Source organism: Vibrio sp. Sgm 5 (assembly GCF_026241575.1).
Lineage (GTDB): Bacteria > Pseudomonadota > Gammaproteobacteria > Enterobacterales > Vibrionaceae > Vibrio > Vibrio jasicida.
Window position 1 is genome coordinate 1 of the sequence record NZ_JAPHPY010000022.1, and the last position, 57,671, is coordinate 57,671.

A 57,671-nucleotide genomic window follows, 5' to 3' on the forward strand; every position below is an offset into this window, starting at 1 on the left:
ATGAGGCGTTGTGTTCTTCGAGGGTCTTTAAGTTGTGCTTGTCCAAATTGTTCTTGTGCCCAAAGTTTAGCGTCTGAGTGTGTCATCTTAGTGTTTCAGTAAGGATTACTAAGTGATCAGATCACACACACTTGAAAGAGTTCAAAAAAAATCCCCAAGCTACAAGCTTGGGGATTTGTGTATAAGAGACAGGGTCATTGCCCGGCTTTTTGCTATTTCGATTATCGGAAAAATTAGTCCAATCCCATATCTTCAATTCGCTTAGCAATAAGACGACTACATTCTTCACGAACCACTGCACGCAACCATTCTTGAGCGGGAGAGTGTTCGCAACGTGCGTGCCAAATCATCGAATATTCAAACGGCGTGAATTGGAATGGTAATGGCTTCACTACTAAGTCATAGCGATCAGCAACCAAGTACGCTAAATCGGCAGGAACCGTAATAATAATGGGTAAAGTATCAATGATCGCCAGTGCGGCCTCTAAATGGTAGGCACGAAGCACCATTTTACGTTTTGGCTTTTCCATCAAGGCTTGTTCAATCAGCGCCTTTACCCCATCACTGATAGCAATCATTGCATGCGGGTAACTTAAGTAATCGTCTAAGCTCATCTCTTCATTCGCCAAAGGGTGTTGCTTAGAAAGCATACATAACACACCCACTCGACCAAGTACTTCACTTCGCAAAGGCTCTACTGGGCCAGTTGGACGACAAATCGCTAAGTCCGCGCCTTCATAAGTTAACTGATCAGACAAACGGTCGTGCTGCATCGGCAAAAAGTTAAATGAAACATTCGGCGCTTCTTGATAGATCCGTGGTAATGCGAAAGGCAGAATGGTCTGCATCGCATAATCCGTCGTGGCAATATTAAAAGTTTGATCACAGCTACGCGGGTCAAATTCTCGTGGAGACAGTAATTGGCGCAGTGATTCCAAAGGCTCTCCCAAAGAGCGATCGATTTCCAACGCCTTTTGCGTCGGTATTAAGTGCTGGCCTTGCCGTGTAAATAACGGATCGTCAAGCAAATCACGCAATCGACCGAGTACGCGGCTCATAGCTGATTGGCTTAAATTGAGACGCGTTGCTGCCTTGCTAACACTGCTTTCTTCGATCAACACACGTAATGCGACCAATAAATTCAGATCTCGACGATAGATGTCTTCTAATTCCACGATTTGCCACTTAACATGTAGGGGATTTAGGTAAATTGTACTCTTCAGGCAAAAAAAATCCCGCCTTTCAGCGGGGAAGCCCAAGAAAAATGGGGATAGTGTCGGAATGAAGTGTCGTTAAACTTGGTGAGCGTATATATCAATAGGTTTCGATTACAGCAAGAAGTGCTAATTTTCTTGCTCTGATGCACCTGACCATTTGTGCATCTCAATCCAAATCCCGATAATCGTTGCACTCATGCCTGCAAGAGGCATCAATGAGGTTTCAGCTGGCGTTCTAAGCACTAATGCACAAAACGAGATGAAGCATAAAACCGAATAGATGGTCAGTCTGTCTAACGCTGTTAACATCGTGTCCCCTTACCAGTTGTTACCAAATTGTTAATTTAAGGTAAATCAAAAAATTCGGTTTGCCAAGTGGTTATTGAATATTTTTTCAACGAAAGTAAAATTCACCGCTCAGTTAGTTACGAGAATCACATTATGAGCTTTAATCCTGAACTGGCGACCAAGACATTAGAGGCGGAAGGATTACGCTGCCCAGAGCCAGTGATGATGGTCAGGAAGACAATTCGAAACATGCAAGATGGTGAGGTGTTGCTGGTTAAAGCGGACGACCCATCCACAACTCGAGATATCCCGAGCTTCTGCCGATTTATGGATCACCAGTTGATTGCGGCACAAACGGAGCAGCTTCCATACCAGTACCTAATTAAGAAAGGTTTGGAATAATCTCAGCAAGATCAAAAACGGCAGCCCAATAGGCTGCCGTTTGTTTATTCATCGTATTCTAGTGTGCGAACTTCAGATTGTAGCTTGTTTAGTTGTTTCCGCATTGCACGCATTTCCTCATGCATCGGAATGATATGAGCCACCCGAATCCACGCTTCTACCGTTAAACCCGTAAGAATGAAGGACCCTGCTACAATTGGCAGCCACATATCAGTCAGCACCATTGCTAGTAAGCAAAGCGCCAAACCAAAGGTGAATAAATAACTCTGACTCTTTGGGGTCATCCCCATGTAACGTGTAAGCATACCTTTGCCCTCTCGCTATCATTCACACCATTAAATTACCATGACAAGTATGACACTAATATGTCATCCGTCACGGTCTTGAACGATTTTGAGTCAGAGTTTGAAGTAGTGTATTACTTCTCTAGTTATTGATAATTCACACCATTTTACGTGCAACAAATCAGAACAGTGCCGCTCCGATAGCTAGCGCGATAAACAGGAATGCGGTCACCTTACGAATCAGCCCTAAAGGCATCTTATCAGCCGACAATTTACCAATCAGGACCACAGGCACATTCGCCAGCAGCATACCGATCGTGGTGCCAAGAATCACCCAACTCAACGCATCTGCGTACTGCGCACCCAAGATAGAAGTCGCAATCTGAGTCTTGTCGCCAATCTCCGCAACGAAGAAAGCAATAAAGCTGGCAATAAATGGACCACGGTTGGAGATTTGCTCGTCGTCATCCAGTTTATCTGGGATCAACACCCAAGCCGCCATAGCGACAAAACTGACCACCAGCACCCATTTGAGAACTTCAGGCGAAAGATAATCGGCCACCACCACACCTAACCATGCAGCCAAAGCGTGGTTGGCAATGGTTGCCAAAAAGATTGCTGCAATAATAGGGATTGGCTTGCGGTAACGACTGGCAAGTAATAGAGATAGCAATTGGGTCTTATCGCCAATTTCTGCTAACGCTACAGTAGTAATTGAAATAGCTAAAACGCTCACGACATGCTCATTGGGGCGGGATAATTATTTTTAACCTAAGACAAATCTCACGCCCCACCCCGGTTCATGATGATTTGTCTAAGGTCTTGCTAAACTCATCGGGCTGATGAGTCTCGAACACCATGGTGATTTTGCACCAATTATGTTGACGAACGAACTGGATGAAACAGACATTTCATCGAGTAAGCTACTCCCCAAAGACAGGCGCAATTCTAGCCATGTTTCCTCATCACCTCAAGAGTGAAAGTCAGTGAAAACTCCCTTTTAGGAAAAATTCAGCAGATAAAGCGGTAAAAATCCATTAAAGGAGAAAATTGCCCACGAATTAATCAAGATTAGCTCTACTCCCATGCTCAATATCTGGGTATACTTGATTGTTAATTTATTCAACCGTAATTACTTTGAATCGCTATTGTTGAGGCAAGAAAACCCAACAAAAAAGAGACGAATTCACAAGTAATAAGAGAATCGCGCGAACCTGACTTATGCAAAAATACGATATCAAAACCTTCCAGGGAATGATCCTCGCGCTGCAGGATTATTGGGCTCAAAATGGTTGTACCATTGTTCAACCACTAGATATGGAAGTTGGTGCGGGTACCTCTCACCCAATGACCTGTCTACGAGCACTTGGCCCAGAGCCAATGTCTACAGCTTACGTACAACCTTCACGTCGTCCTACTGATGGCCGTTACGGTGAAAACCCTAACCGTCTTCAGCACTACTACCAATTCCAAGTAGCGCTAAAACCATCGCCAGACAATATCCAAGAGTTGTACCTAGGTTCTCTAGAGGTTCTTGGTGTCGACCCACTTGTTCACGACATCCGTTTCGTAGAAGACAACTGGGAAAACCCAACACTAGGCGCATGGGGTCTAGGCTGGGAAGTTTGGCTAAACGGCATGGAAGTGACTCAGTTTACTTACTTCCAGCAAGTTGGTGGTCTTGAGTGTAAGCCAGTAACCGGTGAGATCACTTACGGTATCGAGCGTCTAGCAATGTACATCCAAGAAGTAGACTCTGTTTACGACCTAGTTTGGAACATCGCACCAGACGGCAGCAAAGTGACTTACGGTGACATCTTCCACCAAAACGAAGTAGAGCAATCAACTTACAATTTCGAGCACGCAGACGTTGAATTCCTATTTGGTTTCTTCGAACAGTGTGAGAAAGAGTGTAAAGAACTGCTTGAACTTGAAAAGCCACTGCCACTACCTGCTTACGAGCGCATTCTAAAAGCTGGTCACGCATTCAACCTACTAGACGCACGTAAAGCGATCTCAGTAACTGAACGCCAACGTTACATCCTACGCATCCGCAACCTGACTAAAGCAGTTGCAGAAGCATACTACGCATCGCGTGAAGCTCTTGGCTTCCCAATGTGTAAAAAAGAACAAGCGTAAGGGGTAGAGTAACATGGCAAAAGAATTTCTAATCGAGCTAGGTACAGAAGAGCTACCACCAACGCAACTTCGCACTCTAGCTGAAGCATTCGCAGCAAACTTCGAAGCAGAACTAAAAGGCGCTGAGCTTGCTCATGAAGGCGTGAAATGGTTCGCGGCACCTCGTCGTCTTGCACTTAAAGTAGCAGCACTAGCAGACAGCCAGTCTGACAAAGTTGTTGAAAAGCGTGGTCCTGCGGTTTCTGCGGCGTTTGACGCGGAAGGCAACCCAACAAAAGCGGCTCAAGGCTGGGCACGCGGTTGTGGCATCACGGTTGACCAAGCAGAGCGCATGGTTACAGACAAAGGTGAATGGCTACTGTTCAAACAAGAAGTGAAAGGTCAGCCAACGTCTGAGATCGTAGTTGAACTTGCAGCGAAAGCACTAGCAAACCTACCTATCGCAAAACCAATGCGCTGGGGTAACAAAACGACTCAATTTATCCGTCCAGTTAAGACGCTAACCATGCTAATGGGCAGCGATCTAATCGAAGGCGAGATCCTTGGTGTCGCTTCAGACCGCACTATCCGTGGTCACCGCTTCATGGGTGAGCAAGAGTTCACTATCGATTCTGCTGAGCAATACCCTGCGATCCTAGAAGAGCGCGGTAAAGTAATGGCAGATTACGAAGCGCGTAAAGCAATCATCCTAGCTGACGCACAAAAAGCGGCAGCAGCGGTTGGCGGTATCGCTGACCTAGAAGATGACCTAGTAGAAGAAGTAACGTCTCTGGTTGAATGGCCAGTGGTACTAACAGCGAAGTTTGAAGAAGAGTTCCTAAAAGTGCCTTCTGAAGCGTTGGTTTACACCATGAAAGGTGACCAAAAATACTTCCCTGTTTACGACGAAAACAAGAAGCTACTACCTAACTTCATCTTCGTATCGAACATCGAATCAAAAGAACCTCGTTACGTAATCGAAGGTAACGAGAAAGTGGTTCGCCCGCGTCTTGCTGACGCAGAATTCTTCTTCAACACAGACCGTAAGCGTCCGCTTATCGACCGTCTGCCAGAACTAGAACAAGCGATCTTCCAAAAGCAACTGGGTACGATCAAAGACAAAACAGACCGCATCACAGAGCTTGCTGGCTACATTGCTGAGCAAATCGGTGCTGACGTTGAGAAATCAAAGCGTGCTGGTCTACTAGCAAAATGTGACCTAATGACCTCAATGGTATTCGAATTCACGGATACTCAAGGTGTTATGGGTATGCACTATGCTCGCCACGACGGTGAAGCAGAAGAAGTTGCAGTAGCACTGAACGAGCAATACATGCCTCGTTTCGCAGGTGATGAACTGCCATCTAACGGCGTTTCAACTGCAGTTGCAATGGCAGACAAGCTAGACACTATCGTAGGTATCTTCGGTATTGGTCAAGCACCTAAAGGCAGCGATCCATTCGCACTACGCCGCGCATCTCTAGGTGTACTACGTATCATCGTTGAATACGGCTACAACCTAGATCTTGTTGACCTAGTAGCGAAAGCGAAGTCACTGTTTGGCGATCGCCTAACCAACGACAACGTTGAGCAAGACGTTATCGAGTTCATGCTTGGTCGTTTCCGTGCTTGGTACCAAGACGAAGGCTTCAGCGTAGACATCATTCAAGCGGTTCTAGCGCGTCGCCCGACGAAACCAGCAGACTTCGACCAACGAGTTAAAGCGGTTTCTCACTTCCGTGAACTAGAAGCAGCAGAGTCTCTAGCAGCAGCGAACAAACGTGTAGGTAACATCCTAGCGAAATTCGACGGCGAACTAGCAGCAGACATCGACCTAGCACTTCTACAAGAAGACGCAGAGAAAGCACTAGCAGAAAGCGTTGAAGTAATGACGGAAGCGCTAGAGCCAGCATTTGCTACAGGTAACTACCAAGAAGCCCTAAGCAAGCTAGCTGACCTACGTGAACCAGTTGATGCGTTCTTTGATAACGTAATGGTAATGGCAGACGACGAAGCACTTAAGAAGAACCGTCTGACACTACTGAACAACCTGCGTAACCTGTTCCTACAGATCGCAGACATTTCTTTGCTTCAAAAGTAATTCATTACTCTTAGAAGTGATTAAGAAATAAGTAAAAGGGAAGCAGATGCTTCCCTTTTTTGTTGCCTTCAAACCGATGAAGGTGACGCTTATTATTCATTTTGTGAACAAGACGAAAATTTGTAGGGTGAGACGCGTTTAACTTGTTGGTGTAGAGCTCGGATTGTAGAGGCACAGTTTTGCTATAACTGGACTGTTTATTCGGGGGAAGGACACAATGAAAAAAACAATTCTCGCACTCTCTATCGGTCTACTGAGCGCCTGCAGCCAGATTCCAGAAAATGCCATCGTATTAAGCGTTGGTGATGACACCGCTGTTTTTGAAGAAAACTCACAGGGCTTACTTGTCGCCGAGCAAAAACTCGAAAAAGGCAGTTATAGCTTTACCATTGCTGACAGCAAGCAAAGCTGTGGCAGTAGCTTTGCCCTAGCAGAAGAAGATCGCATCAAGTTCAATCGTCCATTAAAAATGGATAACTGCGCCACTGATGCACAAATGCCGCTGCGCATCTTCAAAGCCAATACCTATCAATTTACGCTCAATCCAACCACCAATGAGCTGACGGTAAAAATCAAACCAAAACAGAGTCAGGACATCACCTACTCTTGCCCTGTCGCAACTGACGCGCCAAAAACCATCAACGTTACTCAAACCTTTAATGATGGCACTGTCGTTCGTGATGCCTTAACCGGACAAGAAGCCACAGTCGCCAATGGCAGCGTCACCATGCAGCCGGGTCCTATGAGCCAAGGTCTATTGCTGCTAGAAGAAGTCGATCAGCAAGCCGATAAACCTTTCAGCTGGGATAACGCGACGGTGTACTTCGTTATGACCGACCGCTTCTACAATGGCAACCCAGACAACGACAACAGCTACGGTCGCAGCAAAGATGGAAAATACGAGATTGGCACCTTCCACGGTGGTGACTTAGCGGGTCTGACGAAAAAACTCGATTACATCGAATCACTTGGTGTCAATGCTATCTGGATAACCTCACCACTGGAACAAATCCACGGCTGGGTTGGTGGCGGCGATAAAGGCGACTTTAAGCACTATGGCTACCACGGCTACTATCACCAAGATTGGACCAAGCTTGATGCCAACATGGGGACCGAAGATGAACTCAGAACCTTCGTCGATACCGCTCATAAGAAAGGCATTCGCGTGATTTGGGATGTCGTCATGAACCACACAGGTTATGCGACATTAGCAGACATGCAGGAATTCGGATTTGGTCAGCTTTACCTTGATGACCAAGAAGCCAAAGAAATCCTCGGTGAAAAATGGACCGACTGGCAGCCAAAATCAGGACAAAGCTGGCATAGCTTCAACGACTACATCAAATACGGTGATAGCGAAGCGTGGGATAAATGGTGGGGCAAAGATTGGATCCGCACCGACATTGGCGACTACGATGCTCCGGGCTACAACGACATCACCATGTCTTTGAACTACCTACCGGATCTCAAAACCGAATCGAATCAGAAAACCGGACTACCAAACTTCTTCCGCAATAAAGACACCAATGCGCAAGATGAGCTACAAACCCCACGTGAACACCTGATTACCTGGTTGTCCGATTGGGTACGTGACTACGGCATTGACGGCTTCCGTGTCGACACGGCCAAACACGTTGAAATGGAAGCGTGGGCAGAGCTGAAAGCCAGCACCACTCAAGCGCTTGCTCAATGGAAGCAAAACAACCCGGACAAAGCCTTGGATGATCTACCTTTCTGGATGACGGGTGAAGTGTGGGCACACAGCGTAGTGAAGAGCCCGTATTTCGATAACGGCTTCGATTCCATCATTAACTTCGAGTTCCAATCTGACGTAGCGCCAAAAGCACTGAAGTGTTTCGCTCAACTTGATAATGATTACCGCCGCTATGCAGAGCGCATCAATACCGATCCTGAGTTCAACGTGTTGAGCTACCTGTCTTCACACGATACACAGCTGTTCTGGTCAGCTCGCAGCCGCAGCTTTGATGACCAAGCACGTGCAGCAAATGCTCTGATGCTGGCTCCCGGTGCAGTACAGATCTATTACGGTGATGAGATCGCCCGTGATTTTGGCATTACTGGTTCAGATGCTCACCAAGGCACACGCTCAGATATGCCATGGGATAAGATTCATGGCGAACGTGAAGATCTACTGCAACATTGGCAAAGGTTGGGCGAATTCCGTAAACGCCACCCAGCGGTTGCTCAAGGTAAGCACATCACTCGCAACCAAGAAGGTTACTACGCATTCGAACGTCAATACCAAGACGATAAGGTGCTGATTGTTTACACCGGTGAGTAACTTGCTCAGCAACAAGAATGTGGTGAATTAACAAGGTTTAAAGGGAGGCATCGCTTCCCTTTTTTTTGTTGAATGCTAAGGTTAATCCAATTATGAAATCCATTGATTAGGTTGTTCATGTTAGTCGTACTGGTCGAAGACAACGAAATTCTCAATCACCATTTAGCTTCGCAGCTCAAAGATCGTGGCAATACGGTATATGCCGATAAAACCGCATCCGCTTGCTTGCAAACCATTCAAAAACACCCCAATGCAGATGCCATGATCATTGACCTTGGCTTGCCAGACTTTGATGGGATTACATTAATAAAACAGATCCGCCGCAAAGAGATTAATGTACCGATCTTAATATTGACCGCTCGTGGAGATTGGCAAGATAAAGTGGAGGGGCTGAACTCTGGTGCTGATGACTACCTCACCAAACCATTTCAGTTTGAAGAATTAATGGCTCGCTTAGAAGCACTTGTCCGTCGTTATCAAGGCTTCTCCACCAACACCATAAATGCAGGTGAGGTAACGTTAGATACTCAGGCGAAAAGCATAAGCTATGCAGACAACGTACTGGATCTCACCGCGTTGGAATATCAAATCTTTGAGTATCTAATCCGTCACCGCCAAAAAGTCATATCCAAAGAGCAGATTGCTGACTCACTCTACGATGCCGGAGAAAGCGTACAACTGAACAATATCGAAGTGATCATCTCGCGTCTGCGTAAAAAACTTGCTGTACATACTGATGACAAAATCATTAGTACCATCCGTGGCCAAGGCTATCGCTTTGAGCTAGAGGCAAAGTAGTCAATGAGAAGGTTGTATCGAACTCGCTTTCGTCGAAACATTTTTGCTAGCGCAATTTTGCTTGTTCTGAGCTCATTATTGGTATCAAGTTGGTTCTACTACAACTACAAAAAGCATCAATTGATCGAGCGATACTCGGCTGAGATTCTGTTCGATGTACCTCCCACCATAAACAAAATCGTTTCTTCAAACATTTTCCCCCCACTTTCTGAGTGGGAGCGAGTTTACACTGAGCGCCAAACCACAACTCAGGTAATCATGTGTGATCAAAGCAACCAACAGTTGTGGACATCGATTGATATAGAAAAGCGCAACCAGCGATTAGAAGCCCTTGGTATTACACCACCCAAAATAGATAACTTCTGCGAGGATCTGAACTATCCAATAAACTCGATTCAGCTCGTTGAGAAACCGAGTGGTGCAGCCTTCGTTGTGCACACAATTAAACTTCACGAATCAGAATACAACCCAAATGGTCGGCTTATTTTCACCAAGCGGGTAGAAGATGAAGTAGCCCCACTCAAGCAATTAAAATACCACGTCGCTTTCGGATTACTTGGTGCTTTCATCATACTAAGCGGACTCATTATTCTTATCTACAAAGCCAGCTTTGCTCCAATATCTCGTCTAGAGAAGGAGCTTGAAAACATCAAGCATGGCAAACAAGAAAGGCTCGAACGGGATTATCCTGAAGATCTGACTTCAATTACTCAAGCTCTCAATGAATTGATGTTCCAGCAAAAAGAAAACGAGCAGCGCTATCGCCGAGCATTAAACGATCTCGCACATAGTTTGAAAACACGAGTCGCAGTATCCCAAGCCCTATTGGATGATATTGAAGAAGGCAAAATTCATGATATCAACCAACAGTTATTAGAAATGGATGATGTGATTCAAGGCCAACTTAAGCGAGCATCATTGGGTGTGAAAGGGATTGTAGAGAATACCACTCCAATCAAACCTATCCTCAACAGCCTCCTGCTGATGTTTGATAAAGTCCACATGGATAAGGGTATTCGCGTCGAACAGTTTATCAATAATGATCAGACTCTGCCGATGAGTAAAGCGGATGTGATGGAAGTGTTTGGCAACATCTTGGAGAACGCGTACCGCTATGCCAATAAGCGTATCGATGTGTTCATCAACAATACCGAAGAAGGCATTATCATTACCTTTAACAACGATGGTCCCGCCGTGGATGAGTCGATAAGCGACACTTTATTTAAACGCGGTGTGCGTGCTGATGAGCAAAACCCAGGAACAGGATTAGGTTTGGCGTTGTGTGATGAGATTGTACACAGCTACAAAGGTGCTATTTGGTTTGAAACACCAAGCGACCCATCCATGGGTGCAAGCTTAAAGATACTATTACCTTACCGTTAGCCTTGCGTTGGCAAGCTAATATCAACACGGCGATTTAACTCGCGCCCGTGAGTATTTGCATTACTGCTCACTGGGTGCGTTTCGCCATCAGAGCGTGAAGTGGACACCACTTCATCATACCCTTCAAGATATTGACCCACAGCGTTCGCACGCTTTAAGCCAAGCGTTAGGTTATACCCATTCCTCCCCTTCGCATCCGTATTGCCAACCACCAACAATGAAGATTGAGGTCGTTGTTTCAGTTGCTGATTCAACTCAGTGAGAATGAACTTCGATTGAGCATTTAAACTCGCTTTATCAAACTCAAACAGCACTCGGGCAGCAAACTCGCCCTGCTTATTCTCTGTTAGTTGTGCACGGCTCAATAGGTAGGTCGCGCAGGATTTATCAATACCAGCCTGCTCCAATTGAGACAATAACATGGGTTCAAGAGCACTCTGTTCATCATTAACGGTAATCTGCATAAACGGACCTTGATGGTATTTCACTTCCGTTTGATGCCCAAAAGACACCGATTCTTGATACTGATTCTGCCCTTGCTGGCAATAGTAATACAGCGCTTGATTAGTGTTATCTTGTGCAAATGATGGCACAGATAAGCTCACGGCTAATGCCAGAATTAACTTGTTCATTGTATTGCTCTCTACAAGGTTAGGTGACCGACTTCTTCGGTAATCAGCGATAAGATTTGATTCAATATGTCGTCGGTATTTTCTGCTTTGTAGACGTTGTCCGCCCCAACACAATTACGTAAGCCCACATTGGCATTCAATTCATAATCAAAACCAATCACCGACATACTGGCACTCATCTGTTCGCCCTCTGGTGTTTTCATGCCTTGGCTCACGCCATTAATGACCTCTATCGAATCACTGGCTCCATCTGCCGTCACTTTTCCACCATTAATCATATTGAGGATGTTGGTACACATACCTTTTTCAACAAGCTTTGGTGTTTGTTCAGCATAATGATTCCAATCTTCACCATCGGATAGAATAATAATTAGTTGCTTTGGCCTTTTTGCTAGCTGAGTAACAATCTGCCCAGCTCTGATGATTCCCTGTAGCGAAGCAGTACCGCCGTTGGCCTTAAAGCCTCTAACGTCCTTTACAAATCCATCAAACTTATCTGTATAGAAAATGTCATAAAATTCAGCCTCGTCGTCTCCATTAGGTACTCGTTTAGCTGCTCCTTTGACTTTAAATTGTTGTTCTATCGTTTTGTTAAAGTTAACCACGTCATCCTTATCGTATTCACCCATTTTGGTAGTGATACGCTGATCTCGAATAATCAGTTTGTTGTTATTACCAGTATTGATCGTTCGACGGTTGTACCCTGTGATTGCGACTCTATGTGTTTGTTCTGGGTTTAACGCATTGTATTGCTCTAATTCATCGGTTACTTTTTCGATGATGTCTTTCAGATCTTCGATTTTGGTTTTCTTACCACCACTCCAGTTTTCATTCATCGAGCCAGAAAAATCAACGATAAAGGTAATGTCGACAGGCTGACCTTGATAACGTCGTGCTTTGGAGCTTCCAGTAACATCGAACGTTTCACCAAAACCAACAATCACACCCTGTCCAGGAAACCAAGATTTGTGACGAGTTCGCCCCACAACACGATACTCAAAATAACGCGCTTGCCCCTTTGATAACCCAGCTTGGCAATCCGGTATCTCATCACAAGACAAACGCTGCACGCTTAGGTTCTCAATACCTTCAACGTCATACACATAGTGCTCAATGTAGTTCTGCGCCAACGTGTGATTTTCTGAATCTTCTGCAGAAACCGCCAGCACCGCTGCTTCTGCCGCCTCTTCTAAACGGGCTTTAGTCTGTAATGCCCTCGCTCCATCGGAGCCCAACATGAAGACACCAAAAAGGATGGGAATGATCATGGCGAATAACATGCCGACATGACCGCTTTGTTTTTTCAAACTAGAGTATCTTTGAATACTATGTGGCATGTTACCTCCCTATCACGACAGCATCAGATTCAACTCGAGTGAACTCAACACCCAACAAACTGCCAATCCAATTGTCGGTTTCATAGCAAACAGAAACACGATACAGCGGCATTTGTCGACCTCGGTTACTCACCACAGACAATGAACTCAATGAACTGATGCCTTCCCCAACTTGGCAATCTATCGCGCCACGTTTTTCAATAATCACTGGGTTGGGTTTATCCACAGCGGCGAAGCTTAACTCTTCAACTTGTAAGCCATACTGACTGGTTTGAAAGTTACCGAACGTACGCTCCAATGAATGGCGAATGATGGTATCGACATCGTCAGCTTCTTCTTTTGAAAGCTCATAATCCGCACCATAAAGCTGGGTACGCTCTTTCACCACATTCACTAACGAATAAGTTAATCGATCCAACTTACCTTTCACTGATAGCTTAATAATCACATCACCACTAAATGCCAACAGTAAGCTGAAGAAGATACCAACAATGGCAAACTCAATACTGAAAGTGCCACGTTGCTTGCTCTGCCCTCGACAGTAATTAAATTGCAAATTGGGAGCGTTCATATTCTTGTACCACCACCATTTCTCGGCTCATCGTGCTTTGTAAGCCCAGAAAGTAACTGAAGATTGGTTGAAAGTTGTAATCGATGTGATATACAGCCAAGGCCGCATTCTCTGCATCACCGCATTCTCTGCTGGCTTGTTCCGGTGCTAACTTGCATTGCTCGGTATAAGCAGTGAGAGATTCGATGTTATCGAGGTATTGGATGGAAACGCGAAAACGCTCCACATCCACCGCGGTATTCCAAATACTGCCCTCTCGATTCAGCACGGCTTGCACTGTTTGCATGTAGTCGTCATTACGTTTTTTAGCGGTGCGTGAGATCTCTGAAATGGTCAGATCGTTGATGGCTGAAATGTAAGACATATAGCTCATTTCAACCCACGCCATGCACATCAGCCAGAAAGCGAAGAACCCAATGGCAAACTCAATACTGGCAACACCACGTTGCTTAGCTTTCACGGGTAACCTCTGTTAGAGCTCGCTTTTTCTGTTTCGCTTTCAACGGGTCATAACCGCGCAAAGCACGATAAATATTGTCGATCTGGTGGTTACTGTACTTCTCACTCAATACTTGTTTAACGAACTCATACTGACCTTCTTTGGCCATACTCAACGTCAGGTTGGTCATCACTTGCTCATCCGCTTGACCGTTTTTGTAAAGAGGTAGCAGACGCTGAATCGCCTGTTTGTATTGCCCCTCTGCAATATCAAGGACCGCAAGATTATTGTTGACCGTTACTCCATCAAAGAAGTGTTCGCGTGAACGTTCGAAATAACGGCGAGCCAAGTCATATTGGTAGTTATAGCCGTAGTAAGTACCAAGCAAGTTTTCTGCTTCCGCATTGGTCTCTTCAAGCGCGAGTGCCGCTTTTGCACTGCTAATCGCAGCAGGGTATTGCGCCAATTCACCATAGGCTTGTGCCTGGATTAACAAGGTATCGACACTCGTTGCTGATTTATTGGTTAATGGCTTGATATAAAACAACGCTGATTCGGCATCACCAAGTGCGAGATAGCTTTGCGCTAGCTTCTCACGCACCTGCGCATCATCGCTTTGTTGAAGCTGCTGTTTGTACAAGGTCACTAATTGAGTGTGATTGTTGGTTTTCTGGTAAATGGCTTCTTTCGAATCTTGTTGTTGCCACGCTTGCTGGGTAGAACTGCACGCTGCGAGCATTGCTGGTAACAAACAAATCAGGATTTTTTTAAACATGGGACATCATCCTCATCACCCCCGGAGCGGTGATTACAAAAACAAGTGGAATCAAGATAAAGACAATCAATGGGATCGACATCTTGGCCGCCAACTTCCCTATTTGCTCTTCAAGCTCCAACATCTGCACTTCACGGATATCTCCGGACAATGTCGTCAACATGGTGTAGATGGATGAGCCGTGCTGCATGCTCTGGGTTAGTGTCAGCATAAAACTGCGCATCTCAGACGATGGCACTTGCTGATACAGCTCTTGTAACGCACGCTCCATACCCATAATGCGGGCACGCTGGTTGGTGTTATCCAATAACTTGCCCAACTCAGGGTTAAAACTTTGAATCTCTATCGCCAAGTATTTCAGCGACGCTTCAATCGACATACCGGTCTGAACACATATCGCCATGAGATCGATTAAATAAGGTAAGCTGCGGCTGATACGTCGTTGGCGATTGGTCTTGCGAACTTCAAGCCACATATCTGGCAATAAAATCACAGCCATCGCCCAAGCGGCAGCGAGAGCAACCCAATAGTTAGTTGCGATATTTAACGTGAAGACCAATACGGCAATCATCAGCTCACCAAGCAGCAAAGCCGCATACTTCAATGGCGCAAACCAAGCGGCAGCATTGGGGTTATCAATCCCAGCGAGGTGTAAACGCTGTGACAAACTCGCATCTCGCTTCTCTACTAAGTTCGATAACGGAGATAGGATCGACTCTAGTCGTGACTCTTCTTGCTGATCACCTTTGTGTTGGCGCACGATTCTTGCCACACGTCGTTGATAGCCGAAATGGTTAAGCATCCAGTAAATAAGCAGAAGTACGCCGAAACTGACACCAACGAGAGAGAAAAACAGCCAAAACATCGTTTGAGTCATCATTACTTCACTCTCTTCATTAGTGCCCAAATGATCGCCATACCAATCGCTTCACTGCTCACCAAGTAATAAAGCAGCGGACGACCTTCTGGGTTAAACATCACGAACTCAAAGTTCTCTGGACTTAAAAACTGCAAGATAAACAGAAAGAAAAATGGCGTCGCCGAAACGATTTTTGCTGAAATTCGCGCTTCTGACGTCAGAGCAAATTTCTTTCGCTCGACGGCTCTAGCTTCAAACATCTGGCGATTCAAACGCGTCATGATTTCTTTCAACTGACCACCGCGCTGCATATTCGCTCGTAGCGTAATCACGAAGAAATGGAAGTTCGGGTTTGGAAAACGCAGACAAGACTTGCGGAACACTTCATCGATTGACTCACCCATTTTTAACCGCTCCCCCATCAACTTGAATTCACGTCCGACTTCACCCTCGAGATTGTCACCCACGTACATGATGCCGCGGCCAATGCTCTCTCCTGCACTGATGGCGCTTGCCAGCATATTCAATGCATCCGGAAAGGTTTCATCAAACTGCTTTTGCTCACGCTTCTGTAGCCATTGATAACCAAGCCACCAGCCAAATAGCACCGCAAAGGGCAATAGCTCATAAGCAGCAAATCGTGTAAATGTGCTATTCACAACCAAAGCCAGCACAATAACCAACATGGTGTAGAGCACTATTTTAAGCAGAGCTAAACGGCCCAATTGGCGCTTTAGGTTATCCCAGCGTGTTTTCAAACCTTGGCGTAAGCTTCTGTCTGACAAACTGGCAACGTTCACCGCTTGACGAGTAAGCCTTGTCTCAACACGATCACGTTTTTGATACTGGATGAGATAACTATCAAGATGCTTGTTCTTTTCACTCAACAAGGCGACAGCGACTAAAGCAATGCCACCGATTAAAATGAACCAATACATGCCTTACCCCACAGCTTCAATCTCACTGATGGTGTCAGCGAGTTCTTTGTCCACTCCGTAGAAACGTGCTTTTTCAAACAAAACTGAGCGGCTCATAACACCCGTCGTTTCATAACGGCCGGTAATTTTGCCTTCGTAATGATGCGGATCAGATTGGAAGCAAAACAGTTCTTCAAGCACAACATTTTGTCCTTCCATACCAATCACTTCCGTAATACTCATCACTTTGCGAGAACCATCGTGAAGGCGATTGACCTGTATAATGAGGTCCACTGCACTTACTAAAGAGCGGCGTATCGCCTCTAGTGGCAGGTTATTGGTTGCCATCATGACCATGGATTCCACTCGGGCGAGGGCGTCACGTGGGCTGTTAGCATGCAGCGTCGACATCGAACCATCGTGGCCAGTGTTCATCGCTTGCAACATTTCAAACGCTTCAGCACCACGGCACTCACCAACAATGATGCGATCTGGACGCATACGCAACGAGTTAATCATCAGATCGCGTGAGTTCACTTCACCAGAGCCTTCGATACCTGCTGTTCGAGTTTCCATACGAACCACATGAGGCTGAAGCAGTCTCAGCTCCGCAGTATCCTCAATCGTTACTACTCGTTCACCTTGCGAGATGTATTGAGACAATGCATTTAACAACGTTGTTTTGCCCGACCCTGTACCACCAGCGACAAGAATGTTCAGGCGACAACGCGCAGCCAATTGCAGCAACTTCGCCATCTCAGGACTCAATGCGCCAAATTCAACTAAGTCAGCAAAACCAATGCTTTCCTGCCGAAACTTACGAATCGATATTGCAGTACCATCAATGGCAATTGGCGGCAGAACGATATTCACACGACTGCCATCTTCTAAGCGCGCATCACACGTAGGTGACGATTCATCAACACGACGACCAACACGACTAGCAATACGTTTCGCGATATCTGCGAGTTGCTTTTCATCGAGAAAATGCACATCCGCTTGTTGTACTAAACCAAAGCGCTCGACATACACTTGCTGGTGGCCATTGATCATGATGTCGGTAATGGTGTCGTCATCCATCAGGACCTGAAGCGGTCCCAAACCTACTAACTCATGAATCATGCTCACGACATATTCGCTTCTCGCCAGAGAAGAAACTGATAGCTGGTCGCGACTGACCAACATATCGACCGCGTTACTCAACTGACGTTCTAGGTCACTTTTCGATAAGCTTTCTAGTACTGATGCATCCAAAGCATTAAAAATTTGGTCACGCAGATGGATGTAGGTTTGTTTGGAGTGTTGCATTCCCTACCTCCTAGCGATTAAACAGTTCTTGCACCCAAGAACGTTTTTGTTGTGGCTTATCACCCACCAGCAATGCGACTAAATCACTCAAGCCTTGCTGCATTTCTGATTTAGTATCAATCAGTTGATGACCTTGAAGTAGGTAATGGTTCGCTTTGTGGTCAAACTCTATTTTGCAATCGGCTTTGCGACCGAAATACTTGCTGACATCAGACATACTGATTGAGGCCGCATTGTCTGGACGCGATTGATTCATCACGGTAAGAAGCGGCAGCTCTGGATAGCGCGTTTCTAGCTCAGACACTACGCGGTTTAATTCTCGTAGCGACGACACCGTGGCATCAAACACCACCACTAACGTATCAATCTCAGCCACTGCACGGTCGAACTCTTCATTTGTGGTGACGGTATGTGAATAGTCTTCAATCACAAATGAATGGTTCTTAACCACTTGCTCTTTGAGCGCTTGGGTATATTCATGCAGCTCAGCACGCGTAAACGCATCCGACTCCAAACCTAAAATCGCGAGGTTTCGTTCCAGACGTTGCACTAAGCTAATGGCGAAATCACCATCAATGCTCGATACCAAAGTACCTTTGCGTACACTGCGTTTACTGAATTTCTGCAAACCTAAAAGCACATCGATATTACTGCCGGTGTAGGTGTGATCAACCAACAAGGTAGGCGTTTTATGATGACGCCCCAATGAACGTGCCACTTCACTGGCGATCAAAGACGTTCCAACACCGCCTTTCACACCAAGAAACGCCACTTGCTTTGCTTTTCGATTCGAAGCCACACCACTTTGCTGCTGACGGTTACGACGTACACCATGGTAAAACTCCATGATTTCTTTGTCAGTCGCAGGCCAAAATAGGTAATAAAAACCAAGCTGTTTTAATGCACGAATCGTTGAGATCGCATCTTCGCTGCCAACGACCACAACCGACACATGCGTAGGTAATTGATGGGCAATGTTTTTTGCATCTTCAACCACGCTTTGGCTTTTATTCAGCTCAACAATCACCACTTCCACACTTGAGTGCGTATGCAGTTCTGGGTAGTTTTTCTCTTGGTTGTTCACCGTAATTGGCTCGACTAAGCCTTCAAAGCGAAAAGCCTTATGAACTAAGTCTTTGCACGCAGCGGTTTGATACAAGAACGCACACTTATTTTCTTTTTGTTGAGTGTGATTTGGCGTGCTCTTACTCAACTTATCCACTAAATCAAACATGATGAGTGTTCCTCATTATCAAAGCGCATTCTGCGGATTAACCATCGACTGCCAACGGCTGCCATCGGTATAACAACCTAGGTGACCCAAACCGTAATCACCAATAACCTCTTGGTGGCATACCTCAAGCTGAGCTTGAAGCTGAATCACCGATACTTGCACATCAAAGCGATGAGACTCCGGGCGATGTTCGAGCACTAACTGTTCGGCCGCCACGCCTTGCTGCAACAGTGCGATGCGGTAATGCTGCGCCAACTTTTTACCTTGAGCGTTGTAGCTGGTGATCTGCCATTTACTGCCCGCTTGATTCGGATACTTGCGAACAAACTGAGTGAGCTTATTCATGGCATAAACTTGGTCCTGACTTTGTACCGCAAAGTTAAATTCTGTCGGTTTGAGTGCAATGCTGGTCCCGCGAGGTTCAACAATATGGTCGGCGCAGCCGGATAGTGCCGTAATCGCAAGTAGAGCTAACATCCAGTTTTTCATTGACGGAAACCTCCCGCATTAAGAACTTCACCAGCCCATTGGTCTTGAGCCTTGTCATAACTGCCATCAAGTGCAAAAAAGCGTCGTAACGTGCCGGTTTTTTCCATGGTTGGTAGCTGGATTTGATTGGCTTTCACTGGTTTCACCAAGTTGACGGTTGCCACAATAATCAGCTCGGTTTTGTTGCGTTCTGTTCCTGTGTGACGAAACAGCGCTCCTAAAACAGGAATGTCACCAATAAAAGGAATTCGTGTCAGTGATTCGCGCTCTTCACTATTAAGCAGGCCACCCAAAACAAAGCTTTGACCATCACCTAATTCAACGGTGGTTTGTGCACGACGAGTTTTGAAAGCCGGTAAATCAAACACTTCACTGGTGTAGGTGTTATCTAAAGAGCTCACCTCTGGTGACAATGCTAATTTGATTTTGTCGTCACGCAGCACTTTCGCCATCAGATCTAAACGCACACCGAATTCTTTGTAATCGACATCGCTAGCACCATCGACCACCGTCACAACAGGCATTTCACCACCAACTAAGAAGCTTGCTTGCTCGCCAGAAATTACCGATAGATTTGGTTCAGCCAGCACTTGGCCGACCTTGTCAGAACCGACAGCTGAGATAACAGAAACAATGTCATCGGCACTAAAGCTGGTTAACTGATCGACAAAGATGCCAACATCACCACCAGATCCCATCTTGATACCAAAATCTTGAATAAAGCTGTGGGAGACTTCTGCAATGGTCAACTTGACGTTAACTTGCTTCGTCGCGGTGACTTCAATGTTGTTCACCACACCTTGATAGGTAGGGCGAGACATAAAATCCACTTGAAGGTCGTCAGTCGAACTATCGAGTTCTGGCATTTCAAAATCATGGTTACTGGAAGACTTACCCAACAACTCACCCACCAAGGTGTAGATGTTGTCGCGTTCATTGTCAGAAGGCGCAATGCCACTCAATACAACATTGCTACCAATACCGTTAACTTGAACATCAGAGTATGGATACTGCACTTGAATTTGCTGCTCAATATTGCGGTAGCTTTTGCTGACAATCAGGGTTTGATTAATAAGCTCTGAACCATCACGGTCAAACACGATGAACGATGCTTCACCTTCTGATTTACCCAGTAACACCACCTTGTGAGCATCGATAACTTGGTAGTCCGCCACTTTTTGGTTAGAAACAAACACCGAATCAACTTCAGCTTTAAACGATAGGGTTCTTGCGCCACCAGCCGAAAGCGTCGTTATGCCCTGAGCCTGTAAAGCCGTGGAAACAAGCATTAAGCAATAGATGCTAAATCGAGTTATGGTTTTCATCTTGCCTCCTAGTTGAATCGATATTCTTTGATCGATTGGGTTTTCGTGGTTTGCCTTTCATCAGCAAAACGAATCACATCGCTTGAGTTCGCATGCAGTTCATCCACAAACTGCTCACCAATCGATTTATGTACCGTAATTTCTGCAATGCGTTTTGCTACCGACAACTTAGCCAACTGACGGTTAGTTACTTGCAACACTAAAGTGACATCAGTGGTTTTCTGGTCAGTCAATGTACTGACTAAGCGTTGTTTCGAGATCATGTACAGCACAGGCACTTGAGCAATTAGCGGTGTCATGGTCAGGTGTTCAATGTCCGACACGGTATTGTCTGCCGAGAGGTTTTGATCCATGGTGGAAATAACAGAGATATCGACTAAATCACCAACGGCAATCGTTCCTCCTACCACATCATCACCCGGTACCGTGATATTGAACGGTGCGTAACCAGGCTTGGCCATGGTCGAGAGGTAATCGCTTTCTCCCGGAGAAGTCAGCACCTCTTTCGTCACCCATTCACCTTGATTCAGAGCTTCAACCGCAATTAAGCGCTTGCTCCAATCGAGCTTAATATCGCTATCAATCCCTTGTTGCGCCGCTTGTGACTCGGTTAAGTATTCAATCACCAAATCTCGACGTTGCAGTGCTTCACCTCGTTTTAGGTCACGCTTTAACGTCCAGACTTTAAATTTTTTCTCTTCTTTCTTCGGCTGTTGTGTTTGTACAACCGGAGCGGTTGGCTGTGATTGAGTCACGCCATAAAGCCCGACCGAAATGGCAATCGCCGCCAAAACAAGAATGACTTTTGAATTCATGGTTCACCTATAAAGATGCAGCGATGCCAAACAGGCTTCCGAGACAAATGGGCACACCATAAGGCACACCTCTGTCCATCCCAGCAGGATGAATACCGATTTGGCTAACAAGCCACTGCGTCAGAGCAAGCACTCCGCCCAAAGTGACAATCAACCAAATCGTCAACGGCAAAAACTGCGGTGCAATCATCAGTGCAAATGCAGCCAGTAATTTGCTGTCCCCCGCTGCGAGGATTCGTAGTTGAAACAGCACAGCACCTATCACCAATATCACCATTGAAGACAGTGCGTGACTGTACTCCCCTTTACTCAAGACAAAAAAAACACCCAGTAAAGCAACACTTAACGCCACTCCATTGGGTATTTTTCGGTATTTGATGTCTTGATAACTGGCTATAAAAGCCATGGTGGCAAGGGGAAGTAGCCACCATAGTTTGCCTAACAAGCTATTAGCCAGATACAGCAGGCGGTTTACTTGCAGCATCAATGTTGCTTGAGATCGTATCAATCGCACCTTGAAGTGCTCCACGTAGAGTATCGTTAAATACCGCTAGTACGATCGCTGACATACATACACCAAGAATTGCGTATTCAATTGCCGTTACGCCACGCTCGTCGTTTTTGAATGATTCGATGAACAGTTGTGTTTTTACAAATAGGTTAGTAAACATTTTGACTCCTCAATTTTTCTAACACGTCAAAAAGATGACGGAGGAGATAGTAAGAATTGAGGGGATTTTGAGCAAACCTAGACGATGGTGCCTGACACTGCTCTGACAGATAGCGAGGTTTCATTCAGGTTGGATTCAGTTTCCGAATAGGAAAACGTTTACTTAATCACAACAAAAATCATTGTGGTCCGATTTTTTCTTTTTCGGCTTAATTCACACTTTGCGTCGTATAGACATTAAGGTAAGGTCAAGGATTATCCTATTGACCAGTCAAAGACTGGCGTTAAGACACATAAAGCAATCACAATGAATTAGGTATAACGACACATGCAGTTCTCTAAGTTTGGTGAAAAATTTAATCAGTATTCAGGTATCACGCAGTTAATGGACGATTTGAATGATGGTCTGCGCACACCAGGTGCCATCATGCTCGGTGGAGGTAACCCTGCCGCCATTCCTGCCATGCTCGATTACTTTCGCCAAGCCAGTGAGGAAATGCTCGCCAGTGGAGAGCTCGTCGCCGCCCTCGCCAACTATGATGGTCCGCAAGGCAAAGACGCGTTCGTTAAAGCGTTGGCTCAGTTATTCCGTGAAACTTACGGCTGGGATATTTCCGAGAAAAACATCAGCCTAACTAACGGCAGCCAAAGTGGCTTTTTCTACTTGTTCAACTTGTTAGCAGGTAAACAGCCAGACGGTTCGCACAAGAAAGTGCTACTGCCTATCGCGCCTGAGTACATCGGTTATGGTGACGCAGGTATTGATGAAGATATCTTTGTCTCTTACCACCCAGAGATCGAGCTGTTGGATAACGGTCTGTTTAAATACCACGTCGATTTTGAGCAGCTAACCGTCGATGACTCTGTTGCGGCAATCTGCGCGTCTCGCCCAACCAATCCAACAGGTAACGTACTGACAGACGAAGAAGTACGTAAACTGGACAAACTAGCACGTGAGAACAACATTCCGCTAATCATCGATAACGCCTACGGTCTGCCTTTCCCGAACATCATTTTTGAAGATGTCGAACCGTTCTGGAATGAAAACACCATCCTATGCATGAGCCTATCTAAACTTGGCTTGCCGGGCGTGCGTTGTGGGATTGTGATTGCGAGTGAAGAAATCACTCAAGCATTAACTAATATGAACGGCATCATCAGCCTAGCACCGGGCAGTGTTGGTCCAGCGCTGGCAAACCACATCATTGGCAAAGGCGATCTGCTTAAACTGAGTTCAGAGGTGATTAAACCGTTTTACAAGCAGAAATCACAACGAGCGGTTGAACTGCTCCAAGAAGCAATTACCGATGAGCGCTTCCGTATCCACAAACCAGAGGGCGCTATATTCTTGTGGCTATGGTTTGATGAACTGCCAATTACGACAATGGAACTGTACCAACGCTTGAAAGCGCGTGGGGTTCTGATTGTTCCGGGAGAATACTTCTTTATTGGTCAGAAAGACGAGTGGGATCATGCACACCAATGCTTGCGTATGAACTACGTTCAAGACGATGAGATGATGCAAAAAGGCATTGCGATTATCGCAGAAGAAGTGGAAAAGGCTTACCGCGAAGGTAAATAGACCGATTGAACTCAGCCGCTTCTCTTTGAAATAGCGACTTTTAAAAACCCAAACTAAAAAGAGCGCCCTTTTCCATAATGGAAGGCGCTCTTTCTCATTCTATAACCGTGTGGTTAGCTGAAATATCTTTAGCTGATTAGCTGTTTTCAATCAGGTTATTGCCACCAATAGCAATCTTACGTGGTTGCATTGCTTCTGGAATTTCACGAACTAAATCCACATGAAGCAGACCGTTTTCCATTGACGCACCGACAACTTTTACGTAATCCGCAAGTTGGAATTTACGTTCAAAGTCGCGCTCTGCAATGCCTTGGTAAACGTAGTTTTTACCTTCTTCGGCTTTACGCTCGCCCTTCACGATCAACATGTTTTCGTTTTGAGTCAAATCGAGCTGATCTTCAGCAAAACCAGCAACTGCCATAGTAATACGGTAGTTGTGCTCGTCTTTTTGCTCGATGTTGTATGGAGGGTAACCGCCAGAAGTGTTCTTCGCAGAGCTTGCTTCCATCAGGTTGAACAGACGGTCGAAGCCAATTGCATTACGGTATAGTGGTGAGAAATCTACATTACGCATAATCTATCCTCTTTTAAGCAATAGTCTTAGCCCAGATGAAGGTCATCCACGTGGCGCATTTATGCAAGAAAACGCCGAGCTAAGGGATCCGATGATTCATTCCTCTGACCTACTCTTTAGGTGCGGGGACATGATGTCGAATCTAGGGTCAAGTTGTGTGCTAATACTGAGTATCCTCTCCTGAGCGATCTCGTTTAGCGATTCCAGAGGCGCTGTTCTTCTCTTGTTGAGCAAGTTAGCCATCCCTCTTCATAACTAGATATAAGGTCGAAAAATGGGCTTTCAAGGGCTCCGGTGAAAATATTTTTAGATCCCCGACTCGGTCATTCCTCCCTCTCGAAGCGTTCCCATATTCATAGGGCACAGCCATTCTCGTATCTCGACTCTTTTATCTCGTTTCTACCCCCATAAAAAAACGCCACCTCTTGCGAGATGGCGTTTTTAGTATGAGTTGACTGAGTCTGTCCGACTACACGTCTAGGTTTGCTACTTTAAGTGCGTTCTCTTCGATGAAGTTACGACGCGGCTCAACTTGGTCACCCATTAGCGTTGTGAACAATTGGTCTGCGCCTACCGCATCTTCAATTGTTACTTGCATCATGCGACGTGTCTCAGGGTCCATTGTGGTTTCCCAAAGCTGATCTGGGTTCATCTCACCTAGACCTTTGTAGCGCTGTAGGCTTAGACCACGACGCGACTCTTTGATTAGCCACTCAAGTGCAGATGCAAAGCTTGTTACAGGCTGAGTACGCTCGCCACGTTTGATGTAAGCGCCTTCCTCAATCAAGCCATCTAGTGCTTCCGAAAGCTCAGCTAGCTTGTTGTACTCTTTCGAGTTCAATAGATCGATGCTTAGTGCGTAGTCATGCGTCACACCGTGAGTACGTACGATAATCTTAGGTAGGTTTAGACCTAGCTCTTCGTGTTGCTCAACTTCGAAGCTGTATTGGCTTGCGCCCACTTCTTTCGCGTTTAGCTGTTCAACTAGCTGTTTTGTCCACGCTTCTACTGCTGCAGCGTCGTGGCATTGCTCTGCCGTTAGGCGCGGCGTGTAGATTAGCTCATGAACTAGCGCGCTTGGGTAACGACGGCTCATGCGATCCGCCAGCTTGATACCTGCGTTGTATTGCTGAACTAGCTTCTCTAGCGCTTCGCCTGCCAATGCTGGCGCTTCTGCGTTTACGTGTAGCGATGCGTTATCAAGTGCCAAAGCCACTTGGTATTGGTTCATCGCGTCTTCGTCTTTGATGTACTGCTCTTGCTTGCCTTTTTTCACTTTGTAAAGTGGTGGCTGAGCGATATACACGTAGCCACGCTCGATAAGCTCTGGCATTTGACGGTAGAAGAAGGTCAACAGTAGCGTACGGATGTGCGAACCATCGACGTCAGCATCGGTCATGATGATGATGTTGTGGTAACGCAGTTTGTCCGGGTTGTACTCGTCACGACCGATACCACAGCCTAGTGCAGTGATCAGCGTTGCTACTTCTTGAGAAGATAGCATCTTGTCGAAACGTGCTTTTTCTACGTTAAGAATCTTACCTTTTAGCGGTAGGATTGCTTGGTTCTTACGGTTACGGCCTTGTTTTGCGGAGCCGCCTGCCGAATCACCCTCCACTATGTATAGTTCAGAGAGTGCTGGATCTTTTTCCTGACAGTCTGCAAGTTTGCCTGGTAGACCAGCTAGGTCTAGTGCGCCTTTACGACGAGTCATTTCACGAGCTTTACGCGCAGCTTCACGAGCACGAGCTGCATCGATGATTTTCGAACAAACCATCTTCGCTTCTGTCGGGTTCTCAATCAGGAACTCAGACAGTTTCTCACCCATTGCGGATTCAACTGCTGACTTCACTTCAGAAGAAACCAGTTTGTCTTTAGTTTGGCTAGAGAACTTAGGATCTGGCACTTTAACCGAAACAACTGCAGTTAGACCTTCACGTGCATCATCACCCGACGTTGCTGTTTTCGCTTTCTTAGAGAAACCTTCTTTATCCATAAAGGTATTCAGCGTACGCGTTAACGCCGCACGGAAACCTGCAAGGTGAGTACCACCATCGCGTTGTGGGATGTTGTTAGTGAAACAGTAGATGTTCTCTTGGAAGCCATCGTTCCATTGCATTGCCACTTCTACTGCAATGCCATCTTCACGTTCAAAATCGAAGTGGAAGATTTTCTCGATGATTGGTGTTTTGTTGGTGTTTAGGTGATCAACGAACGCTTGAATACCACCTTCAAACATGAAGTGGTCACTCTTGTCTGCTTCACGCTCATCAACCAACTTGATAGAAACACCAGAGTTTAGGAAAGAAAGCTCACGTAGACGCTTTGCTAGGATATCGTAATGGAATTCGATATTTGTGAAGGTTTCAGCACTTGGCCAAAAACGGATTTGTGTACCCGTTTGGTCTGTATCGCCCACAACCGCTAGTGGCGCTTGAGGTTCACCATGGTGGTAAGTTTGCGTATGGATATGACCGCCACGATGGATAGTCAGTACTACTTTTTCAGACAGTGCGTTTACTACTGAAACACCTACGCCGTGAAGACCGCCCGATACTTTGTATGAGTTATCGTCGAACTTACCACCAGCGTGAAGTACCGTCATGATAACTTCTGCTGCTGATACTTTTTCTTCTGGGTGCAATTCTGTTGGAATGCCACGACCATCATCCGTAACTGAAACCGAGTTGTCCTCATGAATTGTCACAACGATGTCTTTACAGTGACCTGCCAACGCTTCATCAATTGAGTTATCCACCACCTCAAAGACCATGTGGTGAAGACCGGTGCCATCGTCCGTGTCGCCAATGTACATACCTGGACGCTTACGAACCGCATCCAGACCCTTTAGTACCTTAATACTCGATGAATCGTAATTTTCAGACATGAGTTTCTCTCTTCTAGTTTGACTCTATCCTGCCATGTTCCACATGAAACAATTTGCCCGTATCGTCCAACATATCGGCGATTTGGCTATCAGTGATAGAGCTTACAAATACTTGTGCGCCCGTCTCTTTTAAGCAGTCAGCAAGACGCTTGCGACGTTGGCTGTCTAATTCCGACGCAAAGTCGTCAATTAGGTAAATACATTGTTTTCCGGTCATCTCGGTAAGATGTTGTCCCTGCGCTAAACGCAATGCACACACCATGAGTTTTAACTGACCGCGTGAAAGAACATCTTCTACTGGTGTTCCATTCACTTTAATTCGCAAATCAGCCTTATTCGGGCCACTAAAGGTGTACCCCAATGACTGATCACGCTCGAAATTCTTTTCTAGTATCTCATGATAGGGTGTGTCTTTATCCCATCCACAATAATACTTTAATTGGATCTCAAATTCTGGCAAAAATGTCTGGCAGATGGTTTCCGCTACGGTTTTCATCTGTTCGATGTAATGCGCACGCCATTGGCTGATATTTTCAGCCAACCTAGCCATCTCTTGATCCCAATAACTGAGCTCTCGATAACTGTTAGCGGTTTTTAACAGTGCATTACGTTGCTTGTTGAGACGTTTAAATCGCCCCCATGCATCATAAAAAGCGGGTTCCGTATGAAACACACCCCAATCGATGAATGCACGGCGATGTTTAGGTCCATCCGTAAGGAGATCAAACCCTTCTGGATGTATCAACTGCAACGGCAGAACTTGTGCAAGCTGCGCCAGTTTTTGCCCAGATTGACCGCCTATTTTAACCTCTGTTGAACCATCACGCTGCTTATTAATGCCGATAGGTAGCTCAAATTGATCCGAGTTCAAAAAACGACCATGAACAAACAGTTCATCACACTCATTTTGGATGATTCGTCCGGTCAACGAGCTCTTAAAAGAGCGTCCGTGTCCGAGCAAATAAATCGCTTCTAAGACACTGGTTTTACCGCTGCCGTTCGGTCCAATAAGAAAGTTAAAGCCTGTCGATAAATGAATATCACAGGCTTTAATGTTTCGAAATTGCTGAATGATAAGGCGAGAAAGTGGCATTCAGATGGCTTATAGACGAATTGGCATTACCACATACATGGCACTGTCGTCGTCTGCGTTTTCAATCAACGCACTGGCGTTGGCATCCGACATCGACACACGCACTTTTTCACAGCGCAATGTATTAAGCACATCCAGCACGTAGCTTACGTTGAAGCCGATTTCGATCGCGTCACCTTCAAAGGTTACGTCCAGCATCTCTTCTGCTTCTTCTTGCTCTGGGTTGTTCGCCGTAATGCGCATTTCGCTACCAGCAAGGTTCACGCGAACACCACGGAATTTTTCATTAGAAAGAATGGCAGCGCGAGAAAACGCTTGGCGTAATTCATCACAGCTTGCTTCTAATGTTTTGTTGGTACTTTGCGGCATTACGCGGCGATAATCTGGGAAACGGCCATCAACGAGCTTAGAAGTAAAAATGAAGTTGTTCACTTCTGCACGCACATTTGAACTACCGATTTGTAGTACAACAGGTTGCTCTGGCGCATCCATTAGCTTAACCAGCTCTTGTACGCCTTTACGTGGCACGATGATTTGCTTTTGCGCAAAATCTGCACCCAGTTGTGTTTGAGATACTGCCATACGGTGACCATCAGTCGCTACACTGCGTAGCGTCGTACCGTCGATTTCAAACAGCATGCCGTTTAGGTAATAACGAACGTCTTGGTTCGCCATTGAGAACTGTGTTTTTTCGATCAGTGTACGTAGATCAGACTGAGTCAGTGACACTTCAACTTCACTCTGCCAATCTTCGATGTTCGGAAAATCGTTCGCTGGAAGTGTGGCCAGTGAGAAACGGCTGCGACCAGAACGGACTTGTACACGATCGCCTTCCAGCACGAAGGTGATGATAGAGTCATCTGGAAGACCGCGGCAGATATCGAGAAACTTACGAGAAGGAACGGTAATGCTACCCGCTTCAAAATCCCCTTCTAGAGTCACTTTGCTCACCAATTCCACTTCCAAGTCGGTCGCGGTCATCGATAACACATTATCTTCTACTTTAAGCAGTAGGTTACCCAGAATTGGTAGGGTCGGTCGGCCGCCTAATGCGCCTGAAACCTGTTGTAGCGGTTTGATTAAATGACTACGTTCAATAGTAAATTTCATGCTTGGCTCTTTACGCTGTCAGCTCAATTAATGATTTGCTTGGAATACTGTCATTCTAACCGATTAAGAAGACAGGGTGCGAATCAAGTTAGAGTAATCTTCTTTAATATCGTGGCTCTCTTCACGCAGCTGCTCAATCTTGCGACAAGCATGCAGTACCGTGGTGTGGTCACGACCACCAAATGCATCGCCGATTTCCGGCAAGCTGTGGTTGGTCAGCTCTTTTGCTAATGCCATTGCCAACTGGCGAGGACGAGCAACCGAGCGAGAGCGACGTTTAGACAGCAGGTCCGCCACTTTAATTTTGTAGTATTCCGCCACCGTCTTTTGAATGTTGTCGATGGTCACGAGCTTTTCTTGCAGTGCCAACAAGTCACGTAGCGCTTCACGAACGAAATCAATCGTAATTGGACGACCCGTAAAGTTTGCGTTTGCGATAACGCGGTTCAGTGCACCTTCGAGCTCACGAACATTTGAGCGTAGACGCTTAGCAATAAAGAAGGCCACTTCATCCGCTAGGTGGATTTGATGGTCTTCCGCTTTCTTCATCAAGATCGCCACGCGCGTTTCAAGTTCTGGTGGCTCGATCGCAACAGTCAGACCCCAACCAAAGCGAGATTTCAGACGATCTTCTACACCGCTGATCTCTTTTGGATAACGGTCAGACGTTAGAATGATCTGTTGGTTGCCTTCCAATAACGCGTTGAAGGTATGGAAAAATTCTTCCTGTGAACGCTCTTTATTAGCAAAGAATTGGATGTCATCGATAAGAAGTGCATCAACACTGCGGTAGTAACGTTTGAATTCTTCAATCGCGTTGTTTTGCAGTGCCTTTACCATATCTTGCACAAAACGCTCAGAGTGCATGTACACCACTTTTGCGTTTGGATTGTTATCCACAATTGCGTTGCCTACAGCGTGAAGCAAGTGCGTTTTACCTAAACCCGTACCACCATATAGGAAAAGTGGGTTGTAGGCTGCGCCTGGGTTATCTGAAACCTGACGTGCTGCCGCTAAACCAAGTTGGTTCGACTTACCTTCAACGAAGTTGTTGAACTTGTGTTTCGGGTTCACGTTTGAGCGGTGGTTGATGTTCGCGATCGCTTGAGCGTCGTCATCCCACGTTTTATGTACAGGTTTGCGAGCTTGTAATTGTGCAGGCGCTGAAGACTCAGCAGCCACATCGGCCGGCGTACGTGTCGGTACCGGCTTAGGCGCTGCAACTGGGCGGCTGCCCACTTCAAAGCGCAAGCTAGGGACGTCGTTACCGCAGTATTCTTGCAGTAAACGGTTGATGCTGTTCAGGTACTTGTCACGAACCCAGTCCAAAACAAAGCGGTTTGGGGCGAACAGAGTGAGAGTATTGTCATTGAGCTCCGCTTGTAACGGACGAACCCACATGCTGAATTCTGTAGCTGGTAGCTCTTCTTGAAGCTGCTGCAAACATTGCAACCAAAGCGAAGATGACACGGTGCCCCCACTGAGTATTTGAATTATCGGAAAAGACTGGCAATTTTACCTGTTGATAACCAAGATCGCCAGCAATTGATCGACGATCCAGTGAATAAGATCTAAGTTATTCACAATTATTTAGCTGAACATAGAGAGATCAACACATCTTGCCCCAAGATTGCCCACACAACGATCCACATTTGGGCAAAATCCGTCAGATCCAGTAATTGGTGATAACTCTGTGTATGAATTTTCCGTCACCGTTGTTTTTTGATCGCCACTCCTGCTCTTTTCGATCGTTTTTTCATCATTTATTGCTAATTTTTGCCTACTCTCTATACCAAATACGATCTTATTACTCTCAGGACTAGGTTATTGCACTTGGTTATTTATTTAATTGAGCTAACTGACAGTAGTATTTCCAACCATAAAAGTATGGAGATGTATTATGAAAAACTGGATTAAGGTTGCAGTTGCAGCCATCGCTTTGTCTGCTGCGACTGTTCAAGCAGCTGTCGACACTGCCGCTACTGAAGTAAAAGTAGGCATGTCTGGCCGCTACTTCCCATTCACCTTTGTGAAGCAAGATAAGCTGCAAGGTTTCGAAGTGGATATGTGGGATGAAATCGGTAAACGTAACGACTACAAGATCGAATACGTCACAGCGAACTTTTCTGGTTTGTTTGGCCTGTTAGAAACAGGTCGTATTGATACCATCTCAAACCAAATCACCATGACAGACGCACGTAAAGCGAAATACCTATTTGCTGATCCATACGTGGTAGATGGCGCTCAAATCACGGTACGTAAAGGCAATGACAGCATCCAAGGCGTGGAAGACCTAGCAGGCAAAACGGTTGCAGTTAACCTAGGCTCTAACTTTGAACAGTTGCTTCGCAGTTACGACAAAGACGGCAAGATTAACATCAAGACTTACGATACGGGTATTGAACATGATGTAGCGCTGGGCCGTGCTGATGCCTTCATCATGGACCGTTTGTCTGCACTAGAACTGATTAAGAAAACAGGTCTACCGCTGCAACTGGCGGGTGAACCATTTGAAACCATTGAAAACGCTTGGCCATTCGTTGATAACGAAAAAGGTCGTAAGCTACAGGCGGAAGTGAATAAAGCACTTGCAGAAATGCGCGCCGACGGAACAGTAGAGAAGATTTCAGTGAAATGGTTTGGTGCCGACATCACTAAGTAAAACTTTTCTTCTTTTAGGACGCAGAGCTTTATCTCGCGTCCTTTTTTAACTCAATGACAAGGTGGAACTTCGTATTCCACCTTTTCTTTTCTCAAGGTAAGTCGTATGGGATTTGATTTTAATTACATGTTGGAACTGCTGCCAATACTGCTCAAGTATCTTGGCACAACCATGGAAATGGCCACATGGGGATTGGTCTTTTCACTGATTTTAGCCATCATTTTAGCTAATATTCGCGTATTTAAGCTGCCAGTTCTCGATCAATTGAGCCAACTTTACATCAGCTTCTTCCGTGGGACACCACTTTTAGTTCAACTGTTTTTACTTTACTACGGCTTACCACAAATCTTCCCGATCATGGTCGGTCTTGATGCCTTCTCAGCGGCAGTGATTGGTTTAACACTGCATTTTGCCGCGTATATGGCGGAAAGCATCCGAGCCGCAATCATCGGCATTGATCGTAGCCAAATGGAAGCGAGCTTATCGGTTGGAATGACAACCCCACAGGCCATGCGCCGTGTGATTCTTCCGCAAGCAACCCGAGTTGCATTGCCATCTTTGATGAACTATTTCATCGATATGATTAAGTCGACTTCCCTCGCCTTCACTCTTGGTGTGGCAGAAATCATGGCCAAAGCACAAATGGAAGCGTCATCGAGTTTCCGCTTCTTTGAAGCGTTTCTTGCTGTCGCCCTAATTTACTGGGGGGTGGTTGTAATTCTGACGCGAGTACAAATTTGGGCAGAAGCGAAATTGAATAAGGCGTACGTACGATGATCAAATTAGAAAACATCCACAAACGCTTTGGTGACACTGAAGTGTTAAAAGGCATTGATCTCGATATCCAACAAGGTGAGATCATCGTCATTATAGGGTCCAGCGGTACGGGTAAATCGACACTACTGCGCACGGTGAACTTTCTTGAGCAAGCGGATGAAGGTCGCATCACCATTGATGACATTTCCGTCGACACACAAAAGCATACCAAAGCCGAAGTATTAGCCCTGCGACGCCGCACTGGGTTTGTTTTCCAAAACTATGCCTTGTTTGCCCATATGAATGCACGTCAGAACATCGCAGAGGGCTTGATCACGGTACGCGGTTGGAAGAAAGACGACGCACTTCAGCGTGCTCAAGAGATTCTGGATGACATCGGTCTTGGTGATAAAGGCGAAAGTTATCCAGCGGCATTGTCTGGTGGCCAACAACAACGTGTGGGCATCGGTCGAGCGATGGCACTTCAACCTGAACTGCTGCTGTTTGATGAGCCAACTTCTGCGTTGGATCCTGAATGGGTTGGAGAAGTTCTCTCATTAATGAAGAAGTTAGCTAACCAACATCAGACCATGTTGGTGGTCACACATGAAATGCAATTTGCGAAAGAAGTCGCTGACCGAGTGATCTTTATGGCCGAAGGCAACATTGTCGAGCAAGGTTCTCCACAAGATATCTTCGATAATCCACAAGATCCTCGACTGCAAAAATTCCTTAACCAAGTGGGGATAGAGTAAAGATCAAGCATCAAGATCAATCGATCCTTGAGATTTTACTCACACTACGTATAATCGCTCGGCCGGAATTTCGTACTCATGAGTCATTGACACATTATGTGAGTGTGATTACAATTCCGCCTCTTTGTTGAGAGGCGTCGGTTGCTTCTCTCTATATAAAGAGTTTCTTTATAAAGAAAGCATATTGCCCACGCCGGGTTTAACAAGAACCTAAAACTACTGATCAGTAAAGGTAATTATCATGAAACGCACTTTTCAACCTACAGTTCTAAAGCGCAAGCGTACTCACGGCTTCCGTGCTCGCATGGCAACTAAGAACGGTCGTAAAGTTATCAACGCACGTCGTGCAAAAGGCCGTGCGCGCCTATCAAAATAATCGCTAGTTTATTTTGAACACGTACGCGTTTAATCGGGAGTTACGCTTGTTAACTCCCGAGCATTATCAAAACGTCTTCCAGCAAGCTCATCGAGCTGGCTCGCCTCATTTCACCATCATTGCTCGCAATAACAAACTTTCTCACCCACGATTAGGTTTAGCTGTTCCGAAAAAGCAAATCAAAACTGCTGTCGGTCGAAACCGCTTTAAGCGTTTGGCTCGTGAAAGCTTTCGTAACAATCAACATCAACTTCCAAATAAAGATTTTGTTGTGATTGCCAAGAAAAGCGCGCAAGATTTAAGCAATGAGGAACTATTTAAGTTGTTTGATAAGCTATGGCATCGCCTGTCTCGCCCTTCACGTGGATAGCCATTGGGCTCGTTAATCTGTATCGCTGGTTTATCAGCCCTTTGATTGGTCCTCGTTGCCGGTTCACACCAACTTGTTCTACTTACGCACTAGAAGCTTTGAGAGCTCACGGTTTTGTAAAAGGATGTTGGTTATCAGGCAAACGTCTATTAAAATGCCACCCTTTGAATGAAGGGGGGTATGACCCCGTTCCACCAGTCCAAAAACAAGACAGAGATAACTAACGATGGATTCTCAACGTAATATCCTGCTCATCGCTCTGGCACTGGTTTCTTTCTTGCTATTTCAACAATGGCAAGTAGCAAAGAACCCAGCACCTCAAGCGGTTGAACAGGCTCAATCAAGCAGTACTCTACCTGCACCATCTTTTGCTGACGATCTAGACCCAGTTCCTGGTCAACAGCAAGCTTCTGCAAAAACTATCACAGTAACGACTGATGTTTTAACTCTGTCGATCGACACCGTTGGTGGCGATGTGGTACATGCCGACCTAAACAAATACGCTGCTGAACTTGATTCATCAGATCCTTTCGTTCTGCTTAAAGATACTAAAGGCCACCAGTTCATCGCACAAAGCGGTCTAGTGGGTCCTCAAGGTATTGACCTAAGCAGCACTAACCGTCCTCACTACAACGTGAGCGCAGACAGCTTTACTATGGCTGACGGTCAAGACGAACTACGTGTTCCAATGACTTTCACTGCGAACGGTATCGAATACACTAAGACTTACGTATTCACACGTGGCAGCTACGCGCTAAACGTAGAATACGATGTCGTGAACAACTCAGGTAACAATGCAACCTTTGGTATGTACGCTCACTTGCGTCAAAACCTAATGGACGCAGGCGGTAGCATCACGATGCCAACTTACCGTGGCGGTGCTTACTCAACTGAAGATGTTCGTTACAAGAAATACAGCTTCGAAGATATGCAGGATCGTAACCTGTCTATCAACCTGGCAGACGGCCAAGGTTGGGCAGCAATGATCCAACACTACTTCGCTGCAGCGTGGATCCCACGTAACGAACCAGGTACAAACCTATACACTCGCGTAATTGGTAACCTTGGCGATATCGGTGTTCGTATGCCGAACAAAACTATCGCAACAGGTGACCAAGCTCAGTTCGAAGCGACGCTATGGGTTGGCCCTAAACTACAAAATGAAATGGCAGCAGTAGCACCAAACCTAGACCTAGTTGTTGACTACGGTTGGTTATGGTTCATCGCTAAACCACTTCACTCACTGCTTGCTTTCATCCAAAGCTTCGTGGGTAACTGGGGTGTGGCAATCATCTGTTTGACCTTCATCGTTCGTGGTGCAATGTACCCACTAACGAAAGCGCAATACACATCTATGGCGAAAATGCGCATGCTACAGCCTAAACTGCAAGCAATGCGTGAACGTATCGGTGATGACCGTCAGCGTATGAGCCAAGAGATGATGGAACTGTATAAGAAAGAGAAAGTAAACCCACTGGGTGGCTGTTTACCTCTTATTCTACAGATGCCAATCTTCATCGCGCTATACTGGGCACTAATGGAATCGGTTGAGCTACGTCACTCACCATTCTTCGGTTGGATTCATGACCTTTCAGCGCAGGACCCGTACTACATCCTGCCACTTCTGATGGGTGCATCAATGTTCCTAATCCAGAAAATGAGCCCAACGACAGTAACGGATCCAATGCAGCAGAAGATCATGACCTTTATGCCGGTTATGTTCACCTTCTTCTTCTTGTTCTTCCCATCAGGCCTAGTTCTATACTGGTTGGTGTCGAACATCGTTACGCTAATCCAACAAACTTTGATTTACAAAGCGCTGGAGAAAAAAGGCTTACACACCAAGTAACCTTTTAGTAAAAGAATAAGAAAGGCGGCCAAAAGGTCGCCTTTTTGTTTTTGGCTGATTACAATTCAGCTAATTAATGGTTATGGCTCCCTAGGACTTCAAATCCTATAGCCCAGCTCAAAAGGCAAGATTATGACTACAGATACGATTGTCGCTCAAGCAACCGCACCGGGTCGTGGCGGTGTCGGCATTATTCGTGTTTCTGGCCCTAAGGCCAACCAAGTAGCACTAGAGGTAACCGGTAAAACCCTAAAGCCTCGCTACGCAGAATACCTGCCATTTCAAGCGGAAGATGGCACCGTGCTAGACCAAGGCATTGCCCTTTACTTCCCTAACCCACACTCGTTCACAGGCGAAGATGTGTTAGAGCTGCAGGGTCACGGTGGCCCCGTGGTAATGGACATGCTAATCAAGCGCATCTTGGGTATTGAGGGCGTTCGTGCCGCACGTCCTGGTGAGTTCTCTGAGCGCGCGTTCTTAAACGATAAGATGGATTTAACCCAAGCAGAGGCAATCGCTGACCTGATTGATGCTAGCTCTGAAGAAGCCGCAAAATCGGCACTTCAGTCGCTACAAGGTCAATTCTCACAGCGTATTCAAACGCTGGTGGAATCTCTTATTCATCTGCGTATCTACGTAGAAGCAGCTATCGACTTTCCTGAAGAAGAAATCGACTTTCTTGCAGATGGTAAAGTGTCTGGAGATTTGCAAGCCATCATCGACAACCTTGATGCCGTGCGTAAAGAAGCTAACCAAGGTGCGATCATGCGCGAGGGCATGAAAGTTGTCATTGCAGGTCGTCCTAATGCGGGTAAATCAAGCCTATTGAATGCACTGTCAGGTAAAGAGTCCGCCATCGTAACCGATATCGCAGGCACTACTCGTGACGTACTACGAGAGCACATCCATATTGATGGAATGCCACTGCACATCATCGATACTGCTGGTCTGCGTGACGCTTCAGATGAAGTAGAGAAAATCGGTATCGAACGCGCTTGGGACGAAATAGCACAAGCTGACCGTGTGCTTTTCATGGTGGACGGTACAACAACCGACGCCACCGATCCTAAAGACATCTGGCCTGATTTTGTCGATCGCTTGCCGAACAATATGGGCATGACAGTGATCCGTAATAAAGCGGATCAAACCGGTGAAAGCATGGGGATCTGCCACGTCAATGATCCAACCTTAATCCGCCTCTCAGCGAAGACGGGCTCAGGTGTGGATGCTTTGCGCACCCACTTAAAAGAGTGCATGGGCTTTTCTGGTAACACTGAAGGTGGTTTTATGGCGCGCCGTCGACACCTAGATGCACTAGAACGCGCAGCTCAACACCTTCAAATCGGCCAAGAGCAGCTAGAAGGGTACATGGCAGGGGAAATCCTCGCAGAAGAGCTACGCATTACTCAGCAGCACCTCAATGAAATTACTGGTGAGTTTAGCTCTGATGACTTACTCGGCCGAATTTTCTCTTCATTCTGTATCGGCAAATAATAAAATGCGCGGTGTTAGGCTTGAGCTTACCACCGCGTTTCTTTTTGTACTGATGCTCAGATACCTACGGGCGTTGGTATGACTCAATAAGGAAGACACATGATCCACATTATTACAGGCAGTACTTTAGGTGGCGCAGAATACGTAGGAGATCACTTAAGTGATCTCCTCAACGCAAACGGCTTCGAAACAACGATCCACAACCAGCCAGAGTTGTCTGCTATCGAGAATCAAGGCACTTGGTTGGTGATAACTTCAACTCACGGCGCGGGTGAATATCCAGATAACATTCAGCCTTTTATTGCTGCATTACAAAACACACCGCCTAAGATGGCAGACGTAAAGTTTGCTGTGATAGCGATTGGTGACTCAAGTTACGATACGTTCTGTGCTGCTGGCCAACATGCTTTCGACCTATTAGAAGACATTGGCGCAACACCAATCACAGACAGCTTGAAGATTGATGTACTTAGCTACGACGTACCTGAAGACGCCGCAGAAGTGTGGTTGAAGGAAAATCTGGCTCGCTTTTCTGCTTAATTCCTCTATCACAGAGTCGCATTGCGGCTCTGTTTCTCCCCATTGTGAATAACTTCTCTCAAAAAATTTTGTTCAACCGCTCAAAAAACACCCAAACCATCTGTGGATAAGTATACTAAGATCCGGTGACTTTCCTTTAGTTATCCAAATAATAACTTTGATCCATTTTTACCCCTGTGCATAAGTAGCGATTTTGATCTCAGGTAATCCTCGAACAGATCAAATCATGATCACAACTTTTGATCCAAAGAAGATCCATGATCTTGTTGATCATTTTCTACTTATCCACAGAAATGGTCGATCCTAATAATAGATCCAATAAAAGATCATATATATAGATCTTATATATATAGTCTTGGAGACTAAAATTTGAAAAGCGAGAAAACGATTCTCTCTCACAGAGAAAAAAGGTAAAATACCGCTCTTTTTTATCTGTCCATTAAATCCTTTGAATACCTGAGGTCAGTTCATGCTTTATCACGAAAACTTTGACGTCATTGTTGTCGGTGGCGGACACGCAGGAACGGAAGCCGCGCTCGCATCTGCACGCACAGGACAAAAAACGCTTCTCCTTACCCATAACATCGATACATTAGGCCAAATGTCTTGTAACCCAGCTATCGGTGGTATCGGTAAAGGTCACTTAGTAAAAGAAGTGGATGCTATGGGCGGTTTGATGGCAGAAGCTATCGACCATGCAGGTATTCAATTTCGAACACTGAACGCCTCTAAAGGTCCGGCAGTACGTGCAACACGTGCACAAGCGGACAGAGCGCTGTACAAAGCGTATGTTCGCGATGCATTAGAAAACGCCCCAAACCTTACGTTGTTCCAGCAATCGGTTGATGATCTAATTGTCGAGCAAGATCGAGCAGTTGGTGTGGTTACGCAAATGGGCCTTAAATTCCGAGCTAAAGCGGTGGTACTCACCGTTGGTACTTTCCTTGGCGGAAAGATCCACATTGGTATGGAAAGCTCATCTGGTGGCCGTGCTGGGGATCCACCGTCGATCGCATTAGCGGATCGACTACGCGAACTACCGTTCCGTGTGGATCGTCTAAAAACAGGCACACCACCACGTATTGATGCACGCAGTGTTGATTTCTCAGTGCTTGAAGCACAACATGGTGATAATCCAACGCCTGTATTTTCTTTCATGGGTAATCGTGATCAACATCCACGTCAAATCCCATGTTTTATTACGCACACCAATGAGCAAACTCATGAGGTGATCCGTAATAACCTCGATCGTAGCCCAATGTATGCGGGTGTGATCGAAGGTATCGGTCCACGTTACTGCCCGTCTATCGAAGACAAGGTGATGCGCTTTGCAGATAAAAACAGCCATCAGATTTTCATCGAGCCAGAAGGTCTAACAACGCACGAGTTATATCCGAACGGTATATCCACCAGCCTGCCATTTGACGTACAAGTGCAAATTGTTCGTTCAATGAAAGGTTTTGAAAACGCACATATCGTTCGTCCAGGCTATGCGATTGAGTACGATTTCTTCGACCCTCGTGATTTGAAGCAAACGTACGAAACCAAATTCATCAGTGGTCTATTCTTTGCTGGGCAAATCAACGGTACGACTGGTTACGAAGAAGCTGCAGCGCAAGGTTTAATGGCTGGCCTGAACGCTAGTCTGCATAGTCAAGACAAAGAAGGTTGGAGCCCACGCCGTGATCAAGCTTACATGGGCGTGCTGATTGACGATTTGTCGACCATGGGTACCAAAGAACCATACCGCATGTTTACGTCTCGTGCTGAATACCGTCTGTTGCTGCGTGAAGATAACGCCGACTTACGTTTGACGGAAAAAGCGCGAGAACTTGGTTTGATTAATGATGTTCGTTGGGCACGTTTCAATGAAAAAATCGACAACATGGAAACCGAGCGTCAACGTCTGAAATCGACGTGGATGAATCCGAATTCTGCAGGTATCGATGAGCTAAACAAGCTATTGAAAACGCCAATGGCACGTGAAGCTAGCGGTGAAGATCTTCTTCGTCGTCCTGAGATCTCGTATTCACAACTGACGCAACTTGATGCGTTCGCACCAGCACTCGACGATCAACAAGCATCAGAGCAAGTTGAAATTCAAGTGAAATACGATGGTTACATTAAGCGCCAGCAAGAAGAGATTGAAAAATCATTGCGTCATGAGCATACCAAGTTACCAACTGATCTGAATTACAAAGACGTGAAAGGTCTTTCTAATGAAGTTGTAGCTAAGTTGACGGAAGCAAAACCGGAAAGTATCGGGATTGCCTCTCGAATTTCAGGTATTACCCCTGCGGCAATTTCTATTTTGCTGGTTCACTTGAAAAAACACGGCTTGCTGAAAAAAGGCGAGGACGAGTAAATGAGCGCACTACGCACAAAACTGGATGCCCTAATCGAAAAAACCGATTTAGAGGTATCTGAAAAACAACGCGAGCAGTTGGTCGGCTATGTCGAACTGCTCGACAAGTGGAACAAAGCGTATAACCTCACATCGGTTCGTGATCCACTTGAGATGTTAGTGAAACATATTCTTGATAGCATAGTGGTTAGCGCTCACTTACAAGGCGAGCGTTTTATCGATGTGGGTACTGGCCCTGGTTTACCAGGTATTCCTCTGGCCATAATGAGTCCTGATAAAACGTTCTTCTTGCTAGATAGTCTAGGCAAACGCATTCGTTTTATTAAACAAGTGGTTCATACGCTAGGTCTGAAAAATGTGACGCCTATTCAAAGTCGTGTCGAAGAATTCCAACCAGAAGAAAAATTTGATGGCGTTCTGAGTCGAGCTTTTGCTTCAATGACGGACATGGTGGAATGGTGTCACCATCTGCCTAAACAAGATAACGGGGTGTTCCTAGCACTGAAAGGACAGCACCCTAAAGATGAAATGGATCAGCTTCCTGAATGGTGTAGTGTGACAGAGATCATATCTTTAGCTGTTCCTGAGTTGGAAGGTGATCGTCATCTAGTAATCTTATCGCGCAAGGAAAATTAGCGAGGTAATCGTGGGTAAAATAGTAGCAATCGCCAACCAGAAAGGTGGGGTCGGCAAAACAACAACGTGCATTAACTTAGCAGCTTCGATGGCGGCAACAAAGCGCAAGGTTTTGGTGATCGATCTCGACCCTCAAGGTAATGCTACTATGGCCAGTGGTGTCGACAAATACATGGTTGACGCCACGGCGTATGATCTTCTGGTTGAAGATACCCCGTTTGAACAAGTGGTTTGCACTGAAACCACTGGTAAATACGATCTTATCGCTGCGAACGGAGACGTTACCGCTGCGGAAATCAAATTGATGGAAGTGTTCGCTCGCGAAGTTCGTTTAAAAAACGCACTTGCGCCAGTTCGCGATAACTATGATTTCATCTTTATTGATTGTCCTCCTTCTCTAAACCTTCTTACAATCAATGCCATGGCCGCAGCCGACTCTGTGCTGGTGCCGATGCAATGTGAATACTTTGCGTTAGAAGGTTTAACTGCTCTTATGGATACAATCAGCAAGTTAGCGGCCGTGGTCAATGAAAACCTCAAAATCGAAGGTTTACTGCGTACGATGTACGATCCACGTAACCGCCTGTCTAATGAAGTATCCGATCAACTTAAAAAACACTTTGGTAGTAAAGTTTACCGTACCGTGATCCCACGTAATGTGCGTTTGGCCGAAGCGCCGAGCCACGGTAAACCGGCAATGTACTATGACAAGTACTCCGCAGGCGCCAAAGCGTATCTTGCTCTAGCGGGCGAAATGCTCCGCCGCGAAGAAATCCCAGTTTAACTCTAACCTAAGGAATTCATCCCATGTCTAAGCGTGGTCTAGGAAAAGGGCTGGATGCGCTGTTGTCGACCAGTTCGCTGGCTCGTGAAAAACAGCATATTGCATCGCACAGCCAAGCATTGTCGGCAGATGGTGAACTGACGGATTTAGCGATCGGTCAATTGCAACCGGGTGTTTACCAACCGCGTAAAGATATGGCGCCAGAAGCCCTAGAAGAGCTAGCGGCTTCGATTCAATCACAAGGCATCATTCAACCTATCGTTGTACGTCAAGTCGCAGGCGGTCAGTTTGAAATTATCGCTGGTGAGCGCCGTTGGCGCGCTGCTAAGCAAGCAGGGTTGAAACGTGTTCCTTGCTTGGTGAAAAAGGTTGAAGACCGAGCAGCCATCGCAATGGCGCTGATTGAGAACATTCAACGTGAAGACTTGAATGTGATTGAAGAAGCGCAAGCGCTTGAGCGTTTGCAAGATGAATTCACGCTGACTCATCAGCAAGTGGCCGATGTAATTGGCAAATCAAGAACGACCGTCAGTAACTTATTACGTCTGAATCAATTAGAAATTGACGTAAAAGGTCTGGTCGCCAATAAAAAATTAGAAATGGGTCATGCTCGAGCATTGTTGGCTTTAGAAGGCGAACAACAAATTGAAGTAGCCCTGCAAGTCGCTAAGAAGCAAATGACAGTTCGCCAAACCGAACAGTTAGTAAAAAAGTGCTTAGCGCCACAAAATGAGCAAAAAGCGCAACAAGAAGATACCGAAGCGGAGCAAATGTCGCATAAATTGAGTCAACTGCTTGATGCTAAGGTTTCTTTGGTCCGTTCTGCAAACGGCAAAGCGAAAGTGACGATAAGTCTTGATGAGCCTCACAAATTGGATCAACTGATTGCCAAGCTAGAGGCCTAGATGAGATAATTGATTTAGGTCAATTAATCAATTTAATCGAATTTTGTGTGAAAGTTGTCGGATTGTAAACAAAACTGTAAGTTTTTGATGCAATATAATTGCATTCAATTGTTCTCACCGTATAATTTTCGCCAATTTCCCTGCACATAGAGTTTAGTGCGAAGTGGATATTACTAGAGGTACGAATACATGGTAGCTGCGTTAGCTAGACCAGGACGAGAGCTCGCAAAGCAATTGTTAATGATCCAGTCTGGCGCGGTTATTTTTGTGGCGGCAGGAATGGCGGTGGCCGTGAATCCTGAATGGGGATTTTCAGCGTTGGTTGGTGGTGGCATTTTTGTCGTTGCCAATGCAGTATTCGCGCTCTTTGCTTTTATGTTTAGTGGGGCTCGCGCTGCAAAGCGTATTGCAGCTTCATTTTTCACAGGCGAAGCTCTGAAAATTCTCATCACGGTTGCGCTATTCTACGTTGCCTACATGTATATGCAGGTGGAACTTGTTCCCCTCAAACTAACCTATTTGCTGGTACTAGGTATTAATATCTGTGCACCAGTGCTATTCATTAACAACAAAAAATAGGATGAGTTATGGCTGCGCCAGGTGAAGCGCTAACATCGTCCGGATACATTGCCCACCACTTATCAAACCTTTCTTTAGCTAAGTTAGGCTTGGTAGCGGATGAAGCAAGTTTCTGGAACGTACATATCGATAGCCTGTTTTTTTCTTGGTTTACTGGTTTAATTTTCCTCGGAATTTTTTACAAAGTAGCGAAGGGAACAACAGCGGGTGTACCGGGTAAGCTTCAGTGTGCTGTAGAAATGATCGTTGAATTTGTCGCGGAAAACGTCAAAGACACGTTCCATGGACGCAACCCACTGATCGCGCCTTTAGCACTGACTATCTTTTGTTGGGTATTCTTGATGAACGTGATGGACTTAGTCCCGATCGACTTCTTGCCTTACCCAGCAGAGCATTGGCTAGGTATCCCTTACCTTAAGGTTGTACCGTCTGCTGATGTGAATATCACCATGGCTATGGCTCTAGGCGTTTTCGCATTGATGATTTACTACAGCATCAAAGTGAAAGGTCTAGGTGGATTCGCAAAAGAACTTGCACTACATCCATTCAATCACCCACTAATGATTCCGTTTAACCTACTGATCGAAGTGGTATCGCTACTAGCGAAGCCTCTTTCTCTTGGTATGCGTCTATTCGGTAACATGTTCGCGGGTGAGGTTGTATTCATTCTTTGTGCGGCAATGCTACCATGGTACTTACAATGGATGGGTTCACTACCGTGGGCAATCTTCCATATCTTGGTTATTACGATTCAAGCCTTCGTATTCATGATGTTGACAATTGTTTACCTGTCAATGGCACACGAAGACGCTGATCATTAATTTTTTAAGCTTTTTATTTGGGCACTAAGCCAACAACTATAAATTGGAGATAGTAATGGAAACTTTACTGAGCTTTTCTGCAATCGCCGTAGGTATTATCGTCGGTCTTGCTTCTCTTGGTACAGCGATTGGTTTCGCACTGCTAGGTGGTAAATTCCTAGAAGGTGCTGCACGTCAACCAGAAATGGCTCCTATGCTACAAGTTAAGATGTTCATCATCGCAGGTCTACTTGATGCGGTTCCAATGATCGGTATCGTAATCGCGCTACTATTCACTTTCGCAAACCCATTTGTGGGTCAACTAGCAGGCTAATTAACAACTCTGTTAATTGTATTTTTGTAGTTGATTCTTAAAAGGGAGTAGCTGTTGTGAATATAAACGCAACTCTGCTAGGTCAAGCAATCTCGTTCGCACTATTTGTGTGGTTCTGCATGAAGTATGTATGGCCACCGTTGATGCAAGCGATCGAAGAACGTCAGAAGAAAATTGCTGATGGTCTTCAAGCAGCAGAACGTGCTGCAAAAGACTTGGATCTAGCACAAGCCAACGCTTCTGATCAGATGAAAGAAGCGAAGCGCACAGCAACTGAGATCATCGACCAAGCGAATAAGCGTAAGTCTCAAATTATTGATGAAGCTCGCGAGGAAGCTCAGGCAGAACGCCAGAAAATCCTAGCGCAAGCGGAAGCAGAACTTGAAGCTGAACGTAATCGTGCACGCGATGAGCTGCGCAAACAAGTTGCTACTCTGGCTGTAGCTGGTGCCGAGAAAATCCTTGAGCGTACTATCGATAAAGACGCTCAGAAAGATATTCTCGACAACATTACTGCAAAACTTTAAGTCTGGGGGCGCATATGTCTGATTTGACTACAATCGCACGCCCCTATGCTAAAGCAGCTTTTGACTTTGCTGTAGACAAAGACCAGTTGGACCAATGGGGCCAAATGTTGTCTTTCGCTACTGAAGTTGCCAAAAACGAACAAATGAATGAACTTTTAACCGGTTCTGTTTCCGCCGAGAAAATGGCAGAAATTTTTGTTGCAGTTTGCGGTGAACAAGTTGATGCGCACGGTCAAAACCTGATTAAGGTTATGGCTGAGAATGGTCGTTTAACGGCCCTTCCCGATGTTTGTGAGCAATTCTTCTTATTGAAGAAAGAACATGAGAAAGAAATCGATGTTGAAGTCATTTCAGCAAGCGAACTTTCTGATGAACAGCTAGCAAATATTGGCAGCAAACTTGAAGTGCGTCTTGAACGCAAAGTGAAGCTGAATTGCAGCGTAGATGAGACCCTACTTGGTGGGGTTATTATTCGAGCCGGAGACCTAGTCATCGATGACTCAGCGCGAGGTCGTTTGAACCGCCTGAGCGATGCATTGCAGTCTTAATGGGGATTGGAGCATGCAACTTAATTCCACGGAAATTAGCGATCTAATCAAACAACGCATCGAATCTTTCGACGTTGTTAGTGAAGCTCGCAACGAGGGTACTATCGTATCGGTAAGCGATGGTATCATCCGCATCCACGGCCTAGCGGACGTGATGCAAGGTGAAATGATTGAATTACCGGGTGGCCGTTATGCACTAGCACTTAACCTTGAGCGTGACTCGGTTGGTGCGGTAGTAATGGGCCCATATGCTGACCTTAAGGAAGGCATGAAAGTTACAGGTACTGGCCGCATTCTTGAAGTGCCAGTTGGTCCAGAACTACTAGGTCGCGTAGTAAACACGCTAGGTGAACCTATCGATGGTAAAGGTCCAATCGAAGCAAAACTGACTTCGCCTGTAGAAGTAATCGCACCAGGTGTAATCGACCGTAAATCGGTAGACCAACCTGTACAAACTGGCTACAAATCAGTTGACTCAATGATCCCAATCGGTCGTGGTCAGCGTGAACTTGTAATCGGTGACCGTCAGACTGGTAAAACAGCAATGGCGATCGATGCGATTATCAACCAGAAAGACTCTGGTATTTTCTCAATCTACGTAGCAATCGGTCAGAAAGCATCGACTATCGCTAACGTAGTTCGCAAACTAGAAGAGCACGGCGCGCTAGCTAACACTATCGTTGTTGTTGCATCTGCTTCTGAATCTGCAGCGCTACAATACCTAGCGCCATACGCAGGTTGTGCGATGGGTGAATACTTCCGCGATCGCGGTGAAGACGCACTGATTGTTTACGATGATCTATCTAAGCAAGCGGTAGCTTACCGTCAGATCTCTCTACTACTAAAACGTCCACCAGGCCGTGAGGCATTCCCAGGTGACGTATTCTACTTACACTCTCGTCTACTAGAGCGTGCAGCTCGTGTAAACGAAGAGTACGTAGAGCGTTTCACTAACGGTGAAGTGAAAGGTAAGACTGGTTCTCTAACTGCTCTTCCTATCATCGAAACTCAAGCAGGTGACGTTTCAGCATTCGTACCGACTAACGTAATCTCGATTACCGATGGTCAGATCTTCCTACAAACTGAGCTATTCAACGCGGGTGTTCGCCCAGCCGTTGACCCAGGTATCTCAGTATCTCGTGTAGGTGGTTCAGCTCAGACGAAAATCATCAAGAAGCTATCTGGCGGTATCCGTACTGCACTAGCTCAGTACCGTGAACTAGCGGCATTCGCACAGTTCTCGTCTGACCTTGATGAAGCGACGAAGAAACAGCTAGACCACGGTCAAAAAGTAACAGAACTAATGAAGCAGAAGCAGTACGCTCCAATGTCTGTATTTGACCAAGCACTAGTTATCTTCGCGGCAGAGCGCGGCTATTTAGCAGATGTTGAACTAAACAAACTGCTAGATTTTGAAGCGGCTCTACTATCGTATGCTCGCGGTCAATACGCTGAATTTGCAGCTGAGATCGACAAGTCGGGTGCGTACAACGATGAAGTTGAAGCTCAGTTGAAGAAGCTGACTGACGACTTCGTAGCAACCCAAACTTGGTAATTAGGTCGGTGGCAGTTTCTGCCACCAACTAACGGAGAGTAACGATGGCCGGCGCAAAAGAGATACGTAATAAAATCGGTAGTGTTAAAAGCACGCAGAAAATTACGAAAGCGATGGAAATGGTAGCAGCTTCAAAAATGCGTCGTTCTCAAGATGCAATGGAAGCTTCTCGTCCATACGCTGAAACAATGCGTAAAGTGATCGGTCATGTGGCAAACGCAAACCTAGAGTACCGTCATCCGTACCTAGAAGAGCGTGAAGCCAAGCGTGTTGGTTACATCATCGTTTCTACAGACCGTGGCCTGTGTGGCGGCTTGAACATTAACGTGTTCAAAAAAGCTGTGACAGATATGCAGGCTTGGAAAGAGAAAGGTGCAGAAGTTGAACTGGCAGTTGTTGGTTCAAAAGCGACAGCATTTTTCAAAAGCAGTGGCGCAAAAGTTGCTGCTCAGGTTTCAGGTCTGGGTGATAGCCCAAGCCTTGAAGACCTAATCGGTTCTGTAAGCGTAATGCTAAAGAAATACGATGAGGGTGAATTGGATCGCCTGTACGTAGTGTTTAACAAATTTGTGAATACTATGGTTCAGCAACCAACGATCGATCAATTGCTACCTTTGCCTAAATCGGACAGCGAAGAGATGCAGCGTGAGCATTCATGGGATTACATCTATGAGCCTGAACCAAAACCTCTACTGGACACACTTCTAGTGCGTTACGTAGAGTCTCAGGTTTACCAAGGTGTGGTTGAGAACCTTGCTTGTGAGCAAGCGGCTCGAATGATTGCGATGAAAGCTGCAACGGATAACGCGAGTGACCTGATTGAAGACTTAGAACTTGTGTACAACAAAGCCCGTCAGGCTGCGATTACACAAGAACTGTCTGAAATCGTATCAGGTGCTGCAGCGGTTTAAGCTTAGGTTAAACGAAATAGTTTAGAGGATTAACGATGGCTACAGGTAAGGTCGTACAGATCATTGGTGCGGTAGTCGACGTAGAGTTCCCACAGAGCAATGTACCTAGTGTATATGACGCTCTAAACGTTACGGACTCAAAAGAGCGTCTTGTTCTTGAAGTTCAGCAACAGCTAGGCGGTGGCGTAGTTCGTTGTATCGTAATGGGTAGCTCTGATGGTTTACGTCGCGGAGTTGAAGTGGTTAACACTGGCGCTCCAATTTCAGTACCAGTAGGTACTAAAACCCTAGGTCGTATCATGAACGTTCTAGGTGACGCGATTGATGAGTGTGGTGAGATCGGTGCGGAAGAGCTTTACTCTATCCACCGTGAAGCACCAAGCTACGAAGAGCAATCAAACGAAACTGCACTTCTAGAAACCGGTGTTAAAGTAATCGACTTGATTTGTCCATTCGCTAAGGGTGGTAAAATCGGTCTATTCGGTGGTGCAGGTGTAGGTAAGACCGTTAACATGATGGAGCTTATCAACAACATCGCACTTCAACACTCAGGTCTATCTGTGTTTGCAGGTGTTGGTGAGCGTACTCGTGAAGGTAACGATTTCTACTTTGAGATGCAGGAAGCGGGTGTTGTAAACATCGAGAAACCTGAAGAATCAAAAGTAGCAATGGTTTACGGTCAGATGAACGAGCCACCGGGCAACCGTCTACGTGTTGCTCTGACAGGTCTAACGATGGCTGAGCGTTTCCGTGATGAAGGTCGTGACGTTCTATTGTTTATCGATAACATCTACCGTTACACGCTTGCAGGTACAGAAGTATCAGCACTTCTAGGTCGTATGCCATCTGCGGTAGGTTACCAGCCTACGCTTGCAGAAGAAATGGGTGTACTACAGGAGCGTATCACGTCAACTAAGCAAGGTTCTATCACGTCTGTACAGGCGGTATACGTACCAGCGGATGACTTGACTGACCCATCTCCAGCAACAACGTTCGCGCACTTGGATGCAACGGTTGTACTTAACCGTAACATCGCAGCAATGGGTCTATACCCTGCGATCGACCCACTGGATTCTACATCTCGTATGCTAGATCCATTGGTTGTTGGTCAAGACCACTACGACACAGCTCGTGGTGTTCAGCAGACTCTTCAGCGCTACAAAGAGCTGAAAGACATCATCGCGATTCTAGGTATGGACGAGCTATCTGAAGAAGATAAGCAAGTTGTATCTCGTGCACGTAAGATTGAGCGTTTCCTAACTCAGCCTTACCACGTAGCGGAAGTATTTACAGGTGACCCTGGTGTTTACGTACCTCTTAAAGAGACTCTACGTGGCTTTAAAGGTCTACTAGCTGGTGAATACGATGACATTCCAGAGCAAGCGTTCATGTACTGCGGTTCGATTGACGATGCTATCGAGAATGCGAAGAAGCTATAAGGCTAACTAGGAGGCGATATGGCACCAATAACCTTTCACCTAGACGTAGTAAGCGCTGAGAAACGCATTTTCTCAGGTCGCGTTGAAACGTTTCAGGTGACCGGTAGCGAAGGTGAGCTGGGTATTTTCCACGGCCACACTCCGCTCCTGTCCGCTATTAAGCCTGGTATGGTGCGTATTGTGAAACAGCACGGCCACGAAGAGTTCATTTATGTCTCTGGTGGTATGGTCGAAGTTCAGCCTGGTACTGCTACAGTACTGGCTGATACAGCGATTCGTGGTGAAGATCTAGACGCAGCGAAGGCAGAAGAAGCCAAGCGTCGCGCTGAGGAGCAAATCCAGAATCAGCATGGCGACATGGACTTCGCACAAGCGGCCAGTGAACTGGCTAAAGCCATTGCTCAGCTACGAGTTATCGAGCTGACCAAAAAGCGTCGCTAAGCTCTATTAGCAACGTTGCATGAAAAAGGCGGCCATTTGGTCGCCTTTTTGATTAATTTTAGTAGGAAATTTACCTCCCACCATTAACTATTCCCTTCAAGCTGTTTAAAATAACGCCCAATTAAAATAGAACGTCAATAGGTTGATAATGAAATTCAGTGCTGTAATTCTTGCTGCGGGTAAAGGTACTCGTATGTATTCGAACATGCCTAAAGTGCTACATACTTTGGCAGGGAAGCCGATGGCAAAACATGTTATCGATACATGTACAGGCCTTGGCGCACAAAACATCCACCTCGTATTTGGTCACGGTGGTGATCAAATGAAGCAGACGCTTGCAGAGGAGCCAGTAACATGGGTGCTTCAGGCAGAGCAATTAGGTACTGGTCACGCGGTTGATCAAGCTGCACCGCAATTCGAAGATGACGAGAAAGTACTAATACTGTACGGCGATGTTCCACTGATTTCTGCGGAAACTATTGAAAACCTTTTAGATGCACAGCCTACGGGTGGTATCGCATTGCTAACGGTGATACTGGATAACCCAATGGGCTATGGTCGTATCATTCGTAAAAATGGCCCTGTTGTGGCTATCGTTGAACAAAAAGATGCGACAGAAGAGCAGAAGCTCATCAAAGAAATCAACACTGGCGTAATGGTAGCAACTGGTGGTGATCTAAAACGCTGGCTTGCTGGCTTGAACAATGAAAACGCGCAAGGTGAATATTACCTAACTGACGTTATCGCGGCCGCGCACGATGAAGGTCGTGCGGTAGAGGCAGTACACCCAGTAAACGCGATTGAAGTGGAAGGCGTTAACGATCGTGCTCAACTGGCTCGTTTAGAGCGTGCATTCCAATCAATGCAAGCACAGAAACTGCTAGAACAAGGCGTTATGCTGCGTGATCCAGCACGTTTCGATTTACGCGGTGAACTGCAATGCGGTATGGACTGTGAAATCGACGTCAATGTGATCATCGAAGGCAACGTTTCACTAGGTGATAACGTAGTGATTGGTACTGGCTGCGTTCTAAAAGATTGTGAAATCGATGATAACACCATTGTTCGTCCTTACAGTGTGATTGAAGGTGCTACCGTTGGTGAAGAATGTACCGTTGGCCCATTCACACGCCTACGTCCTGGCGCAGAGATGCGTAACGACTCTCACGTGGGCAACTTCGTAGAAGTGAAAAACGCGCGTATCGGTGAAGGCTCTAAAGCGAACCACCTAACTTACCTAGGTGATGCAGAAATCGGTCAACGTACTAACATCGGCGCGGGTACCATCACTTGTAACTACGATGGTGCGAACAAGTTCAAGACCATCATTGGCAACGACGTTTTCGTTGGTTCAGACAGCCAACTTATCGCGCCAGTGACAGTTGCGGATGGTGCAACCATTGGTGCTGGTACTACGTTAACCAAAGATGTCGCTGAAGGTGAGCTTGTGATCTCTCGCGCGAAAGAGCGCAAAATTACCGGTTGGCAACGTCCAGTTAAGAAAAAGTAAGCTTAATTCGCTTACTTCAAAAAAAACAAAGCCGCTCTTGATGAGCGGCTTTGTTGTATCTGGTGTTGTGAAAGATAGAGTTTAGTGACTTGGGATCGCTATGCGCTTCTCTAACCAGCGCACCGCTTGAGAGACCAAAAGAATCAGTACCAAATACTCTAAGACGAGAAACGTATAGATCTCTAATGGCAAGTACTCATTCACGACCAATTCATTAGCCCGTCTCGTTAAGTCACTTAAACCTATTACGCTGACCAACGAACTCATTTTAAGGATATAAACGAATTGATTCCCCAGTGGAGGGAGAATTTGTCGGAAAGCTTGGGGAAGAATCACCAAACGCATTTTTTGCCAATAGTTTAATCCAAGTGACTCTGCTGCTTCATGTTGGCCACGACTGATAGCTTGGATCCCGCCTCTAAATACTTCTGCCATGAAGGCACTTTCTGCAATGGTTAACGCAATCACACCTGCCCAAAAATGATTCAGTGATACGTCTAGCAGCGTCGGCATGCCGTAATACACCCAAAGCAGCAGTACCAAAACAGGAATAGAGCGGATCACCTCCACATAAACACGGTTTATCCACTTGAGTATTGGAGAGTCAGAGAGCGCGGGTAGGGCGATGAGCAATCCAATCGTCATCGCAAACAACATACTGAGCAATGACACTTGGATCGTGTCATTAAAGCCTGCGACCAGAAATCTGATGTTTGTCAGCCCTTGTTCGGTCGATGGATCAAGAACATACCAGCCCCATTGGTAGTCAGAGCAACCGGTGAGAAAAAGCAATGAAACGAGGCACAGATGTCTATAGTTCACAATTACTCCCTGAACTGACTAAAAAACTTCCTTTGTTGCTGCTATGTTATCAATGAAGCCGTACTAATGGTTAATAATTAAAGGGAATATCTCCCACTCTCATTCTTTTAAGGGAATAGAAAATGAAAAAAACGTTGCTTGCTCTAGGAATGTGCCTGCTTGCGATAACTCAAGTCGCTCATGCAGAAAGTCGTCTACAAGAGATATTGGACAAAGGTGTGTTACGTGTCGGGACGACAGGGGATTGGAACCCGATGACGATGAAAGATCCTGCGACCAATAGTTATCGTGGTTTTGATATCGATGTCACCGCTGAGCTTGCTAAAGATCTGGGCGTTAAGGTGGAATACGTTGCGACCGATTGGAAAACACTGGTTAACGGTATCACGGCCAACAAATACGATATTACAGGTAGCGCGTCATTGAATATGTCACGCGCAAAAGTAGCAGGTTATAGCCAACCGTATTTTTATCTTGCGTTTGTACCTGTGGTGCAAAAGAAAGATCTAGCAAAATTCTCTGATTGGGCAGACTTCGATAAGCCAGATGTGAAAGTAGCAGCGACGCTGGGAACGGTTCAAGAGAAGTTGGTCAAAGATTTCTTTCCATCTGCGCAGCATATTGTGATTGAAGCGCCAGCACGTGACTTCCAAGAATTGCTAGCTCGCCGTGCCGACGTATCGGTAACATCAAATGTAGAAGCGGCCACGCTGGTGGAGAAGTTTAAACAGTTGGCGATTGTTCCAGTTAAAGAGCCGCGCAAACCAACCCCAATTGCGATGCTCTTGCCTCAAGATGACCAAGTATGGATAAATTACATCAACCACTGGGTTGAGCTTAAGAAGACTCAAGGCTTCTTTAAGCAAACTGCTGAAAAATGGGGCTTGAAGAGTATGTAAGCTCTTATTCTTAGCTATCCTAGAAAAACAAAGAGCCGCATAGTGCGGCTCTTATTTATTGCTTTATAGACTGAGTTTGAAGGTGTTTTAAAGCTCGTCTTCACTCACCACACGAGCATTGTCAGGTGTCGTGAAGTGCTGAGACAATTCACGGTTAGATAGAATGTAACCCATCCACAGACCACCCATACAAATCACAATCGCAACACCGGTCACCATTTGAGCTTGGCTCGCCATTGCTGCAACGAGTGCGCTTGATAGGCTGCTCACGGTAATTTGCAGGCTGTTTTGTAGGCCAGCAGCCGTAGCTGGACTTTGCTGAGCACTTGCTAATGCGCGGTTTACTACGATTGGATAAAGTGCACCGTTAGCAACCGCAATCAAACAGAATGGCGCTAGGATTGGCCAGATAGAGGTCAGTTGCCATTGTGACGCAGCGAAGATAAGCAGTGCAGCAACACTAAACAGGCCAATCAACTGACGCAGAATCTTCTCGTCACCGTATTTGCGAACGCCAACCTTACCTAAGTAACCACCCACCATGAAGGCGATAGTTTGTGGAATAAAGCTTAAACCAATATCCTTCGCTTCATAGCCAAGTTGAGACATGATCTCTGGCATACCGGTTAAGTAAGCAAAGAAAGCCGCAGACGCAGTAGCAAACATAAACACGTTACCTAGGTAAGTTTTAGAACCTAGTAGTGACTTGATGTCTGAAGACATACTGGTTTGTTTTGCCTCTACTTTTTCATCTTTCTGAGCCATAGTTGCTACAACGAGTAGTACACCCATTAGCGTCAATGCAACAAAAATACTGTGCCAGCCAAAGCTGTCTGCCAATAACACACCTAATTGAGGTGCGAGTGCTGGTGATAGCGCAACCAAAGGCATAATGGTGGCAAAAATTTGCTGGCTTTGGCTAGAGTGACGTTTAATCACCATCGCTTGCCAGATCACAGCAGGAGCACAAACACCAATCGCTTGAACGAAGCGCAGTGCGAGTAGTTGCCATACTTGCTCACTGAACGCGAGACCAAATGAGGCTATGGTAAACAGAACCAAACCTGCGGCCAACGTATTACGATGTCCAAATTTGTCTGAAGCCAAGCCCCACATCAACTGACCAAAAGCCATACCAACAAGAAATACGGTCAGAGAAAGTGCGATTTGTTCAGGGCCTGTAGCAAAATCGATTTCCATTGCTTTGAATGCCGGTAAGTACATATCGGTAGCAATAAAGCCGAGCATTGATAAGGCTGCGAGATAAACAAGCTGTAGTTTTGAGATTTTCATGATTCAACCAATCAAATTATTTAATCATTTATTGTTCAGTATCAGTTAGCGCTAACCCTGATTTATTTACCTTGCCATTCTATTTTTCGATTTTAAGAAAATAAAACGCTAAAATTATTAGTTATCAATCAAATTTTTTGAAGGGTCGGTATTCATGTTCTCAAAATCTTCGTTGGAGATGCTCGATACGGTTGCTCGCTTGGGCAGTTTTACTGCGGCTGCCGAAGTGTTGCATAAGGTGCCGTCGGCGATCAGTTATGGCGTACGTCAAGTGGAACAAGAACTGGATGTGGTGCTGTTTCGCCGCTTGCCGAGAAAGGTAGAACTCACGCCAGCGGGAGAACTTTTTATTGCTGAAGCGCGTTTATTATTGAGACAGATGGCAGAAGTGAAAGCGCAAACTCGACGTGCAGCTCATGGCTGGCAATCAACGTTGAAGCTCACGTTGGATAACGTGGTCAAGCTCGACAAGCTCAAACCTTTGGTTGAAGACTTTTATCGAGAGTTTGAATTTGCAGAGCTGCAAATCAACATGGAAGTATTTAATGGTTCTTGGGAGGCTATCGCTCAGGAACGAGCTGATATCGTGGTTGGTGCTACTTCTGCAATTCCTGTTGGTGGCGATTTTGAAGTCAAAGATATGGGCGTACTCGATTGGGCATTCGTAATGTCTCCGGCTCATCCTTGCGTTCGTCAGCAGATACTTACCGAAGAGTTTGTCAGTAAATTTCCGGCTATTTGCTTAGATGATACGTCAAACGTCTTGCCAAAACGTCACACTGGGCATTATCCGAAACAACGACGTTTGCTTTTACCTAATTGGTACAGTGCGATTGAGTGTCTAAAAAATGGGGTTGGCGTAGGATACATGCCACGACATATCGCTATGCCACTTATTAATGATGGTGTACTGGTAGAAAAAGTGCTGCCGGATGATAAGCCGCTGAGCCAGTGTTGTTTGGTGTGGCGTAAGGACGATAACCATAAGTTGATTCAATGGATGGTGGATTATCTTGGCTCGTCAAGTCAACTTCATCGAGATTGGCTACAACATTCATAAAATTGAAAATTGACCGAAACACGTGTTGACAATGTGGTCAATTCATTAAAAATCGAAACAAAGTTCGGTAAATTTAGGATGAACGATTATGTCAAAATTAGTGGATAGAAAATGGCAAATCTTACCGATCATCACATTGTCTGTGTTTATGTTGGTGGGGTTATACGGGTTTTATATAACGCTTGAGCGTTCAGTGCATGATTCTGTGCAGCGAACAACGGAATCTCTGCTTACCGATGTTATCTATGAAATTAAGGAAGATGCTCCGAGCTTCGCTCACGATTCTGATATCGATGATTATATCGGTGACTTAACGCAAGCCGATGCAGATGCTCGTATTCAAGTTCTTGATGGGCAGGGCACCGTTGTCGGAGATACTGCGCTGTCAGACCGCGCTTTAATTGGACTGGAAAGTCACAGCGACCGACCTGAATTTGTCCAAGCTTGGGAGAATGGGTCTGGCTACGACGTACGCTTTAGTGAAGTGTTGTCTGTTGATCTGTTTTACGTATCACGCAAGGTTGTTATCGATTCTCAAGAGTTCGTCGTGGTACTCGCCGTACCGATGCATCATTTGAAAACCATGACATCACAATTGATGGCGATCTTAGGTGCCATGGTGGTACTGAGTATTGGCTTTCTTATCGCAACCTCGATTTTCAGCCATCGTCAAATCATCCATAAAGTATCCGAAGAGCAGAAAAAACAAGATGAGCGCATTCGTCAGCGTACATTGGAAATTGAGTTAATGCATCGTTTAGCCAATATGCTGGCAGCATGTAACAATTTGATTGAAGCTCAGATGGTCGTAGAGGATATCGTCCCTCGTATTTTGGGTAAGGTGAATGGCAGTATTTCTCTGATGCGCTCTTCAAGAAACCAGTTAGTCACGCAACTAGATTGGGGGGATAGCTGGCCAGGAAGTCGCTCATTTGCTCCTGATGAATGCTGGTCACTGCGTAAAGGTCGCAGTCACTTATCGATTGAGTCATTCCATAACTTAACTTGTGAACATATGGCATCGATCGAAAATAACCAGACGCTGTGTATTCCTCTAACTGCACACGGCAATACCATCGGTATCATGCATTTGTATTTTGGCCAAGGTGAGATTGAAGTTGATGAGATGACCATGCAGTTGTCGTACAGCGTGGCGGAACATTTAGGCTTAGCATTAGCGAACTTGAGTCTCCAAGAGAAGTTACGTTCTCAGGCGTTGAGCGATCCGTTAACGGGGTTGTACAACCGCCGTTTCTTCGAGCAAAAGCTCACGGAGCACGTAAACAACTCAGCGACCAGCACAGAAGCCATGTCGCTATTGATGCTTGATCTCGACCATTTCAAGCGCTTTAACGACAACTTTGGTCATGATGCCGGTGATTACGTATTGAAAGAGATCAGCGCGCTATTGAAACGCACCGTCTCTGAAGATGAAACAGCCTGTCGTTTAGGCGGGGAAGAGTTAGCCGTGATTCTGCCACATTGCGATATGGCTTCGGCAACGGATTATGCGCAGAACATAGTGGATCAGATCCGTGCTTTACACCTAGAGCACAAAGGTTTGTCGCTAGGTCAGTTAAGTGTCTCGATTGGTGTCGCAACGTATCCAGAACCGGCTTCGGATATTGAGGGACTGGTGAAGATGGCGGATAAGGCGCTGTACCTTGCGAAAGACCAAGGCAGAGACCGCGTCGTTAATTATCAACAATATAGCGAGTTTAAGACGCCAGAGCCAGATGCGGCGGAAATCACATTGGTTCAACGTTAATAAAAAATCCCTCGTCATGGCGAGGGATTTTTGTATAGCTTGATGTCGGCTACGACAAGAAAAACTTATAAGACGGGTTGTCCGTTTCGTCTTTACATTGATAGCCAAGTTCGCGTAAATGCGCGGAAAACTGAGCTAAGTCGCTTTCATCTAACTCGAAACCACATAAAACGCGTCCGTAGT

Annotated in this window: 59 protein-coding genes (1 of these 59 running past the window's edge); 33 read left to right on the plus strand and 26 right to left on the minus strand. The window is 45.8% G+C overall.

Going from position 1 to position 57,671, the window contains the following annotated elements; translation table 11 throughout:
• Positions 1 to 233 precede the first annotated feature (233 nt).
• Both OQJ86_RS13460 and OQJ86_RS13465 read right to left on the minus strand, forming a co-directional pair.
• Positions 234 to 1,175 carry a LysR family transcriptional regulator gene (locus OQJ86_RS13460; protein WP_038870249.1) on the minus strand — a complete coding sequence of 314 codons (942 nt, stop codon included), beginning with the start codon at positions 1,173 to 1,175 and terminating at the stop codon, positions 234 to 236.
• A gap of 168 nt (positions 1,176 to 1,343) precedes the next feature.
• A complete protein-coding gene (locus tag OQJ86_RS13465) occupies positions 1,344 to 1,526 on the minus strand; it encodes a hypothetical protein (RefSeq protein ID WP_005458692.1) in 183 nt (60 codons plus the stop codon).
• A 132-nt stretch (positions 1,527 to 1,658) separates the two neighbouring features.
• Here OQJ86_RS13465 and tusA point away from each other — a divergent pair, with 132 nt between their 5' ends.
• Positions 1,659 to 1,907, plus strand: coding sequence for a sulfurtransferase TusA (gene tusA, locus OQJ86_RS13470; protein ID WP_005426051.1), 249 nt, complete (start codon positions 1,659 to 1,661; stop codon positions 1,905 to 1,907).
• A gap of 44 nt (positions 1,908 to 1,951) precedes the next feature.
• On the opposite strand, the gene OQJ86_RS13475 is transcribed toward tusA, so the two are convergent.
• Both OQJ86_RS13475 and OQJ86_RS13480 read right to left on the minus strand, forming a co-directional pair.
• Positions 1,952 to 2,212: a hypothetical protein gene (locus OQJ86_RS13475; protein WP_009708061.1), complete on the minus strand. Its 261-nt coding sequence runs from the start codon at positions 2,210 to 2,212 to the stop codon at positions 1,952 to 1,954.
• Positions 2,213 to 2,372: 160 nt separating this feature from the next.
• The gene (locus OQJ86_RS13480) at positions 2,373 to 2,927 is read right to left on the minus strand and encodes a TMEM165/GDT1 family protein (RefSeq protein WP_010444803.1); all 555 of its coding nucleotides are present in this window, start codon (positions 2,925 to 2,927) and stop codon (positions 2,373 to 2,375) included.
• 485 nt (positions 2,928 to 3,412) lie between these two features.
• On the opposite strand from OQJ86_RS13480, the gene glyQ reads away from it, so the two are divergent.
• The 5 genes from glyQ (at position 3,413) to OQJ86_RS13505 (ending at position 10,893) form a co-directional block, all read left to right on the plus strand.
• Positions 3,413 to 4,330, plus strand: coding sequence for a glycine--tRNA ligase subunit alpha (gene glyQ / locus OQJ86_RS13485; protein ID WP_005440855.1), 918 nt, complete (start codon positions 3,413 to 3,415; stop codon positions 4,328 to 4,330).
• A gap of 13 nt (positions 4,331 to 4,343) precedes the next feature.
• Positions 4,344 to 6,410, plus strand: coding sequence for a glycine--tRNA ligase subunit beta (gene glyS / locus OQJ86_RS13490; RefSeq protein ID WP_005378875.1), 2,067 nt, complete (start codon positions 4,344 to 4,346; stop codon positions 6,408 to 6,410).
• A 217-nt stretch (positions 6,411 to 6,627) separates the two neighbouring features.
• Positions 6,628 to 8,712, plus strand: coding sequence for an alpha-amylase (locus tag OQJ86_RS13495; RefSeq protein WP_265988084.1), 2,085 nt, complete (start codon positions 6,628 to 6,630; stop codon positions 8,710 to 8,712).
• 117 nt (positions 8,713 to 8,829) lie between these two features.
• Positions 8,830 to 9,510 carry a response regulator transcription factor gene (locus tag OQJ86_RS13500; RefSeq protein WP_265988085.1) on the plus strand — a complete coding sequence of 227 codons (681 nt, stop codon included), beginning with the start codon at positions 8,830 to 8,832 and terminating at the stop codon, positions 9,508 to 9,510.
• Positions 9,511 to 9,513: 3 nt separating this feature from the next.
• A complete protein-coding gene (locus tag OQJ86_RS13505; RefSeq protein WP_265988086.1) occupies positions 9,514 to 10,893 on the plus strand; it encodes an ATP-binding protein in 1,380 nt (459 codons plus the stop codon).
• On the opposite strand, the gene OQJ86_RS13510 is transcribed toward OQJ86_RS13505, so the two are convergent.
• The 14 genes from OQJ86_RS13510 to OQJ86_RS13575 are packed head-to-tail and all read right to left on the minus strand — an operon-like array spanning position 10,890 to position 22,265.
• Positions 10,890 to 11,525 carry an OmpA family protein gene (locus OQJ86_RS13510; RefSeq protein WP_265988087.1) on the minus strand — a complete coding sequence of 212 codons (636 nt, stop codon included), beginning with the start codon at positions 11,523 to 11,525 and terminating at the stop codon, positions 10,890 to 10,892. The two genes, OQJ86_RS13505 and OQJ86_RS13510, sit on opposite strands and share 4 nt — an antisense overlap.
• 11 nt (positions 11,526 to 11,536) lie before the next feature.
• Positions 11,537 to 12,862: a pilus assembly protein TadG-related protein gene (locus OQJ86_RS13515; RefSeq protein ID WP_265988088.1), complete on the minus strand. Its 1,326-nt coding sequence runs from the start codon at positions 12,860 to 12,862 to the stop codon at positions 11,537 to 11,539.
• A 1-nt stretch (position 12,863) separates the two neighbouring features.
• Positions 12,864 to 13,433, minus strand: coding sequence for a tight adherence pilus pseudopilin TadF (gene tadF, locus OQJ86_RS13520; RefSeq protein WP_038875157.1), 570 nt, complete (start codon positions 13,431 to 13,433; stop codon positions 12,864 to 12,866).
• Positions 13,408 to 13,893 (minus strand): TadE/TadG family type IV pilus assembly protein, encoded by a 486-nt coding sequence (locus OQJ86_RS13525; protein ID WP_054757018.1) that lies wholly within the window; start codon positions 13,891 to 13,893, stop codon positions 13,408 to 13,410. The genes tadF and OQJ86_RS13525 overlap by 26 nt, the downstream gene beginning before the upstream one ends.
• Positions 13,883 to 14,647: a tetratricopeptide repeat protein gene (locus OQJ86_RS13530; RefSeq protein WP_265988089.1), complete on the minus strand. Its 765-nt coding sequence runs from the start codon at positions 14,645 to 14,647 to the stop codon at positions 13,883 to 13,885. The genes OQJ86_RS13525 and OQJ86_RS13530 overlap by 11 nt, the downstream gene beginning before the upstream one ends.
• Entirely contained in the window at positions 14,640 to 15,527 is an 888-nt protein-coding gene (locus OQJ86_RS13535) for a type II secretion system F family protein (RefSeq protein WP_265988090.1), read from the minus strand. The genes OQJ86_RS13530 and OQJ86_RS13535 overlap by 8 nt, the downstream gene beginning before the upstream one ends.
• Positions 15,527 to 16,444, minus strand: a complete 918-nt coding sequence (locus OQJ86_RS13540) for a type II secretion system F family protein (protein ID WP_265988091.1) — start codon at positions 16,442 to 16,444, stop codon at positions 15,527 to 15,529. The genes OQJ86_RS13535 and OQJ86_RS13540 overlap by 1 nt, the downstream gene beginning before the upstream one ends.
• Before the next feature lie 3 nt (positions 16,445 to 16,447).
• Positions 16,448 to 17,731, minus strand: a complete 1,284-nt coding sequence (locus tag OQJ86_RS13545) for a CpaF family protein (protein WP_265988092.1) — start codon at positions 17,729 to 17,731, stop codon at positions 16,448 to 16,450.
• 10 nt (positions 17,732 to 17,741) lie between these two features.
• Positions 17,742 to 18,965, minus strand: coding sequence for an AAA family ATPase (locus OQJ86_RS13550; RefSeq protein WP_265988093.1), 1,224 nt, complete (start codon positions 18,963 to 18,965; stop codon positions 17,742 to 17,744).
• Positions 18,966 to 18,983: 18 nt separating this feature from the next.
• A complete protein-coding gene (locus OQJ86_RS13555) occupies positions 18,984 to 19,454 on the minus strand; it encodes a hypothetical protein (RefSeq protein WP_265988094.1) in 471 nt (156 codons plus the stop codon).
• The gene (locus tag OQJ86_RS13560) at positions 19,451 to 20,779 is read right to left on the minus strand and encodes a type II and III secretion system protein family protein (RefSeq protein ID WP_102389336.1); all 1,329 of its coding nucleotides are present in this window, start codon (positions 20,777 to 20,779) and stop codon (positions 19,451 to 19,453) included. The genes OQJ86_RS13555 and OQJ86_RS13560 overlap by 4 nt, the downstream gene beginning before the upstream one ends.
• An 8-nt stretch (positions 20,780 to 20,787) precedes the next feature.
• Entirely contained in the window at positions 20,788 to 21,594 is an 807-nt protein-coding gene (gene cpaB, locus OQJ86_RS13565) for a Flp pilus assembly protein CpaB (protein ID WP_038875170.1), read from the minus strand.
• A 7-nt stretch (positions 21,595 to 21,601) separates the two neighbouring features.
• Positions 21,602 to 22,108, minus strand: a complete 507-nt coding sequence (locus tag OQJ86_RS13570) for an A24 family peptidase (protein WP_265988095.1) — start codon at positions 22,106 to 22,108, stop codon at positions 21,602 to 21,604.
• Positions 22,044 to 22,265: a Flp family type IVb pilin gene (locus tag OQJ86_RS13575; RefSeq protein ID WP_265988096.1), complete on the minus strand. Its 222-nt coding sequence runs from the start codon at positions 22,263 to 22,265 to the stop codon at positions 22,044 to 22,046. Before OQJ86_RS13575 ends, OQJ86_RS13570 begins: the two co-directional genes overlap by 65 nt.
• 327 nt (positions 22,266 to 22,592) lie before the next feature.
• Between OQJ86_RS13575 and OQJ86_RS13580 the strand changes: the two genes are divergently transcribed.
• Positions 22,593 to 23,846, plus strand: coding sequence for a valine--pyruvate transaminase (locus tag OQJ86_RS13580; RefSeq protein ID WP_009699313.1), 1,254 nt, complete (start codon positions 22,593 to 22,595; stop codon positions 23,844 to 23,846).
• A gap of 136 nt (positions 23,847 to 23,982) precedes the next feature.
• Here the strand turns inward: OQJ86_RS13580 and OQJ86_RS13585 are convergent, their stop codons facing one another.
• The 5 genes from OQJ86_RS13585 to dnaA all read right to left on the minus strand — a co-directional run bounded on the left by OQJ86_RS13585 (position 23,983) and on the right by dnaA (position 30,980).
• Entirely contained in the window at positions 23,983 to 24,420 is a 438-nt protein-coding gene (locus tag OQJ86_RS13585) for an Hsp20 family protein (RefSeq protein WP_005440850.1), read from the minus strand.
• 469 nt (positions 24,421 to 24,889) lie between these two features.
• Entirely contained in the window at positions 24,890 to 27,307 is a 2,418-nt protein-coding gene (gene gyrB / locus OQJ86_RS13590; protein ID WP_038875180.1) for a DNA topoisomerase (ATP-hydrolyzing) subunit B, read from the minus strand.
• A 13-nt stretch (positions 27,308 to 27,320) separates the two neighbouring features.
• Positions 27,321 to 28,400: a DNA replication/repair protein RecF gene (gene recF / locus OQJ86_RS13595; protein ID WP_265988097.1), complete on the minus strand. Its 1,080-nt coding sequence runs from the start codon at positions 28,398 to 28,400 to the stop codon at positions 27,321 to 27,323.
• 9 nt (positions 28,401 to 28,409) lie between these two features.
• Complete coding sequence (gene dnaN, locus OQJ86_RS13600) at positions 28,410 to 29,510, minus strand: DNA polymerase III subunit beta (protein WP_038870207.1); 1,101 nt, start codon at positions 29,508 to 29,510, stop codon at positions 28,410 to 28,412.
• 63 nt (positions 29,511 to 29,573) lie between these two features.
• A complete protein-coding gene (gene dnaA / locus OQJ86_RS13605) occupies positions 29,574 to 30,980 on the minus strand; it encodes a chromosomal replication initiator protein DnaA (RefSeq protein WP_038870205.1) in 1,407 nt (468 codons plus the stop codon).
• A 430-nt stretch (positions 30,981 to 31,410) separates the two neighbouring features.
• Here dnaA and OQJ86_RS13610 point away from each other — a divergent pair, with 430 nt between their 5' ends.
• From OQJ86_RS13610 to glmU, 23 genes are all read left to right on the plus strand, one after another.
• Positions 31,411 to 32,172 (plus strand): amino acid ABC transporter substrate-binding protein, encoded by a 762-nt coding sequence (locus OQJ86_RS13610; protein WP_038875186.1) that lies wholly within the window; start codon positions 31,411 to 31,413, stop codon positions 32,170 to 32,172.
• Positions 32,173 to 32,277: 105 nt separating this feature from the next.
• Complete coding sequence (locus tag OQJ86_RS13615; protein ID WP_038870202.1) at positions 32,278 to 32,949, plus strand: amino acid ABC transporter permease; 672 nt, start codon at positions 32,278 to 32,280, stop codon at positions 32,947 to 32,949.
• A complete protein-coding gene (locus OQJ86_RS13620) occupies positions 32,946 to 33,683 on the plus strand; it encodes an amino acid ABC transporter ATP-binding protein (protein WP_045401032.1) in 738 nt (245 codons plus the stop codon). Before OQJ86_RS13615 ends, OQJ86_RS13620 begins: the two co-directional genes overlap by 4 nt.
• A gap of 241 nt (positions 33,684 to 33,924) precedes the next feature.
• Positions 33,925 to 34,059, plus strand: a complete 135-nt coding sequence (gene rpmH, locus OQJ86_RS13625) for a 50S ribosomal protein L34 (RefSeq protein ID WP_005378825.1) — start codon at positions 33,925 to 33,927, stop codon at positions 34,057 to 34,059.
• A 46-nt stretch (positions 34,060 to 34,105) separates the two neighbouring features.
• A complete protein-coding gene (rnpA, locus tag OQJ86_RS13630; RefSeq protein ID WP_009699098.1) occupies positions 34,106 to 34,429 on the plus strand; it encodes a ribonuclease P protein component in 324 nt (107 codons plus the stop codon).
• Entirely contained in the window at positions 34,396 to 34,653 is a 258-nt protein-coding gene (gene yidD / locus OQJ86_RS13635; protein ID WP_005451046.1) for a membrane protein insertion efficiency factor YidD, read from the plus strand. The genes rnpA and yidD overlap by 34 nt, the downstream gene beginning before the upstream one ends.
• A gap of 2 nt (positions 34,654 to 34,655) precedes the next feature.
• Positions 34,656 to 36,278, plus strand: coding sequence for a membrane protein insertase YidC (yidC, locus tag OQJ86_RS13640; RefSeq protein WP_039977916.1), 1,623 nt, complete (start codon positions 34,656 to 34,658; stop codon positions 36,276 to 36,278).
• Positions 36,279 to 36,410: 132 nt separating this feature from the next.
• The gene (gene mnmE, locus OQJ86_RS13645) at positions 36,411 to 37,772 is read left to right on the plus strand and encodes a tRNA uridine-5-carboxymethylaminomethyl(34) synthesis GTPase MnmE (RefSeq protein WP_039977918.1); all 1,362 of its coding nucleotides are present in this window, start codon (positions 36,411 to 36,413) and stop codon (positions 37,770 to 37,772) included.
• 99 nt (positions 37,773 to 37,871) lie between these two features.
• On the plus strand, positions 37,872 to 38,312 hold the full coding sequence (gene mioC, locus OQJ86_RS13650) for an FMN-binding protein MioC (protein WP_265988099.1): 441 nt from the start codon (positions 37,872 to 37,874) through the stop codon (positions 38,310 to 38,312).
• Positions 38,313 to 38,781: 469 nt separating this feature from the next.
• Positions 38,782 to 40,677: a tRNA uridine-5-carboxymethylaminomethyl(34) synthesis enzyme MnmG gene (gene mnmG, locus OQJ86_RS13655; RefSeq protein ID WP_104037485.1), complete on the plus strand. Its 1,896-nt coding sequence runs from the start codon at positions 38,782 to 38,784 to the stop codon at positions 40,675 to 40,677.
• Positions 40,678 to 41,313 (plus strand): 16S rRNA (guanine(527)-N(7))-methyltransferase RsmG, encoded by a 636-nt coding sequence (rsmG, locus tag OQJ86_RS13660; RefSeq protein WP_038875192.1) that lies wholly within the window; start codon positions 40,678 to 40,680, stop codon positions 41,311 to 41,313.
• Between the two features lie 10 nt (positions 41,314 to 41,323).
• Positions 41,324 to 42,097, plus strand: a complete 774-nt coding sequence (locus OQJ86_RS13665) for a ParA family protein (protein WP_038870193.1) — start codon at positions 41,324 to 41,326, stop codon at positions 42,095 to 42,097.
• A 23-nt stretch (positions 42,098 to 42,120) separates the two neighbouring features.
• Complete coding sequence (locus OQJ86_RS13670) at positions 42,121 to 43,002, plus strand: ParB/RepB/Spo0J family partition protein (RefSeq protein ID WP_038875194.1); 882 nt, start codon at positions 42,121 to 42,123, stop codon at positions 43,000 to 43,002.
• Positions 43,003 to 43,191: 189 nt separating this feature from the next.
• Entirely contained in the window at positions 43,192 to 43,581 is a 390-nt protein-coding gene (locus tag OQJ86_RS13675) for a F0F1 ATP synthase subunit I (RefSeq protein WP_038870191.1), read from the plus strand.
• 8 nt (positions 43,582 to 43,589) lie between these two features.
• The gene (atpB, locus tag OQJ86_RS13680) at positions 43,590 to 44,402 is read left to right on the plus strand and encodes a F0F1 ATP synthase subunit A (protein WP_020195196.1); all 813 of its coding nucleotides are present in this window, start codon (positions 43,590 to 43,592) and stop codon (positions 44,400 to 44,402) included.
• Between the two features lie 55 nt (positions 44,403 to 44,457).
• Entirely contained in the window at positions 44,458 to 44,715 is a 258-nt protein-coding gene (gene atpE / locus OQJ86_RS13685) for a F0F1 ATP synthase subunit C (RefSeq protein WP_005372317.1), read from the plus strand.
• A 56-nt stretch (positions 44,716 to 44,771) separates the two neighbouring features.
• A complete protein-coding gene (gene atpF / locus OQJ86_RS13690) occupies positions 44,772 to 45,242 on the plus strand; it encodes a F0F1 ATP synthase subunit B (RefSeq protein WP_005451032.1) in 471 nt (156 codons plus the stop codon).
• Between the two features lie 14 nt (positions 45,243 to 45,256).
• Positions 45,257 to 45,790, plus strand: coding sequence for a F0F1 ATP synthase subunit delta (atpH, locus tag OQJ86_RS13695; protein WP_038870190.1), 534 nt, complete (start codon positions 45,257 to 45,259; stop codon positions 45,788 to 45,790).
• Between the two features lie 13 nt (positions 45,791 to 45,803).
• Positions 45,804 to 47,345, plus strand: a complete 1,542-nt coding sequence (atpA, locus tag OQJ86_RS13700; protein WP_038870189.1) for a F0F1 ATP synthase subunit alpha — start codon at positions 45,804 to 45,806, stop codon at positions 47,343 to 47,345.
• Between the two features lie 44 nt (positions 47,346 to 47,389).
• Complete coding sequence (gene atpG, locus OQJ86_RS13705; protein WP_038870188.1) at positions 47,390 to 48,256, plus strand: F0F1 ATP synthase subunit gamma; 867 nt, start codon at positions 47,390 to 47,392, stop codon at positions 48,254 to 48,256.
• A gap of 35 nt (positions 48,257 to 48,291) precedes the next feature.
• Positions 48,292 to 49,695: a F0F1 ATP synthase subunit beta gene (gene atpD, locus OQJ86_RS13710; RefSeq protein ID WP_038870187.1), complete on the plus strand. Its 1,404-nt coding sequence runs from the start codon at positions 48,292 to 48,294 to the stop codon at positions 49,693 to 49,695.
• Between the two features lie 18 nt (positions 49,696 to 49,713).
• The gene (locus tag OQJ86_RS13715) at positions 49,714 to 50,136 is read left to right on the plus strand and encodes a F0F1 ATP synthase subunit epsilon (protein WP_005429758.1); all 423 of its coding nucleotides are present in this window, start codon (positions 49,714 to 49,716) and stop codon (positions 50,134 to 50,136) included.
• A 148-nt stretch (positions 50,137 to 50,284) separates the two neighbouring features.
• Complete coding sequence (glmU, locus tag OQJ86_RS13720) at positions 50,285 to 51,646, plus strand: bifunctional UDP-N-acetylglucosamine diphosphorylase/glucosamine-1-phosphate N-acetyltransferase GlmU (RefSeq protein ID WP_265988100.1); 1,362 nt, start codon at positions 50,285 to 50,287, stop codon at positions 51,644 to 51,646.
• Positions 51,647 to 51,727: 81 nt separating this feature from the next.
• Here glmU and OQJ86_RS13725 read toward each other — a convergent pair whose 3' ends face one another.
• Entirely contained in the window at positions 51,728 to 52,468 is a 741-nt protein-coding gene (locus OQJ86_RS13725; protein ID WP_038870185.1) for an amino acid ABC transporter permease, read from the minus strand.
• Between the two features lie 122 nt (positions 52,469 to 52,590).
• On the opposite strand from OQJ86_RS13725, the gene OQJ86_RS13730 reads away from it, so the two are divergent.
• Positions 52,591 to 53,367 carry a transporter substrate-binding domain-containing protein gene (locus OQJ86_RS13730; RefSeq protein WP_045422210.1) on the plus strand — a complete coding sequence of 259 codons (777 nt, stop codon included), beginning with the start codon at positions 52,591 to 52,593 and terminating at the stop codon, positions 53,365 to 53,367.
• Positions 53,368 to 53,454: 87 nt separating this feature from the next.
• Here the strand turns inward: OQJ86_RS13730 and punC are convergent, their stop codons facing one another.
• Positions 53,455 to 54,660, minus strand: a complete 1,206-nt coding sequence (punC, locus tag OQJ86_RS13735; protein WP_054757045.1) for a purine nucleoside transporter PunC — start codon at positions 54,658 to 54,660, stop codon at positions 53,455 to 53,457.
• 154 nt (positions 54,661 to 54,814) lie between these two features.
• Here punC and punR point away from each other — a divergent pair, with 154 nt between their 5' ends.
• Both punR and OQJ86_RS13745 read left to right on the plus strand, forming a co-directional pair.
• Positions 54,815 to 55,720: a DNA-binding transcriptional activator PunR gene (gene punR / locus OQJ86_RS13740; protein WP_038875201.1), complete on the plus strand. Its 906-nt coding sequence runs from the start codon at positions 54,815 to 54,817 to the stop codon at positions 55,718 to 55,720.
• Between the two features lie 88 nt (positions 55,721 to 55,808).
• Entirely contained in the window at positions 55,809 to 57,488 is a 1,680-nt protein-coding gene (locus OQJ86_RS13745; protein ID WP_265988101.1) for a sensor domain-containing diguanylate cyclase, read from the plus strand.
• A gap of 49 nt (positions 57,489 to 57,537) precedes the next feature.
• Here the strand turns inward: OQJ86_RS13745 and ilvA are convergent, their stop codons facing one another.
• Positions 57,538 to 57,671, minus strand: the 3' portion of a protein-coding gene (ilvA, locus tag OQJ86_RS13750) for a threonine ammonia-lyase, biosynthetic (protein WP_038870180.1). 1,414 nt of this gene lie beyond the right edge of the window; the window shows 134 of its 1,548 coding nt (coding positions 1,415-1,548); the start codon falls outside the window, past its right edge — the gene reads right to left on this strand; its stop codon occupies positions 57,538 to 57,540.

What these genes read in the sequence shown, in the direction of transcription:
- tusA (WP_005426051.1), top strand. Translation starts at nt 1,659, where the DNA reads ATGAGCTTTAATCCTGAACTGGCGACCAAGACATTAGAGGCGGAAGGA.
- OQJ86_RS13500 (WP_265988085.1), top strand. Translation starts at nt 8,830, where the DNA reads ATGTTAGTCGTACTGGTCGAAGACAACGAAATTCTCAATCACCATTTA.
- atpG (WP_038870188.1), top strand. Translation starts at nt 47,390, where the DNA reads ATGGCCGGCGCAAAAGAGATACGTAATAAAATCGGTAGTGTTAAAAGC.
- OQJ86_RS13465 (WP_005458692.1), bottom strand. Translation starts at nt 1,526, where the DNA reads ATGTTAACAGCGTTAGACAGACTGACCATCTATTCGGTTTTATGCTTC.
- OQJ86_RS13575 (WP_265988096.1), bottom strand. Translation starts at nt 22,265, where the DNA reads ATGTTTACTAACCTATTTGTAAAAACACAACTGTTCATCGAATCATTC.
- OQJ86_RS13505 (WP_265988086.1), top strand. Translation starts at nt 9,514, where the DNA reads ATGAGAAGGTTGTATCGAACTCGCTTTCGTCGAAACATTTTTGCTAGC.
- OQJ86_RS13745 (WP_265988101.1), top strand. Translation starts at nt 55,809, where the DNA reads ATGTCAAAATTAGTGGATAGAAAATGGCAAATCTTACCGATCATCACA.
- atpE (WP_005372317.1), top strand. Translation starts at nt 44,458, where the DNA reads ATGGAAACTTTACTGAGCTTTTCTGCAATCGCCGTAGGTATTATCGTC.
- OQJ86_RS13555 (WP_265988094.1), bottom strand. Translation starts at nt 19,454, where the DNA reads ATGAAAAACTGGATGTTAGCTCTACTTGCGATTACGGCACTATCCGGC.
- rsmG (WP_038875192.1), top strand. Translation starts at nt 40,678, where the DNA reads ATGAGCGCACTACGCACAAAACTGGATGCCCTAATCGAAAAAACCGAT.
- OQJ86_RS13545 (WP_265988092.1), bottom strand. Translation starts at nt 17,731, where the DNA reads ATGCAACACTCCAAACAAACCTACATCCATCTGCGTGACCAAATTTTT.
- glmU (WP_265988100.1), top strand. Translation starts at nt 50,285, where the DNA reads ATGAAATTCAGTGCTGTAATTCTTGCTGCGGGTAAAGGTACTCGTATG.
- glyS (WP_005378875.1), top strand. Translation starts at nt 4,344, where the DNA reads ATGGCAAAAGAATTTCTAATCGAGCTAGGTACAGAAGAGCTACCACCA.
- cpaB (WP_038875170.1), bottom strand. Translation starts at nt 21,594, where the DNA reads ATGAATTCAAAAGTCATTCTTGTTTTGGCGGCGATTGCCATTTCGGTC.
- OQJ86_RS13510 (WP_265988087.1), bottom strand. Translation starts at nt 11,525, where the DNA reads ATGAACAAGTTAATTCTGGCATTAGCCGTGAGCTTATCTGTGCCATCA.
- OQJ86_RS13620 (WP_045401032.1), top strand. Translation starts at nt 32,946, where the DNA reads ATGATCAAATTAGAAAACATCCACAAACGCTTTGGTGACACTGAAGTG.
- OQJ86_RS13495 (WP_265988084.1), top strand. Translation starts at nt 6,628, where the DNA reads ATGAAAAAAACAATTCTCGCACTCTCTATCGGTCTACTGAGCGCCTGC.
- punC (WP_054757045.1), bottom strand. Translation starts at nt 54,660, where the DNA reads ATGAAAATCTCAAAACTACAGCTTGTTTATCTCGCAGCCTTATCAATG.
- mnmE (WP_039977918.1), top strand. Translation starts at nt 36,411, where the DNA reads ATGACTACAGATACGATTGTCGCTCAAGCAACCGCACCGGGTCGTGGC.
- atpD (WP_038870187.1), top strand. Translation starts at nt 48,292, where the DNA reads ATGGCTACAGGTAAGGTCGTACAGATCATTGGTGCGGTAGTCGACGTA.
- dnaN (WP_038870207.1), bottom strand. Translation starts at nt 29,510, where the DNA reads ATGAAATTTACTATTGAACGTAGTCATTTAATCAAACCGCTACAACAG.
- atpB (WP_020195196.1), top strand. Translation starts at nt 43,590, where the DNA reads ATGGCTGCGCCAGGTGAAGCGCTAACATCGTCCGGATACATTGCCCAC.
- atpH (WP_038870190.1), top strand. Translation starts at nt 45,257, where the DNA reads ATGTCTGATTTGACTACAATCGCACGCCCCTATGCTAAAGCAGCTTTT.
- OQJ86_RS13560 (WP_102389336.1), bottom strand. Translation starts at nt 20,779, where the DNA reads ATGAAAACCATAACTCGATTTAGCATCTATTGCTTAATGCTTGTTTCC.
- punR (WP_038875201.1), top strand. Translation starts at nt 54,815, where the DNA reads ATGTTCTCAAAATCTTCGTTGGAGATGCTCGATACGGTTGCTCGCTTG.
- atpA (WP_038870189.1), top strand. Translation starts at nt 45,804, where the DNA reads ATGCAACTTAATTCCACGGAAATTAGCGATCTAATCAAACAACGCATC.
- OQJ86_RS13730 (WP_045422210.1), top strand. Translation starts at nt 52,591, where the DNA reads ATGAAAAAAACGTTGCTTGCTCTAGGAATGTGCCTGCTTGCGATAACT.
- OQJ86_RS13550 (WP_265988093.1), bottom strand. Translation starts at nt 18,965, where the DNA reads ATGTTTGATTTAGTGGATAAGTTGAGTAAGAGCACGCCAAATCACACT.
- recF (WP_265988097.1), bottom strand. Translation starts at nt 28,400, where the DNA reads ATGCCACTTTCTCGCCTTATCATTCAGCAATTTCGAAACATTAAAGCC.
- OQJ86_RS13610 (WP_038875186.1), top strand. Translation starts at nt 31,411, where the DNA reads ATGAAAAACTGGATTAAGGTTGCAGTTGCAGCCATCGCTTTGTCTGCT.
- OQJ86_RS13535 (WP_265988090.1), bottom strand. Translation starts at nt 15,527, where the DNA reads ATGATGACTCAAACGATGTTTTGGCTGTTTTTCTCTCTCGTTGGTGTC.
- gyrB (WP_038875180.1), bottom strand. Translation starts at nt 27,307, where the DNA reads ATGTCTGAAAATTACGATTCATCGAGTATTAAGGTACTAAAGGGTCTG.
- OQJ86_RS13540 (WP_265988091.1), bottom strand. Translation starts at nt 16,444, where the DNA reads ATGTATTGGTTCATTTTAATCGGTGGCATTGCTTTAGTCGCTGTCGCC.
- tadF (WP_038875157.1), bottom strand. Translation starts at nt 13,433, where the DNA reads ATGAACGCTCCCAATTTGCAATTTAATTACTGTCGAGGGCAGAGCAAG.
- OQJ86_RS13670 (WP_038875194.1), top strand. Translation starts at nt 42,121, where the DNA reads ATGTCTAAGCGTGGTCTAGGAAAAGGGCTGGATGCGCTGTTGTCGACC.
- OQJ86_RS13580 (WP_009699313.1), top strand. Translation starts at nt 22,593, where the DNA reads ATGCAGTTCTCTAAGTTTGGTGAAAAATTTAATCAGTATTCAGGTATC.
- OQJ86_RS13675 (WP_038870191.1), top strand. Translation starts at nt 43,192, where the DNA reads ATGGTAGCTGCGTTAGCTAGACCAGGACGAGAGCTCGCAAAGCAATTG.
- OQJ86_RS13475 (WP_009708061.1), bottom strand. Translation starts at nt 2,212, where the DNA reads ATGCTTACACGTTACATGGGGATGACCCCAAAGAGTCAGAGTTATTTA.
- OQJ86_RS13615 (WP_038870202.1), top strand. Translation starts at nt 32,278, where the DNA reads ATGGGATTTGATTTTAATTACATGTTGGAACTGCTGCCAATACTGCTC.
- yidD (WP_005451046.1), top strand. Translation starts at nt 34,396, where the DNA reads ATGGCATCGCCTGTCTCGCCCTTCACGTGGATAGCCATTGGGCTCGTT.
- rpmH (WP_005378825.1), top strand. Translation starts at nt 33,925, where the DNA reads ATGAAACGCACTTTTCAACCTACAGTTCTAAAGCGCAAGCGTACTCAC.
- OQJ86_RS13715 (WP_005429758.1), top strand. Translation starts at nt 49,714, where the DNA reads ATGGCACCAATAACCTTTCACCTAGACGTAGTAAGCGCTGAGAAACGC.
- yidC (WP_039977916.1), top strand. Translation starts at nt 34,656, where the DNA reads ATGGATTCTCAACGTAATATCCTGCTCATCGCTCTGGCACTGGTTTCT.
- mnmG (WP_104037485.1), top strand. Translation starts at nt 38,782, where the DNA reads ATGCTTTATCACGAAAACTTTGACGTCATTGTTGTCGGTGGCGGACAC.
- OQJ86_RS13585 (WP_005440850.1), bottom strand. Translation starts at nt 24,420, where the DNA reads ATGCGTAATGTAGATTTCTCACCACTATACCGTAATGCAATTGGCTTC.
- mioC (WP_265988099.1), top strand. Translation starts at nt 37,872, where the DNA reads ATGATCCACATTATTACAGGCAGTACTTTAGGTGGCGCAGAATACGTA.
- OQJ86_RS13530 (WP_265988089.1), bottom strand. Translation starts at nt 14,647, where the DNA reads ATGTTTAAAAAAATCCTGATTTGTTTGTTACCAGCAATGCTCGCAGCG.
- OQJ86_RS13515 (WP_265988088.1), bottom strand. Translation starts at nt 12,862, where the DNA reads ATGCCACATAGTATTCAAAGATACTCTAGTTTGAAAAAACAAAGCGGT.
- glyQ (WP_005440855.1), top strand. Translation starts at nt 3,413, where the DNA reads ATGCAAAAATACGATATCAAAACCTTCCAGGGAATGATCCTCGCGCTG.